Consider the following 55,410-nt stretch of genomic DNA (forward strand, 5'->3'; position numbering starts at 1 on the left):
GTTCAGCATCGCTGACCAAGTTAACAGCTTGCCGCTTTGTTTACAACTCCAACCCTAAAAACAAAAATGCCGTTCAGTTCTTAACTGAACGGCATTAGCCCCGATGGGGCGCTTTTTCTTTGCCGCGCGCACCGACGACGCTCAGGTGTCGCCTCGCGCCGGATACCGGACGTCGAGTATGTCGATCGGCTGCGGGCCGGCCGGCGTCATCAGCGTGACGGTATCCCCGATCCTCGCCTTGATCAGGGCGCGCGCGACCGGCGAAATCCAGCTGACGCAGCCGCGATCGAGGTCGACCTCGTCGATCCCGACGATCGTCACCGTGTGCGCCTCGCCGTCCGGCGTCTCGTAATCGACCGTCGCGCCGAAGAACACCTGGTCGACGCTCTCCTGCCGGCTCGCGTCGACGACTTCGGCGAGGTCGAGCCGCTTCGTCAGGAAGCGGATGCGGCGATCGATCTCGCGAAGCCGCCGCTTGCCGTAGATGTAGTCGCCGTTTTCCGACCGGTCGCCGTTCGACGCGGCCCACGACACGAGCCGCACGACCTCCGGACGCTCGACGTCGATCAGGTTCAGCAGCTCGTCCCTCAGCCGCTTGTGGCCGGCCGGCGTGATGTAGTTCTTCGCGCCCGCCGGAATCGCGGGCTGAGTCGGGTCGAGATCGTCGTCGTCACCGTCCGACTCTTTGACAAACGCCTTGTTCATGATGCAGATTCAACGTGGATGACTGATCCCCCAAGGGTACACGAAGGGCGGTCGGCCAAGCTCATGCACCTAATTCGCGAATAAGGCTTCCCTTTTTATACGACTCTGCTATACTTCCGCTTCTGCGTGCGGCTGTAGCTCAGTTGGATAGAGTACTTGGCTACGAACCAAGGGGTCGTGGGTTCGAATCCTGCCAGCCGCGCCACCTTTTCGAGGGCCTTCCGAACCGAAGGCCCTTTCAGTTCGAAGCAGTAGAAGTGTGTTGTTGCGTGCGGCTGTAGCTCAGTTGGATAGAGTACTTGGCTACGAACCAAGGGGTCGTGGGTTCGAATCCTGCCAGCCGCGCCACTTTTTTGGGAGCCTTCCCATCGCAGAAGGTTCCGACAGTTGAAGCAGTACCGTTTTGCGTGCGGCTGTAGCTCAGTTGGATAGAGTACTTGGCTACGAACCAAGGGGTCGTGGGTTCGAATCCTGCCAGCCGCGCCACCTTAAAAGGGCTTTCCTCCGGGAAAGCCCTTTTTCTTTTTGCGCCCGCCTCTCCTCGCTCACTATCGCCCGGACGCCTTCGGCAAAGCGCCGGCAACGTCGCGCGCACCCGCGGCCGCCTCAATGAAAACGGCGGCCATTGGCCGCCGTCCGTCGATCACCGAATTCACCCCGCGAAGGGCGCGCGGCAGCGTCAGTAATCCTGCCGCTCGCGCTCGATACGCATGCCGCCGTCATGGCGCGCATGCGCACCGTCGTCGGTCGAGCGCTCGCGCATGATCCGCATCACGTCCGGATTGGTTCTCACGCGCCGCATCACGTTCGCGAGATGCACGCGGTCGCTGACCTGGATCACGAAGCGCAATACCGTCGATTCGTGCGTCAGATCCTCGTCCATCGCGATATGGACGATGTTCGCGTCGGCCGACGTGATGTCCGCCGCGACGCGCGCGAAGATGCCCTTCGTGTTCTTCACGAGCGCCTTCACCGCGACATCGAACAGGCGGCCCGGCTGCGGCGCCCATTCGACGTCGATCCAGCGGCCCGGATCGCGGCGATGGATGCGCTGCGCGACACGGCAATCCGTCGTATGAATCGCCATGCCCAGACCGATGCCGATGTAACCCATGATCGCGTCGCCCGGGATCGGCCGGCAGCACGCGGACAACTGCACGGACATCCCTTCGGTGCCGGTAATCACGACCGGCGGCGCATGATGCGCGGGATGCCGCTCGGACTTCGGCAGATCGTCGTCCGCATCGCGGCCGCTCATCAGCACCTCGATGCGCTTGGCCATCACCGCGGCGACGCGACGGCCGAGGCCGATGTCCGCGAAGATTTCCTGACGGCTCTTGTTGCCCGTCCACTGCACGAGCTTCTCCCACACTTCCGGCTCGACGTCGGCCAGCGCGAGGCCATAGCCCTTCAGGCTCTGGTCGACGAGCCGCTCGCCCAGCTGCACGGACTCGTTCAGGCGCATCGTCTTCAGGTAGTGGCGGATCGCCGAGCGCGCCTTGCCGGTACGCACGAAGCCGAGCCATGCCGGGTTCGGCTTCGAATACGGCGCGGTGATCACCTCGACGATGTCGCCGCTCTTCAGCTCGGTGCGCAGCGGCAGCAGCTCGTTGTTGATCTTCACAGCCACACACTGGTTGCCGAGATCGCTGTGGATCGAATACGCGAAATCGAGCGCCGTCGCGCCGCGCGGCAGCGCCATGATCTTCGACTTCGGCGTGAACACGTAGACCGCGTCGGGGAACAGGTCGATCTTCACGTGCTCGAGGAATTCGCTCGAATCGCCGGCTTCGCTCTGGATGTCGAGCAGCGACTTCAGCCACTGGTGCGCCCGCTTCTGCACGTCGCTGAGATCCGCGCTGCCGTTCTTGTACAGCCAGTGCGCGGCGACCCCCGCCTCGGCGATCTCGTGCATCTTGCGCGTACGCACCTGGAACTCGATCGGCGCGCCGAACGGGCCGACGAGCGTCGTATGCAGCGACTGATAGCCGTTGATCTTCGGAATCGCGATGTAGTCCTTGAACTTGCCGGGCACGGGCTTGTACAGCGCGTGCAGCGCACCGATGCACGTGTAGCAGTCGAGCGGGCTGTCGACGACGACGCGGAAGCCGTACACGTCGAGCACCTGCGAGAACGACAACTGCTTGTCGCGCATCTTGCGATAGACGCTGTAGATGGTCTTCTCGCGGCCGGTGATCTCGGCGTCGATCTTCGCGTCGGCCATCGCGCGCTGCGCGGCCTCGAGGATCTTGCTGATCACTTCGCGGCGATTGCCGCGCGCGGCCTTCACGGCCTTCTCGAGCGTCGCGTAGCGATGCGGGTTGAAATTCGCGAAGCTCATGTCCTGCAGCTCGCGATACGTGTTGTTCAACCCGAGCCGGTGCGCGATCGGCGCGTAGATGTCGAGCGTTTCGCGCGCGACGCGGCGGCGCTTTTCCATCGGCACCGCGCCGAGCGTGCGCATGTTGTGCAGGCGATCGGCGAGCTTGACGAGGATGACGCGCACGTCGCGCGCCATCGCGAGCAGCATCTTGCGGAAATTTTCCGCCTGCGCTTCCTCGCGGCTGCGGAATTCCATCTTGTCGAGCTTCGACAGGCCGTCGACCAGCTCGGCGACCTTCGGGCCGAACCGCTCGGCCAGCTCGTTCTTGGTCACACCCTGGTCTTCCATCACGTCGTGCAGCAACGCGGCCATCACGGCCTGCGCGTCGAGCTTCCAGCCGGCGCAGATTTCCGCGACGGCGACGGGATGGGTGATGTAGGGTTCGCCGCTCTGGCGATATTGACCGAGGTGGGCTTCGTCGCTGAAGTGGAACGCCGCCTTGACCTCTTTGATTTCGTCCGGGCCGAGATACTCGGCAAGCGCGGCCGTCAGTTTCGCGATCGAAACGACGCCGTGCTTGCGCGGCTGCTCCGGTGTGGCGGTCGGCCCGAACAGATGCCGGAAGGACTGTTCGAGGACCGCGTCGATGTACTGGCGCGCAGGCGTCTGGGCCGTGGCTTCGGTGGTCGAATCCGCGGAGGCGGACGATGGGGTGGTGCTCATATTCGCCTCCAGGTCGAGTCGTTGCGCGCGTGGACTACATGGCTGGAACGGGCCGGATGCGCGTTACACCGGCACCTTCTTCAGCATCTCGACGCCGACCTGGCCGGCAGCGATCTCGCGCAGCGCGACGACGGTCGGCTTGTCGCGGCTTTCGATTTTCGGCGTATGGCCTTGCGCGAGCTGCCGCGCGCGATAGGTGGCGGCGAGCGCCAATTCGAAGCGGTTCGGGATTTGCTTCAGGCAGTCTTCGACGGTAATGCGAGCCATGTTGGTAATTCCTTCTGAATATAGTCCTTATTCTACCTTATGTCCCTCGTGCCCCGCGTCATTCCGCGTGGGGCAGATGAACGCCGAGGTCGATGAACAGCTCCGTGTGTCGCGCGTACTGCGAAGCAAAACGCAGGCGCGTCGCAGCAACGATGCATTCGAGTTCCGCGAGTGCGCGCTCGAAATTCTCGTTGATCACCACGTATTCCGCTTCCGACGCGTGCGCGATCTCGCTGCCGGCGGCCAGCAGACGTCGCGTGATCACGTTCGGCTCGTCCTGGCCGCGCTTTTTCAGGCGCTCTTCCAGCGCATCGAGCGACGGCGGCAGGATGAAGATGCCGACCGCGTTGCGGAACTGCTTCTTCACCTGCAGCGCACCCTGCCAGTCGATTTCGAGCAGCACGTCGTGGCCGTTCTTCATCTGCTCCTCGATCCAGACGCGCGACGTGCCGTAGTAGTTGCCGTGCACTTCCGCGCTCTCGAGGAATTCGTGCGCCGCGTGACGCGCGCGGAAATCCTCGACGGTCGTGAAGTGGTAGTGCTGGCCGTCCTGCTCGCCCGGGCGCGGCTTGCGCGTCGTGTACGAAATCGACAGGCAGATGTCGCGGTCCTTCGACAGCAGCGCATTCACGAGCGTCGACTTGCCGGCGCCCGACGGCGCGACGACCATGAACAGGTTGCCGGGATAGACGCCGCCGTGCAGCGAATGCGACGCGTGGCCGTCGCGGGTGGATTCGGTCATGTTGCTGTTACTCCAGGTTTTGCACTTGCTCGCGCATCTGCTCGATCAGCAGCTTGAGCGCCATCGACGCGTCGGCGAGTTCCTTCGCCGCCGCCTTCGAGCCGAGCGTGTTCGCTTCGCGATTCAGTTCCTGCATCATGAAGTCGAGACGCTTGCCGACGCGGCCGCCCTTCTCGATCACGTGACGCGTTTCGTTCAGGTGCGCGGTGAGCCGCGACAGCTCTTCCGCGATGTCGATCCGGATCCCGTACATCGTCACTTCCTGACGGATGCGCTCCGCGGCTTCCTCGCGCGTGACGACCGTCGAGCCGCCTTCGGGCGCCGCGAGGCCGAGCGCTTCCTGCAGCCGCTCGACGATCTTCTGCTGGTGCTTCGCGATCAGCTCCGGCACGAGCGGCGTGATGCGCGCGACGATCGCCTCCATCTCGGTGACGTTCGACAGCAGCATCGTCGCCAGTTGCGCGCCCTCGCGCGAACGCACGACGACGAGCTCGCCGATCGCTTCCTTGCCGCACGCGAGCACCGCGTCGCGGATCGCGTCCGCCGACACGCCGCTCTCGGCGAGCACGCCGGGCCAGCGCAGGATCTCGCCCGCGCGCAGGCGGCCGACGCCCGGGAACGAATCGAGCACCGCGCGTTCGAGCTCGGCAAGCTGGCCGAGCGCCGACTGGTTCAGCGCGCCCGCCCCGATGCTCTGCTCGCCGCGCTGCAGGTTGATGCGCACGTCGACCTTGCCGCGCGACAGCTTGTTCATCAGCATTTCGCGCAGCGCGGGTTCGCACGCGCGCACGTCGTCCGGCATCCGGAAATTGAGATCGAGGAAACGCGAGTTCACGGTGCGCAGTTCGACCGACACGCTGGTGCCGCCGTTGCCGGCGGCCGTCGCGAGTTCGCGCGTCGCGCTCGCGTAGCCCGTCATGCTGTAGATCATGGTTCGTCTCGCCGTCTGGTGCCCTCGCGGGCAGGGGATAGTTCGAGGCGCCCGGCGCATCGTAAAGCGCGGGGCGGGAAGCGCGCATTATCCCATTTTTGCGGACCACCCTGCCGGGCACGCCCGCCGTTCGGCGCTAAAATCGGGGTTTCCTCTCCTTCCGCGATTTCCCCATGACGTCCTCCGTTTCCCGCCCGAGCGGCCGCCGCGCCGACGAACTGCGCAAGGTCGCCCTCACGCGCCACTACACGAAACACGCCGAAGGCTCCGTGCTGGTCGAATTCGGCGACACCAAGGTGCTCTGCACCGCGAGCGTCGCCGAGCGCGTGCCCGAGTTCCTGCGCGAGCGCGGGCAAGGCTGGCTGACCGCCGAATACGGGATGCTGCCGCGCGCGACCCATACGCGCAGCGACCGCGAAGCCGCGCGCGGCAAGCAGACGGGCCGCACGCAGGAAATTCAGCGCCTGATCGGCCGCGCGCTGCGCGCGGTGTTCGATCTCGAGGCGCTCGGCCCGCGCACGATCCACCTCGACTGCGACGTGATCCAGGCCGATGGCGGCACGCGCACGGCCAGCATCACCGGCGCGTTCGTCGCCGCGCACGACGCCGTGTCGATGCTGATCGCGGCCGGCAAGCTCGCGCGCTCGCCGATCACCGACCACGTCGCCGCGATCTCGGTCGGCGTGTACGAAGGCGCGCCCGTGCTCGACCTCGACTACGCGGAAGATTCGCGCTGCGACACCGACATGAACGTCGTGATGACGGGCGCGGGCGGCTTCGTCGAAGTCCAGGGCACCGCCGAAGGCGTGCCGTTCTCGCGCGCCGAGATGAACGCGCTGCTCGACCTCGCGCAGGGCGGGATCGCCGAGCTGGTGCAGTTGCAGAAAGCCGTGCTGGGCGTGAGCCATGTCTGACGACCGCACCCTCGCGCCGCTGTCGCGCATCGTGCTCGCATCGAACAACCCCGGCAAGCTGCGCGAATTCACCGCGCTGTTCTCGACGGTGGGCATCGAGATCGTCCCGCAGGGCGAGCTCGCGGTGCCCGAGGCGGAAGAGCCGTTCGGCACGTTCATCGAGAACGCGCTGACCAAGGCGCGCCACGCGTCGCGGCTCACCGGGCTGCCGGCGATCGCCGACGATTCGGGCCTATGCGTGCGCGTGCTGCGCGGTGCGCCGGGCGTCTATTCGGCGCGCTACGCGCAGCGCGCGGGCCGCGACAAGGGCGACGCGGCGAACAATGCGTATCTCGTCGAACAGTTGCGCGGCGTCGACGACCGGCGCGCCTACTACTGCTGCGTGCTCGCGCTCGTGCGCCATGCGCAGGATCCGGAACCGCTGTTCGCGGAAGGGCGCTGGGCCGGCGAGATCGTCGATACGCCGCGCGGCGAACACGGATTCGGCTACGACCCGTATTTCTACCTGCCGTCGCTCGGCGCGACGGCCGCCGAACTGGAGCCGGCCGTGAAGAATACGCACAGCCATCGCGCGCTGGCGCTGAAGGCGTTGCTCGCGCGGCTCGCGGAGGAGCCCGCATGATCGCTTTCGTCCCGCATTTGCAGCCGGAGGCCGCATGAGCCAGGCCGCGGAAACCGGCGCACGCGTCGTCGCGACGTTCACGTCGCCCGGGCAGGTGCGGCTCACGTCGCTGCCGCCGCTCGCGCTGTACGTGCATTTTCCGTGGTGCGTGCGCAAGTGCCCGTACTGCGACTTCAATTCGCACGAATGGAAGGGCGAACGGTTCCCCGAAACCGAGTATCTCGATGCGCTGCGTGCCGATCTCGAACAGGCGCTGCCGCTCGTGTGGGGTCGGCAGGTGCATACCGTGTTCATCGGCGGCGGCACGCCGAGCCTGCTGTCGGCCGCCGGTCTCGACCGGATGCTGTCCGACGTGCGCGCGCTCCTGCCGCTCGACGCCGATGCCGAGATCACGCTCGAAGCGAATCCGGGCACGTTCGAGGCCGCGAAGTTCGCGCAGTTTCGCGCGAGCGGCGTGAACCGCCTGTCGGTCGGCATCCAGAGCTTCAACGAAGCGCACCTGAAGGCGCTCGGCCGGATTCACGACACCGCGCAGGCACGCGCGGCCGTCGAGATCGCCGCGAAGAACTTCGACAATTTCAACCTCGACCTGATGTTCGCGCTGCCGAACCAGACGCTCGACGAATGCCGCACCGACATCGAGACCGCGCTGTCGTTCGCGCCGCCGCACCTGTCGCTGTATCACCTGACGCTCGAGCCGAACACGCTGTTCGCGAAGTTCCCGCCCGTCGTCCCCGACGACGACGCGTCGGCCGACATGCAGGAATGGATCCATGCGCGCACGGCCGAAGCCGGCTACGGGCGCTACGAAGTGTCCGCGTATGCGAAGCCGAATCATCAGTGCAAGCACAACCTGAACTACTGGCGCTTCGGCGACTATCTCGGCATCGGCGCGGGCGCCCATACGAAGCTGTCGTTCCCGAACCGGATCCTGCGGCAGGCGCGCTACAAGCATCCGGCGACCTTCATCGAGCAGGCGAAGGCCGGTGCGGCCGTGCAGGAAGAGCGCGAAGTTGGCGCGCGCGACCTGCCGTTCGAATTCATGCTGAACACGCTGCGGCTCGTCGAGGGCTTCCCCGTGCACAGCTTCGCCGAACGCACGGGCCTGCCGATGCGCACGATCGAACCGGCGCTCAAGGAAGCGGAGCGACGCGGACTGATCACGCGCGATTTCACCCGAATCGCGCCGACGCCGCTCGGCCAGCGTTTTCTCAACGATCTGCAGGAATTGTTCCTGCGCGACGACTGAACGCATGAACGAGGCGGCATTTCGGTTACAATGCCGCCTCGTGTGGAAGCGTGGCCGAGCGGTTTAAGGCACTGGTCTTGAAAACCAGCGACGGGAAACTGTCCGTGAGTTCGAATCTCACCGCTTCCGCCAGGAAGTTCGCCGAACCCCGTCCATTCGCAGAATGACGGGGTTTTTGTTTGTCCGCACGCGTGTGCCGCGCGTGTGCCCCATACGCGCCGACGCGTCGCGCCGGATGCCGTTACAATCCCGCGCTCCGATTCGCGAAACGGGAAATCCACGTCATGAAGCCCTTCCTCGTCTCGTCGCTCGTCGCCGTGCTGGCCGCCGTCAGCACGCATGCGGCGGCCGACACCGCCTCCGGCAGCGACGCGCAGGCGTCGTGCGCGATCGCGTCCGTCACCGGCGTCGGCGGTTCGCCGCGCAGCCTCAGCGAATATCTCGCGAGCCCGTCGCCGTACAACTACCTGAAGGACAACGAGCTTCAGTGCAAGGTGGCGGACGACGGACGCACGTCGAACTGCACCGGCGTGACCTACCTGCGCAACGAACAGGTCAGTGTGTACGACGATTCCGATCCGGCGACGCTGACCGTCGTCGCGCGCGTGGAACTCGACCATGGCCAGAAGTATCCGGTGATCGTCGTCGTGCAACGCAAGGACGCGCGCTGCAAGTAACGAAATCGCGGCGCGACCCGGCCGTCAGTCGAGACGGAACGTGCGTTCGCGCCGCACACGAAAGATACGATGATCCCCCTGTCGGTCGCTCGATCATGAAATCGGCGCCGGATCGTCGGCGCCGATCGACGAGGCTCGCGCGCCCGGACGCACGCCTCCCGCCCCGCTCCGCCATCGCCTAGAATTCGTTCAACACGGCGACACGAACGCCGCCGCGTGTTCGATGTATTCGATGCCGCACGCGCCACCCCTGCGTGCGACACACGGAGATCGCCATGACCGACCTGTCGACCGCGACGGAACACGTCGATTACGAAGGCTTCGAGATCCATGTCGTGCCGGCCGCGCTGCCCGGCAGCGACACGCGCTATACCTACACCGGCTACGTGTGCCATCCCGGCGTGAATCCCGCGCTGCCCGGCCATGCGGTGCCGTTCCACGCGGACGGCGAGGAAAGCTTCGCGAGCATCGACGAGGCGATCCACGAAGCCGTGCACATCGGCAAGAGCATCATCGACGGTACGCACCCCGACCTGTCGGTCCTGTCGCTCGTCACGCACGGCTTCTGAGCCGGCCGACGCGCGTCGCGGGCGATTGCCCGGAACGCGGGTCGAGGTCGTCGCATCGGCAGATCGCCGCGCGCGGCCGGGCGATCGCCGCGTGCCGTGGCTTTCCGCGCTCAAGCCACACGCGCGTCCGCCGCGCACGCCGTCACATGTCGCGTCACATGTCGCGTCACATGGCGACGCACGATGCACGTTGTCCGACGCCGCGCCCGGCCGCCGTCATCAGCGATCGCCGCGATCGATCCAGCGCGCTATGCGTTTCTCCCCATATCGTCTCGCGTCGGCGCGCCTATCATTTTTTTATCGTCCCTTCCGGCCATTACCTTATGCGCCCCCTTCTCCGTCCGCGCATCGCCCGGCTGCGTGTTGCCGCGCTGGCCGTCGTCGCGCTGCTTGCCGCGTGCACGATCACGCCGCCTTCGTCGCTACGCTCGGTCCTGACGATCCCGTCGGTCACCCGCGGCGGCAGCCTCGACCAGTATCGCGTCGAGGTCGCCCATCGGGTCGCCGAACGCAATCCGTCCAGCATGCTGCACGGCGCTCCGCAGGCCATGCTGCGTTCGCTCGTCGTCGTGGCGTTCACCGTCGATGGCAGCGGCCGCGTCGTCAACGCATCCGTCTATCGCAGCAACGGCGACAGCGAAGCGGAGGCGCTCGCGCTCGCGTCGTTGCGCCGTTCGGCTCCGCTGCCCGCGCCGCCGTCGCGGCTGCTCGACGGCAACGGCCGGCTCGAGCTGATGGAAGGCTGGCTCTTCAACGACGACGGCCACTTCCAGTTGCAAAGCACCGCCTCCGCGCAGGCGCAGTCGATCGACTGACGCGCCGCCGCGGCCGGATTGCCGGTGAGCGGCGGCGCTCGCTATAATTTTCCGCACTCGCGCGGCCATCACGCCGCGCGCGCGTTCGCGGGCCCCACCCCGGCAAGCGAGCCGACCACGCCGGCACCGGGCGGCGGCGACGTACCCGTCTCCATCGTCGACCGGCGGGTGACGTCCGCGCCACGGCGCGTGTCCACGCCGCCACCGCGTCATCCGCATCACGCATTTGCCCGGCTGCTCCCGGCAGGCAGTCGCCTGCCCGAGCGCACGCGCAGCCGAGCACCCCAACGACAAAACGGAGACACCCATGTCCGCATCCCCCCCGGCCGTTGCACACGCAACCGGTTCGGCCGGCGCCGTCAGCCACCGGCGCATCGTGTTCGCGAGCTTCATCGGCACCGCGATCGAGTTCTACGATTTCTATGTGTACGCGACGGCCGCCGCGCTCGTCATCGGCCCCGTGTTCTTCCCGCACGGCTCCGCGACGGCGCAAGCGCTGTCCGCGTTCGTCACGTTCGGCATCGCGTTCATCGCGCGCCCGATCGGCTCGTTCCTGTTCGGGCACTTCGGCGACCGCATCGGCCGCAAGTCGACGCTCGTCGCATCGCTGCTCGTGATGGGCGTGTCCACCACCGCGATCGGCTTCGTGCCCGGCTACGACACGATCGGCGCGCTCGCGCCGGTGCTGCTGTGCGTGCTGCGCTTCGGCCAGGGGATCGGCCTCGGCGGCGAATGGGGCGGCGCGGCACTGCTCGCGACCGAGCATGCGCCGCAGGGCAAGCGCGGCTGGTTCGGGATGTTCCCGCAACTGGGGCCGTCGGTCGGCTTCCTGATGTCGAACGGCCTGTTCTTCGCGCTCGCGCTGTCGCTGTCGGACGAGCAGTTCCGCAGCTGGGGCTGGCGCATCCCGTTCCTCGTCAGCGCGGTGCTCGTCGCGCTCGGCCTGTACGTGCGGCTCAAGATCGCCGAAACGCCGGCGTTCCAGGCAGCACTCGACCGCAACGAGCGCGTGCGCGTGCCGGTCGCGACACTCGTCACGCAGCACTGGCGGCCGACGCTGCTCGGCGCGCTCGCGATGGTCGTCTGCTACACGCTGTTCTACATCTCGACGGTGTTCTCGCTGTCGTACGGCGTGTCGGCGCTGCACATTCCGCGCCAGAGCTTCCTCGGCCTGCTGTGTTTCGCGGTCGTCTTCATGGGGCTCGCGACACCGCTGTCCGCCTGGGCGTCGGACCGCTTCGGCCGCAAGCCGGTGCTGGTCGTCGGCGCGATCGCCGCCCTGCTGTCGGGGTTCGCGATGGAACCGCTGCTCGGCAGCGGCTCGATGGCGCTCGTCGCGCTGTTCCTGACGATCGAGCTGTTCCTGATGGGGGTGACGTTCGCACCGATGGGCGCGCTGCTGCCGGAGTTGTTCCCGACCAACGTCCGCTATACGGGCGCGGGCGTCGCGTACAACCTCGGCGGGATCCTCGGCGCGTCGATCGCGCCGTATATCGCGCAATTGCTCGCCGCGCGCGGCGGGCTGTCGTGGGTCGGCGGCTACGTGTCGGTCGCGGCGGCGATCAGCCTGATCGGCGTGCTGCTGATGCGCGAAACGCGCGACGCATCGCTCGTCTGACCCTCCGGGGCGACCCGGGTTGTGCGGCGCCGGACGCACTCTATACTCGTTCCTGGGCGCGTCGTCGCGCCCGGGGATCCCGCCCCGACAGGAGCCGCCGCCATGAACGTCCGTCTCGCCAATGCCGACCTCGTCCTGATCCTCGCGCTCGCACTGGGCGGCGCGCTAATGCTCGCGCTGCGGTTCCGGCCGACAACCTGGCGCGGCCTCGTGTTCGAGGCGCTGCTGGCGAATCTGGCGGCCATCGCCGCCGTCGTCACGGTCGAGGCGTTGCTCGCGTAATCGCGGCCGCCACACCGCGTCAGGCGGACAGCCGCGCACGCACCGCGCCGTAAGCCGGGCAGACCGCATCGATCGCATCCAGCGCCTCGCCGACGGTCGGCATCGCGCCCGGCTCGCCGATCGACAGCGCATTCGGCGCACCGCCGATGCCGCAATGGTGGCGCGAAGTCGCAACGAAAATCATCACGGTCGGCCGCTGCAGCGCGTGCGCCATGTGCACGAACCCGGTATCGACGCCCACCACGAGCGCGGCCCGGCCAAGCGCCGCACCCAGCTCACGCACCGTCATCGCCGGTAACACGATCGCGCCCGGCGCACGCGCGGCGATATCCCGCGCGTCGTCGTGCTCGGCCGCGGATCCCCACGGCAGCAGCACGCGCACGCCGCGCGCCATCATCTCCGCGGCCAGCGCGGCCCAGTGTTCGGCCGGCCACTTCTTGTCGGGGTTGGAGGTCGCGTGGAACAGCAGCATGAACGGCCCGGCGTCCGTCACGGCAGCGGGCAGGTTCGCATCCTGCGGCGCGACGATGCCGTACGTGGCAGCCCCTTCGGGCACGTAGCCGAGCGCTTCGCCGGCACTCACGCGCATCCCGTGCCATGCATCGCAGTTCGGCCGCGGACCGAAACGGTGCGAATACGCGAAGCGCGCCCCCGTTTCGCCGAGATCCTGCGTCTGGTAGCCGACACGGCGCGCGGCACGCGCAAGCGACGAAATGATCGCGCTCTTGTAGACGCCGTGCAGATCGATGACCGCGTCGTAGCGGTGCGCACGCAACGCGCCGATCGACGCCGAGATCGCCTTCAGGTCGCCGGCATTGCGCAGTTTCTTGAAGCGTCGCAGCGGCGCGCACAGGACGGTGCTCACGCCCGGATGCCAGCGCACGACCTCCGCGCACGATTCGTCCACGGCCCAGTCGACCGTCACGCCGGGGAAAGCGCGATGCAGGTCGGCGACGACGGGCAGCGTCTGGACGACGTCGCCGAGCGACGTCACTTTCACGATAAGGATGCGTTTCACGATTTGCGGGGACTCTCGACTGGCCACTTCGGCATGCTAACGACGGTTGCTATCCGCAGACATTACGCGAACATTACATTTGCAACAAATTGCATCTCTTCCATGTATTTTCGTCGCTCACCGGGGATTTGTCGCCCCCGCCGGCATCCGGTTCTTTTTATAATTCATTCTTTGCCCTCCGGCCCGATTCAATGCCGCGCCCCGCCCTTCCCGCGCTGTTCCCCGCCCTCACCCGACGCTCGCTGCGAATCTGGCGCCAATACGGTGTTTTCTGGCTCGGCGCGATCGTCGTCGGCCTCGCGGCCGTACTGTACGCCCGATTGATCGATTGGGGCTACGAGACTTTCCGCACGATGCGCGATCACGCCGTATGGCTGCCGCTGGTGCTGACGCCCGCGATCGCCGCGATGTCGGCGTGGATCACGCGCCGCTTCTTCCGCGGCGCCGAGGGCAGCGGCATCCCGCAGGTGATCGCGACGCTGCATGCGCGCCCCGGCGCATTCGGCGCGCGGCTGCTGACGCTGCGCATCCTGTTCGGCAAGGTGCTGATCTCGTTCCTCGGCATCCTCGGCGGCTTCACGATCGGTCGCGAAGGGCCGACCGTGCAGGTCGGCGCCGCGCTGATGTTCAACCTGCGGCGCTTCTACCCGCGCTCGAACGCGCAGATCGAACGCCAGCTGGTGCTGGCCGGCGCGGCGGCCGGGCTGTCGGCCGCCTTCAATACGCCGCTCGCCGGCATCGTGTTCGCGATCGAGGAGCTGACCCGCAGCTTCTCCGCGCGCGCCAGCGGCGTGCTGATCACCGCGATCATCCTCGCGGGCGTCGTCGCGCTCGGACTGAACGGCAACTACACGTATTTCGGCACGATCGACGCCGGCCTCCATTTCCCGAAGCTGCTGGCGGTCGCGGTGCTGGTCACCGCGATCGTGACGGGCATCGCGGGCGGCCTCTTCTGCTGGCTGCTGCTCAACACCGGACGCTGGCTGCCCGCCCGACTGCTGGGCCTGTATCGGGAGCGGCCGATCGCGTTCGCCGCGCTATGCGGCTTCGCGATCGCCGTCGTGGGCCTCGTCTCCGGCGGCACGACGTTCGGCAGCGGCTATGCCGAGGCGCGCGGCCTGCTCGACGGCAGCCAGCAGTTGTCGGTGTTCTATCCGTTCCTGAAGATGGTGTCGATGGTCGCGTCGTACCTGCCGGGCATCCCGGGCGGGATCTTCGCGCCGTCGCTGTCGATCGGCGCCGGCTTCGGCAACCTGCTGCATGCCGTGTTCAGCCACCTGAGCCTGCCGATGCTGATCGCGCTCGCGATGGTCGGCTATCTTGCCGCCGTCACGCAGTCGCCGATCACGTCGTTCGTGATCGTGATGGAAATGATCAACGGTCACGCGCTGGTAATTTCGCTGATGGCGACCGCACTGGTATCGAGCCGGATATCGCGCTTTTTCGCGCCGCCGCTCTACGAAACGCTCGCGCAGCGCTACCTCGCGCCGCCCGTCGCACCGGCCGCGGCAACCGCGGCCGCCGCCGCAAGCAACGTGACGGACGTGACCGAACCCCAGGATGCAAACGCGGCCCCCGCCGATCCGCTCGACACGCTGCGCGACGCAGGCAACGACGAGCCGGCCGCCGCAGCGGCCGACAGTGCCGCGCATGCGTCGGCATCGCATGATGCCGGGCCGCCGGCGACCGACTCGAACGCTCCCTCGCAACACGGCCCGCGCGACGCTCAATAGATCACGACAGGCGCCGGCCGGTAGTAGACCGGCCGCGCCGGCACGACGATGCACCCGGCCAGCGTGATCGCGACGAGCGCGATGGCGATTGCGGTTCTTTTCATCGCGCGTCTCCATCAAGCCCAGTGGCCACGCGTCCAGAACCAGTTCGGGCCGCGCTGGTCCCAATGCCCCGGCACCCATTGCATGCCGACGCGCTCGGTTTCCCAATGGCCGCCGATCCATACGTAGCGGCCATGGTCCCAGTGCCAGTGCCCGCGCTCCCACACGTAGCCCACGCGCGTGGGCGGTACGACCTCGTCGCGCACGGGCGGCGGCGCATTCGGCGCGACGACGACGATTTCCCCGGTGGGCACGGCGACCGGCTCCGCGATGACCATGCGCCCCTGCGGCGCGATCACGGGCGTGCCGACGAGAATCTCGTCCGCATGCGCGGCAAACGGCGCGACGACGGCTGACAGGCCCGCGGCGAACAGGGCGAGCGAAACGATACGACGTGAAACGGTAGAGACAGCCATCACAACCTCCTGGTTGAACAAGACACGCGAGCGTATTCGTTCAATGCGGAAGGGTCGATGTCGGCCGACAGGCGCCGTGTTACGGCGTGCCCGAAAGTGCAACAGGGCGTAAGACGCGCACGGCGGCGGGTGCCGCCGTGCGGAGGGACACGCGCAAGCGTCAGGCTTGCGGAATCTCGATCTTCACTTCGAGGACTTCGAGGTCGTCCTGGCGCTCGAGGCTCACGCGGATGTCATCGTCCGAAATATGGACGTACTTCGAGATGACCGCGACGAGCTCCTTCTGCAGCGCCGGCAGGTAATCGGCCGGCGGCCGGCCGCCGACCCGCTCGTGCGCGATGATGAGCTGCAGGCGCTCCTTCGCGACCGATGCGGACTTCTTCTTCTCGCCGAGGAGAAACGAAAGGATGGACATGGGCGGCCTCCGTTACTTGCTGCCGAAGAGGCGCTGCAGCAGGCCCGGCTTCTGGTAATCGGTGAAGCGCAGCGGCTTGTCCTCGCCGAGAAAACGGGCGACGACGTCCTTGTACGCTTCCGCGACGTCGGTGCCGTCGATATGCACGGCCGGCAGACCCTGGTTCGACGCGTGCAGCACGGCTTCCGACTCGGGCACCACGCCGATCAGCTTGATGCGCAGGATCTCGCTGATGTCCTCGAGCGACAGCATCTCGCCTTCGCTCACGCGCTTCGGGCTGTAGCGCGTGATCAGCAGGTGCTCCTTGATCGGTTCCTTGCCTTCGGTCGCGCGTTTCGTCTTCGACGACAGGATGCCGAGAATGCGATCCGAGTCGCGCACCGACGACACTTCCGGGTTCGTCACGATCAGCGCTTCATCCGCGAAGTACATCGCGTGCAGCGCGCCGGCTTCGATACCGGCCGGCGAATCGCAGACGATGTACTCGAAGTCCATCACGACGAGATCGTTCAGCACCTTCTCGACGCCGTCGCGCGTCAGCGCATCCTTGTCGCGCGTCTGCGACGCCGGCAGGATGAACAGGTTCTCGCACTTCTTGTCCTTGATCAGCGCCTGGTTCAGGTTCGCTTCGCCCTGGATCACGTTCACGAGGTCATACACGACGCGACGCTCGCAGCCCATGATGAGATCGAGGTTGCGCAGGCCGACGTCGAAGTCGATCACGGCCGTCTTGTGGCCGCGCAGCGCGAGGCCCGACGCGAAGCTCGCGCTCGTCGTCGTCTTGCCCACGCCGCCCTTGCCCGAGGTCACCACGATGATTTTTGCCATTTACCCAATACCCTGTGTTCGTCAATGAGAGCCGATCGATCCGGAGCGCACCGCGTGAATCACGTCAGGCGCAGCGGTTCGATCATCAGTTTTTCCTCTTCGAGCCGGATCTGTACCGATTTGCCCAGTACGTCGGCGGGCAGCGGGTTCTCGGTCGTTCGATAGATACCCGCGATCGAAATCAGTTCCGGTTCGAGACACGTGCAGAAAATGCGCGCGTCGTGGTTGCCGTGCACGCCCGCGAGCGCGCGGCCGCGCAACGGCGCGTAGATGTGGATGTTGCCTTCCGCGATGATTTCCGCGCCGTGACTGACCGGCGCGAGCACCACGAGGTCTCCTTTCGCGTAAATCTGCTGCCCCGAACGCAACGGCCGGTCGATCACCAGCGTCTGGCCGCCGGCCTGCACGGGCACCGGCTCGGGTTCCGACGACTGTTCGGGCGCCGCTGCGGCTGCCGCAGCGGCGGCGGTCTCGACGGCTGGCACAGCCGCCGGTTCCGCTTCGTCGGCCGGTTTCGCGGCCGGCGCGCGACGATCGCGCGCCTCGAGCAACGGCAGGCCGGCTTCCCCCGCCCAGCCCTGCGTTGCCAGCGCGACGACGCCCACCGGACGCATCCGCACGTCGTTCAGCATCTGGCGGATGTCCGCGAGCGCGACGCGTTCGCCGTCGGCCAGGCGGCGGACGTCGATCGCGACGACATCGTCGGCGAAAAACTCGGGAGTCGCTTCGAAGCGCTTGACCAGCTCGGCGCGCAACGCATCCAGATCGGTCGTCTTCACGGTGAACAGCAACGTATCGACCGATCCGCTGCGCAGCTCGAAGAATGGCGATTTTTTAAGCGACATGGACACTCTGCAAAAATTTTTTGCGTATTTTACAGGCGTCCACGCGTGCGGCCATTATTTTTGGGACTCGGGGTTGCGGCGACCGGGCGGACGCGCAACCGGCAGGCGGGCAGGCCGGCAGGCGATCGGGCGGTTCATCGGGCCGCGCGGCTCGCGCTTCGAGAAGCGCGTCAGTGCTTCACCTGCGACACGAACAGCGACTTCATCGCACCGGGCATCCGCGCGATCGGCGCATGTTCGCCGGTGTTGCCGAAACCCGCACGCTCGTAGAAGCGGATCGCGTTGCGGTTCGCATCGGCGATCCATGCGTAGACGTCGGTGGCGCCGCGCTCGGCGAGCCACGCGGTGGCCGTCTCCAGCAGCAGCACGCCGCCGCGCAGGTGACGCACCGCATGCGCGACCCACAGTTCGCTGACGAACGCACGCCGATCGGGCGTGTTGTCGAAATACGCGCCGATCATGCCGGCCGGATGGCCCTCGGTGTACAGCAGGAAAGTCGTCGACTCGTCGGAGACGGCGCGCTGCGCGGCAATCGCCGACGCCGCGTCCGTATCGACGGTCAGCAATTCGGCCTCCGGCGCTTCGCCGGGCGCGTAGGGCTCACGCAGCGATGCAGCGCGGAGTTCGCGATACACACCGCCCTGATCGGCAGCGATACGACGAACGGTCAAGGTCGAACTCATGCAGGCACAGCCCCCTTCGGACAGCAAGCTATTAGCTTCAACCGAAAGCGGGGCATGAGTCAAATCGTAATTTTCAAATGGCGGCGCGGATCGAAAGGCGGCAGATGTCATCGGCGACGACTCGCACCGGTCGGTGTGCGGGTGCAGCATCGGTGCCTTGACGCGGGCGGTCGAACGGTCGGCGGGCACTCGTCGTCCGGCGCTTCGCGTCGTTGTCGTTGCGATGCGCGGCCAGCCGGGTTCGGGCCGGGTCCGGGCCGCGTTGCATTGCCCCGCTGCGACCGTAATGCTGCGTAATATCAGCAAACGGAAAACGCGCTCCGCCAATACTTCGCCGGTCGATTTATTGCAATGCAACATTTGTTGCAACCCCGTCACACCGGCATGCCCGCGCCGCACGCCGCGCCATTCATCTGACAAACGTCTCGCCCCCGGCCAGCCCATTCTCCCCGCCTGCCCGTTTCAATCGGCGCGCGCCGACGCTTGGCCGCGCGCATTGCGCACGCCCCGTCGTTTGGAGCGCTGCGCCTAGCGCGGGGGTTTGGCAAGCGCGCGCGCCGGTCGTATAACAGGCAGAACCGGACGACGATCCGGGCTGCCGCGCGCGTCGCGGACCACGAGGATTCGAACAATCTTGATGCGGCCGCCCGCGGGCCGGCCGACTGGAGGGAGACAATGGCAATGACCAACGCATCGGCTTCGGGCTGGTCGGATGGCAAGCGTTACCTGTGGCTGCTCGGCGCGCTGACGATCACGCTGCCGATCCTCGCCGCGCAGCTCGCGCTGTCGACGGGCCTTCACGTGTTCTGGTGGTTCGGTCCGCTGTTCGCGTTCGGCGTGATCCCGATCCTCGACACGCTGATCGGCGACGATCGCGACAATCCGCCCGAGGCCGTCGTGCCGCAGCTCGAACGCGAACGCTATTACCGGTACATCGTCTATCTCGCGACCGTCGTCGAATACGTCGCGTTCTTCATGTGCGTGTGGATCGTCGGCACGCACACGCTCGCGTGGTACGACTACGTCGGCTTCGCGCTGTCGCTCGGCGCCGCGACGGGCATCTCGATCAATACCGCGCACGAACTCGGGCACAAGACCGACCGCTTCGAGCGCTGGCTCGCGAAGATCACGCTCGCGCCGGTCGCGTACGGGCACTTCTACGTCGAGCACAATCGCGGCCATCACGTGCGCGTCGCGACCGCCGAGGATCCGGCCAGCGCGCGCTACGGCGAGTCGTTCTGGGCATTCCTGCCGCGCACGGTGAGCGGCAGCATCCGTTCGGCGTGGCGGCTCGAAAAGGCCCGCCTCGAACGGCTCGGGCATTCGCCGTGGACCTGGCGCAACGAGGTGCTGCACGCATGGGCGATGACCGCCGTCGTGTGGGGTATCGCGATCGCGATGGCCGGCAAGGTCGTGATTCCGTTCCTGGTGATCCAGGCCGTCTACGGCGCGTCGCTGCTCGAAGTGGTCAACTACGTCGAGCACTACGGGCTCGGCCGTCGCAAGCTGCCGAACGGCCGCTACGAACGCTGCACGCCGCAGCACTCGTGGAACAGCAATCACGTCGTCACGAACCTGTTCCTGTACCAGTTGCAGCGACACGCCGACCATCACGCAAATCCGACGCGCTCCTACCAGGCGCTGCGCCACTTCGACGATGCGCCGCAATTGCCGGCCGGCTACGCGACGATGATCCTGTTCGCGTACGTGCCGCCGCTCTGGTACCGCGTGATGAACCCGCGCGTCGTCGCGCACTATCGCGGCGACATGGCGCAATCGAACATCAAGCCGTCGATCCGCGACAAGGTGCTGGCGCAGTATCCGGCGGCGGCGTGATGGGTCGGCGACGGCTGGGTCGATAGAAGCTGTCGCGCACCGATTGAAACGATCGGGGCGCGGCATCCGCGGTCTTTGCACGCACACGGTGCGGCAACCATGCCGTCTTGCCCGATGGAACACGCGCTGCCTGCGGCGTGGCCGTCGCGTACCCGACGAGCGCGGCGAAAGTGCACGAGTGCGACGACCGCAGTCGGCAACGCAATAACCGTGAGGACTTCCGATAGTCGGTTCGTCGCGCGACGATGGTGTTCGTCATGCAACGAGGCTGGATCGAAGATGCGGCACGATCGTGCGCGCAGTGGGCCGCCGTCTCGGCACGAGCCGATGCGCCGGTCGCCGGCCGTCACTGCATCGGCGGCAATCGACACATCGTAGCGGCGACCCAAAACGAAAAACCCCTTGATCCTTCCGGATCAAGGGGCTTCGTATTTTGGCGGAGAGGGTGGGATTCGAACCCACGGTACGGGGAAACCGTACGCCTGATTTCGAGTCAGGTACATTCGACCACTCTGCCACCTCTCCTTCCTTACTGCATTTCGCGGTTGGTCGTTTCCGCGAGAAAAAGATTATAAGACGATCGCTTCGCGGCTGACAAGCCCTTTCTGCAATTTTTTTTGCGAGGGCTTCGGCAGGCCCGCGTTACGACGCCTGCACCGGCGCGTCGATCCGCTCCATGCCGCCCATGTACGGACGCAGCACTTCCGGCACCGTGACCGAGCCGTCCGCGTTCTGGTAATTCTCCAGCACCGCGACGAGCGTACGGCCGACCGCCAGGCCCGAACCGTTCAGCGTATGCACGAGCTCCGGCTTGCCCTGCGCATTGCGGAAGCGCGCCTGCATCCGGCGCGCCTGGAACGCCTCGGTGTTCGAGCAGCTCGAGATCTCGCGATAGGTATTCTGCGCGGGCAGCCACACTTCGAGGTCGAACGTCTTCGCGGCCGAGAAACCCATGTCGCCCGTGCACAGCGTGATCACGCGGTACGGGAGGCCGAGCTTCTGCAGGATCGCTTCCGCGTGGCCGACCATCTCGTCGAGCGCCGCGTACGACGTTTCCGGCGCGACGACCTGCACCATCTCGACCTTGTCGAACTGGTGCTGACGGATCATCCCGCGCGTGTCGCGGCCGTACGAACCGGCTTCCGAACGGAAGCACGGCGAATGCGCGGTGAGCTTGATCGGCAGCGCGGACGCGTCGACGATCGACTCGCGCACGGTGTTCGTCAGCGAGATCTCGGACGTGGAGATCAGGTACTGCGTGACCTTGTTCTCCTCGCCGCCCTTCTCGACGCGGAACATGTCGTCCGCGAACTTCGGCAATTGGCCCGTGCCGTATAGGATCTCCGGGTTCACGATGTACGGCGTGTACGTTTCGGTATAGCCGTGCTGCTGCGTGTGCGTGTCGATCATGAACTGCGCGAGTGCGCGGTGCAGGCGCGCGATCGGGCCGCGCAGCATCGTGAAGCGCGCACCGGCGAGCTTCGCGCCCGTCTCGAAATCGAGGCCGAGCGGCGTGCCGACGTCGACGTGATCCTTCACCTCGAAGTCGAACTGGCGCGGCGTGCCCCAGCGACGCACCTCGACGTTGTCGGCTTCGTCCTTGCCGACCGGCACGCTTTCGTGCGCGACGTTCGGCATGCCGAGCATCAGGTCGGACAGGCGCGCCTGGATCTCGCCGAGCTTGGCTTCCGACGCCTTCATTTCGTCGCCGATCCCGCCGACCTCGGCCATCACGGCCGACGTGTCCTCGCCCTTGCCCTTCATCGCGCCGATCTGCTTCGACAGGCTGTTGCGGCGCGCCTGGAGCTCTTCGGTGTGGGTCTGGATCGCGCGGCGTTCCGCTTCGAGCGCGGAGAACGCGGCGACGTCGAGGATGTAGCCGCGATCGGCGAGGCGCTTGGCGACGCCGTCGAGGTCTTTGCGCAGCAACTGGATGTCGAGCATGGGAGGACTTGGGAAATCGTTGTGTAAGACGGGAATTCTAACGCACCGCGGGGTTGCCACGGCACTGGCCGGACGGACGATGCCGCAAATCGGCGGCCATGGCAGTATCGCGTTGCCGGTCCGCCGCATCGGCGGGCGGCGAATGGCCGCGCGCGTCGCCATGGCGGATCGCACAACGCCCGCGCCGGCGGGCGGCAACCGAATCGGGCGGAGCGCCGGCTCCGCGTCACCGCACTCCAGGGAATCCGATGACCATCGAACTCGACAAGGATGTACGCGACCGCGCGATCGCGTCGCTGCAACGCTATTTCACAGAAAACATGGACGAGCCGATCGGCAACATCCAGGCCGGCGCGCTGCTGCATTTCTTCATCCAGGAAATCGCGCCGGCGATCTACAACCTCGCGATCGCCGACGCGCAGGAACGCCTGCATGCGCGGGTCGCCGAACTCGACATCGAATGCCACGAAGAGCCGTTCGAATACTGGAAGAAACAGCAGCCGGGCCGCAAGCGCTGACGCCTCCGCGGCAACGCGGGCCGAACCGGCCCGCGCCCGCCGTCAGTCCTTCTTGCCGGCCTCGCGATCGAGCTCGCGCAGCCATGCGAGCTTCTCGGCGATCTTCGATTCGAGCCCGCGCGGCACCGGCTGGTACCAGCGCGGCTCGCGCATCCCGTCCGGCAGGTAGGTCTCGCCGGCCGCGTATGCGTGCGGCTCGTCGTGCGCGTAGCGATACGCGTGACCGTAGCCGAGCTCCTTCATCAGCTTGGTCGGCGCGTTGCGCAGATGCACGGGCACTTCGCGCGACTTGTCCTGCTTCACGAACGCCATCGCCTGGTTGAACGCGTTGTAGCCGGCGTTGCTCTTCGCCGCGCACGCGAGATAGATCACGGCCTGCCCGAGCGCGAGTTCGCCTTCCGGCGAGCCGAGCCGCTCGTAGGTTTCGGCCGCGTCGTTCGCCACCTGCAACGCGCGCGGATCGGCCAGGCCGATGTCTTCCCACGCCATCCGCACGATGCGCCGCGCGAGATACTTCGGATCCGCGCCGCCGTCGATCATCCGGCAGAACCAGTACAGCGCGCCGTCCGGGCTCGAGCCGCGCACCGACTTGTGCAGCGCCGAAATCTGGTCGTAGAAGTTGTCGCCGCCCTTGTCGAAGCGCCGCGCGTTCAGCGTCATCGCGCTGCTGACGAAATCGGCATCGATCGTCGCGACCCCGGCCGACGTCGCCGCCGTCTGCGCCTGTTCGAGCAGGTTCAGGAAGCGGCGCGCGTCGCCGTCCGCGTAGCCGATCAGCGTATCGATCGCCTTGTCGTCGAACGCGAGGCCGTCGAGCGCGATGTCCTGCGCGCGCTTGAGCAACTGGCGCATCTCGTCGTCGTTCAGCGATTTCAGCACGTACACCTGCGCACGCGACAACAACGCCGAATTGACTTCGAAACTGGGGTTTTCGGTCGTCGCGCCGATGAAGGTCACGAGCCCCGACTCGACGAACGGCAGCAGCGCATCCTGCTGCCCCTTGTTGAACCGGTGGATTTCGTCGACGAACAGGATCGTGTGGCGGCCGGTGCGGTTCAGCGTGTCCTTCGCCTGCTCCATCGACTCGCGAATGTCCTTCACGCCGCCGAGCACCGCGGACAGCGCGATGAACTCGCAATCGAACGCGAGCGCGGTGAGCCGCGCGAGCGTGGTCTTGCCGACGCCGGGCGGCCCCCACAGGATCATCGAATGCGGCTTGCCCGATTCGAACGCGAGCCGCAGCGGCTTGCCTTCGCCCAGCAAATGCGTCTGGCCGATCACCTCGGCGAGCGTCTTCGGCCGCAGCGCCTCGGCGAGCGGACGGCGCGGCTCGACTTGAAACAGGTCGGACATGAACCCTCGCTCCACATCAAACGGTCGCGGCCGAACCGGCCGCCGGACCCGACATTATGACAGCCGCGCGTGCGCGCCGCCGGGCCCGGTGTGTAGTGCCCGCGCCCGGTGCCGGCGCCCAGTACCCGCGCCCCAAAACAACACGGGCCTGCCGTCGCCGGCAGGCCCGTTGCGACACCGCGGCGCGCAGCGCGGTCAGCCGTTGATCACGTCCGCGCCCTTCGGCACGACGAACTTGAACGTATCGCCCTTCAGCGGCGGGTTCGTCTGGATGTTCGTGAAGGTCAGGAGCGTGACGTTGCCGAACACGTCGTGCAGCTCCATCGCGGCGAGCGTGCCGTTGCGAAAGCCGATGCCGATCCGCTGGAACTGCGTGTCCTGCGCCTTCGGCAGCATCTCGAGCCATTCGATGCCGCCCTTCTCGCCCGCATCGCGCAGCGTGTAGTTCTTGTCGAGGTCGTTGCTGCCGAACAGGATCGCGGCCGGGCTCGCGCCCAGCGCGCCGTTCAGCTTGCGCTCGGTGACCTGGTTCAGGTCGCGGTCATATACGTAGAGCTTGTCGCCGTCGGCCTGCAGCACCTGCTGGTACGGCTTCTGGTACGTCCAGATGAACTTGCCCGGACGCGAGAACACGAACGTGCCGCTCGAATTGTCGGTGGGCTTCGGCGCGGCCTGCGCGGCGCTCGCGCCCTTGGCCGGCGCCTTGACGATCTGCTGCGTGAAATCGCCCTTCGCCGAACGCACCTGCGACACGAAGGCCTTCAGTTGCTCGGTGCCGCCCGCGAACGCGTGCGTCGCGGCGAGCATCAGCGAGGCGCCGGCGAGCGCCGCACCGAGCCAGCGCCGCGTCGAACGAAGGGAAGGGGCGAACGAAAGTTGCTGCATATTGCGGTTTTCTCCCTGGGTGGCCGGCGCCGCGGGCGCCGCGGACTCATTCCGCGTCGCGCGCCGGCACAAGAATTTCGCGGTTGCCGCTCGACGACATCGCCGACACGAGCCCCGACTGCTCCATCTGCTCGAGCAGCCGCGCCGCGCGGTTGTAGCCGATGCGCAAATGGCGCTGCACGAGCGAGATCGACGCGCGGCGGTTCTTGATGACGATCTCGACCGCCTGGTCGTACAGCGGGTCAGACTCGCCGCCGCCTTCGCCGGTTCCCGCGCCGGCCGAGCCCTCGTCGCCGTCGGCCGTGCCGCCTTCGAGCAGGCCCTCGACGTAGTTCGGCTCACCCTGCTCCTTGAGCTTCTCGACGACGCGATGCACTTCGTCGTCGGCGACGAACGCGCCGTGCACGCGCACCGGCAGGCCGGTGCCGGGCGGCAGGTACAGCATGTCGCCCATCCCGAGCAGCGACTCGGCGCCCATCTGGTCGAGAATCGTGCGCGAGTCGATCTTCGACGACACCTGGAACGCGATCCGCGTCGGCACGTTCGCCTTGATCAGGCCCGTGATCACGTCGACCGACGGCCGCTGGGTCGCGAGGATCAGGTGGATGCCGGCCGCGCGCGCCTTCTGCGCGATCCGCGCGATCAATTCCTCGACCTTCTTGCCGACGACCATCATCAGGTCGGCCAGCTCGTCGATCACGACGACGATGTTCGGCAGGCGGCCGAGCGGTTCCGGATCGTCCGGCGTCAGGCTGAACGGGTTCGGGATTTTCTCCTCGCGCTTCGCCGCATCGTCGATCTTGTTGTTGTAGCCCGCGAGGTTGCGCACGCCGAGCTTGCTCATCAGCTTGTAGCGGCGCTCCATCTCCGCGACCGTCCAGTTCAGCGCATGGCCGGCCTGGCGCATGTCGGTGACGACCGGGCACAGCAGGTGCGGAATACCTTCGTAGACGCTCATTTCGAGCATCTTCGGATCGATCAGGATCAGGCGCACCTGCTCGGCGGTCGCCTTGTACAGCAGCGACAGGATCATCGCGTTGATGCCGACCGACTTGCCCGAACCGGTCGTACCGGCCACCAGCAGGTGCGGCATCTTCGCGAGATCCGCGCACACCGGCTTGCCGCCGATGTCCTTGCCGAGGCTCAGCGTCAGCGCCGACGACGCGGCCGCATACACCTCGGAGCCGATGATCTCGGACAGGTGCACCGTCTGGCGGCGCTGGTTCGGCAGCTCGAGCGCCATGTAGTTCTTGCCGGGGATCGTCTCGACCACGCGAATCGACACGAGCGACAGCGAACGCGCGAGATCCTTCGCGAGGTTGACGATCTGGCTGCCCTTCACGCCGGTGGCCGGCTCGATCTCGTAGCGCGTGACGACCGGGCCCGGATACGCGGCGACGACGCTCGCCTCGACGCCGAAGTCCTTCAGCTTCTTCTCGATCAGGCGCGACGTGAATTCGAGCGTATCGGCGGAAATCGCTTCCTGCGCCTTCGGCGCGGGGTCGAGCAGCGACACCGGCGGCAGCGTCGAGTCGCCCGGCAGGTCGGTGAAGAGCGGCACCTGGCGCTCGCGCTCGACGCGCTCGGACTTCGCCGGCGTGACGACCGGCGGCACGATCGTCACCGGCTCGTGATCCTCGATGCGCACGCGCTCCTCTTCGACCTTGCCTTCGCGGCGCACCGCCGCGGCCTCGCCGAGCTTGCGGTCGCGCTCGGCCTCGCGGCGCAGCTTCGCGACGTTGACGGCGGACAGGATCGCGCCGCCGACGCGCTCGGCGACCGACAGCCACGAGAAACGGAAATACAGCGACAGGCCGATCGCGAGCGCGATCAGCAGCAGCAGCGTGCCGCCCGTGAAGCCGAACGCATGCGACATCGCGCCCGCGACGGCTTCGCCGACGACGCCGCCCGGCGCGCGCGGCAACTGCACCTTCAGCGACCACATGCGCAGCGCCTCGATGCCGTCGCACGCGAGCACGACCAGCACGAACGCAAAGATTTCGGTGAGCCAGCCGATCGGCCGCTCCGGCTCGTCGGGAATCGCCTCGTGGCGCGTGATGCGGCGGTAGTTGACGGCGATGCGCCGCCCGAGCGGCACGATCAGCCAGTAGGCCGACAGGCCGAACAGCAGCAGGATGATGTCGGCCGTCCACGCACCGACGCGGCCGGCCCAGTTCGAGATGTGATCGACCTGGGCGGCGTGCGTCCAGCTCGGATCGCGCCGGCTGTAGCTCAGCAGGGCCATCACCAGAAAGGCGCAGAGCGCGACCTGGAGAATCCAGCGGATCTCCGTGAGGAGCTTCGACATCCGGTGCGGCAACGCCTGTGCCTGGGCGGAATAAGGAGCTTTTGCCATGAATCCGTATAAAGAGGACGGGCCGTGCGCCCGCCTGTCGTTCGATCGCGCTTATTGTAAACGCTGCACCGCGCCGCCAAGTGTAAATGACGGTTACATAACGGGGACGGGTGCCAGACCGGCCCGCCGACGGCCGCATGCGGGCCGGACGCCCGCGCCTGCGACAACGCGCCGCCGACCGGCCGACGACCGCCCGGTTCGCTGCCGCGGCGACGTCCGCCGCGCCGCCCACGCTATCGGCGCGATTGAAACTCTCGTTCGGCAGCGCAGCAACGGGGCCTTTATAATGCGCGTCTGATACCCATCTATGACGGCATCCCGGTCAACCCGGATCGTACGGCGAGCCCTACCCCGCCCGCCGCGGCCGCCTTTTACGGATTCGCACATGTCCACGCCCAAACACGCCAAAGTCCTGATTCTCGGTTCCGGCCCCGCCGGCTACACGGCCGCCGTCTATGCGGCGCGCGCCAACCTGTCCCCGGTGCTGATCACCGGCATCGCGCAGGGCGGCCAGCTGATGACCACGACCGACGTCGAAAACTGGCCGGCCGACGCGAAAGGCGTGCAGGGTCCGGAGCTGATGGCGCGCTTCCAGGAGCACGCCGAGCGCTTCAACACCGAAATCGTGTTCGACCACATCCACACCGCGAAGCTGCACGAAAAGCCGATCCGCCTGATCGGCGACTCGGGCGAATACACGTGCGACTCGCTGATCATCGCGACCGGAGCGTCTGCGCAGTATCTCGGCCTGCCGTCCGAGGAAGCGTTCATGGGCAAGGGCGTGTCGGCCTGCGCGACCTGCGACGGCTTCTTCTATCGCAACCAGGAAGTCGCGGTGATCGGCGGCGGCAACACGGCCGTCGAGGAAGCGCTCTACCTGACCGGCATCGCGAAGAAGGTCACGGTGATCCACCGCCGCGACAAGTTCCGCGCGGAGCCGATCCTGATCGACCGCCTGCTGGAGAAGCAGAAGGAAGGCGTCGTCGACATCAAGTGGGATCACGTGCTCGACGAGGTGACGGGCGAGGAGTCGGGCGTCACGGGCCTGCGCATCAAGAACGTGAAGACCGGCGCGACGGAAGACCTGCACGTGCAGGGCGTGTTCGTCGCGATCGGCCACAAGCCGAACACCGACCTGTTCCAGGGCCAGCTGGAGATGAAGGACGGCTACATCCTGACGAAGAGCGGCCTGCAAGGCAACGCGACGTCGACGAGCGTGCCGGGCGTGTTCGCCGCGGGCGACGTGCAGGACAACGTGTACCGCCAGGCGATCACCAGCGCGGGCACGGGCTGCATGGCCGCGCTCGACGCGCAGCGCTACCTCGAAAGCCTGCACGACAAGAAGTAAGCCGGAAGCCTTTTCGCGGTGGGCGCTACAATGGCGTCCGCTGCCGCGAAGCGGGCCCGACCGGAAAGCCGCTGCCGCCGCGCAGCGGCTTTTTTTTGCCCGCGCGCCCGAACGCGCCTGCCCCGTTACCGAATCATGGCGAAGAACCAGCCCCATCCGAGCGATCCCGCGAAGCGGAAGATCGCGGCCCGCCCCGTGACCCCGGCGCCCGAGGCGCCGCCACCCGCGCTCGATGCGGCCGCGTTGCGCGGCCAGGGCCTCGCGGGCCTCGGCGCGTTGCGCAAGTCGTTGCAAGGCGAGGCCGATCGTCGCGAACGCGCACGCGTCGAAGCCGCGCAAGCAGAGCGCAACGCGCAAGCCGACGCGAACCTGTTCCGTCACGAAATCGGCACGATCCGGCCGCTGAACGCACCGCCGCGCGCATCGTCGGGCCGCATGCCGCCCGATCCGGTGCCGAAGCAGACGCAGCGCGACGAGGAAGCCGTGCTGAACGCGACGCTGTCCGACGAATTCGATCCCGAGACGCTGCTCGACACCGACGACTCGCTCTACTACCACCGCCCCGGCATCAGCCGCGACGTCGTGCGCAAGCTGAGGAGCGGCGCGTGGATCGTGCAGGCGCAGATCGATCTGCACGGCATGCGGCGCGACGAAGCGCGCGATGCACTCGCCGAATTCATCCGCGAAGCCGGCAAGAAAGGGCTGCGCTGCCTGCGCGTGATCCACGGCAAGGGGCTCGGCTCGATCGGCAAGGAACCCGTGCTGAAGGGCAAGGTGCGCGCGTGGCTCGTGCAGAAGGAAGAGGTGATCGCGTTCTGCGAGGCGCGCGGCCACGACGGCGGCGCGGGCGCGGTGCTCGTGCTGCTGCAGCCGCATGCGACGCCGGCCGACCGGGGGCCGCGTGCCGCATCCTAGGCTGACGCTCGCGATCGCGGTACTGGAGGCGATCGCCACGCTGGCATTCGCGATTTCGGGGTTCATCGAGGCGCGCAAGAACCGTCTCGACTCGGTCGGCACGTTCGTCGTCGCGCTCGCGACCGCATTCGGCGGCGGCACGCTGCGCGACATCCTGCTCGAGCGCCGGCCGTTCTACTGGGTCGTGCACGACGACTACGTGATCGCGATCTTCGTGCTCGCGCTGTTCGCGCCGTTCGTGCTGCGCATGCTGTCGCGACTGTCGGCCGAACGGCTGCTGCTGATCGCCGATGCGATCGGGCTCGGCATCTTCAGCATCTCGGGCACGTCGATCGCGCTCGACGCCGAGATGCCGCGCTTCATCGCGGTGATGATGGGCGTGATCACCGGCGTGGTCGGCGGGATCGTCCGCGACGTGCTGTGCAACGACATCCCGCTGATCCTGCGCGATTCGCGGCCGTACGCGACCTGCGCGTTCGTCGGCTGCTGGTTCTACCTGCTGCTCGTATGGCTGCAGTTCGATTCGGTGTACAGCGTGCTGCTCGCGACCGGCTTCATCCTCGTCGCACGGCTCGCGACGTTCAAGTTCGACGTGCGGTTGCCGCATTGAGCGACGCGCCGGGAGCGCACCGACCGCATCGTCGAAAATACAAAGGGGCCGTTCGAAATGAACGGTCCCTTTCTCTTTCGTTCAACGCAAACGCCGCGTCACGCGATCCGCTCTTCCGACGCCGGATCGAACAGCACCGCCTTCGACACGTCGAACAGCAGCGACTGCGTCTGCCCCGGCTGCGGGTTCGCGGCCGGATGCACGCGGCTCACGATCCGCTTGCCGTTCACCTGCGCGAACACGTGCGTGTCCGGGCCGGTCGGCTCGGTCACGTCGACGCGCACGTCGATCGGCTGCAGCTTCGACGCCTCGCCGTTGTGCGCGCTGCGCGCATCGGTGATGCGCTCCGGACGCAGGCCGAGAATCACGTCGCGGCCGACGTAGGACTTCAGCTTCGCCGCGTCGAACGGCAGGTTCAGCGCGCTGCGCGCGAGACCCGTATCGATCTCGAGCGCGATCCCGCTGCCCTGCTCGACGAGCTTGCCGTTGATGAAGTTCATCGGCGGCGCGCCGATGAAGCCCGCGACGAACAGGTTCGACGGCGAATCGTAGATCTCCTGCGGCGCGCCGAACTGCTGGACGACGCCGTCCTTCATCACCGCGATCCGGTCGCCGAGCGTCATCGCCTCGATCTGGTCGTGCGTCACGTACACGATCGTCGTGCCGAGGCGCTGGTGCAGCAGCTTGATTTCCGCGCGCATCTCGATGCGCAGCTTCGCGTCGAGGTTCGACAGCGGTTCGTCGAACAGGAACAGCGACGGATCGCGCGCGAGCGCACGGCCCATCGCGACGCGCTGGCGCTGGCCGCCCGACAGCTGGCCCGGCTTGCGGTCGAGCAGGTGCTGGATCTGCAGCATCGCCGACACGCGCTCGACGATCTGCTGCTGTTCGCTCTTCGGCACCTTGCGGATGTTCAGGCCGAACGAGATGTTCTCGCGCACCGTCATCGACGGATACAGCGCGTACGACTGGAACACCATCGCGATGTCGCGATCCTTCGGCGACAGGTCGTTCACGACCTTGCCGTCGATGCAGATCTCGCCGCTCGTGACGGTCTCGAGCCCGGCGATCATGTTGAGCAGCGTCGATTTCCCGCAGCCCGAGCCGCCGACCAGGATCAGGAACTGTCCGTCCTCGATCTCGATGTCGACACCCTTCAGGACCGGCACCCCGTTCGGGTAGGTCTTGTACACGTCACGGATGGAAAGGCTTGCCATGCTGTGAATCCTCTGTCTCGTCTCGCGCGGCGCACTCGGGCGCCGCGTCGGGTTCGTTTCGATGCGCCGCGCGTGGTGCGCGGCCGGTTCGTCGTATCGGATGAAGCCGCGCTTACCCCTTCACCGCGCCTGCCGTCAGCCCGCGCACGAAGTAGCGGCCGGCGACCACGTAGACGAGCAGCGTCGGCAGCGCGGCGATGATCGCGCCGGCCATGTCGACGTTGTATTCCTTCACGCCCGTCGACGTGTTGACGAGGTTGTTCAGCGCGACCGTGATCGGCATCGAATCGACGCCGGAGAACACGATCCCGAACAGGAAGTCGTTCCAGATCTGCGTGAACTGCCAGATCAGGCACACCATGAAGATCGGCAGCGACACCGGCAGCAGGATCTTCGTGAAGATCGTGAAGAAACCCGCGCCGTCGATGCGTGCGGCCTTCACGAGCTCGGCCGGCACGCTCACGTAGAAGTTGCGGAAGAACATCGTCGTGAACGCGATCCCGTACACGACGTGCACGAACACGAGGCCCGGAATCGTGTTGGCGAGGCCGAGCATCCCCTGCAGGCGCGCCATCGGCAGCAGGATCACCTGGAACGGGATGAAGCAGCCGACCAGCATCATCGTGAACAGCGCGTCCGCGCCGCGAAAGCGCCAGTGCGTAAGCACGTAGCCGTTGAACGCGCCGATCAGCGACGAGATCAGCACGGCCGGAATCACCATCTGCAGCGAATTCAGGAAGAACGGCTTCATCCCGTCGCAGCGCACGCCGGTGCACGCACCGCTCCATGCCTTCACCCACGGCTCGACGGTCCACGTGGTGGGCGGCGTCAGCAGGTTGCCGGTACGAAGCTGGTCGAGGTCCTTGAACGACGTCGACAGCATCACGTAGATCGGGAACAGGAAATACAGCGCGAACAGGATCAGTGCCGCGTAGATCACTGCCCGGCTGATCGTCATCTTAGGCTGCATTGCGGGTGCTCCTCGATTCCATATACATCAGCGGCACCAGCACCGCGACCACGGTCGCGAGCATCATCACCGAGGACGCCGCGCCGAGCCCGAGCTGGCCGCGGTTGAACGAAAACGTGTACATGAACATCGCCGGCAGCGACGACGACGTGCCCGGGCCGCCCGCCGTCAGCGCGACGACGAGGTCGAAGGTCTTGATCGTGATGTGGCAGAGGATCAGCAGCACCGAGAAGAACACCGGGCGCATGCTCGGGATCACGATCTTGCGGTAGATGGTCGGCAGCGTCGCGCCGTCGACCTGCGCGGCCTTGAAGATCTCGCCGTCGACGCCGCGCAGCCCCGCGAGGAACAGCGCCATCACGAAGCCGGTCGACTGCCACACGGCCGCGATCACCACGCAGAAGATCGCCTTGTCCGGATCGTCGAGCCAGCCGAACGAGAAGCTCGTCCAGCCCCAGTCGTGCATCACCTTCTCGAGGCCGAGGCCCGGGTTCAGGATCCACTGCCACGCGGTGCCGGTGACGATGAACGACAGCGCCATCGGGTACAGGAAGATCGCGCGCAGCGCGCCTTCGTTGCGGATCCGCTGGTCGAGCAGGATCGCGAGGAACAGGCCGAGCCCGACGCAGATCGCGATGAACGGGATCCCGAACCAGCCGAGGTTCGCGGCGGAGGTCCACCACACGTCGTTCTGGAACAGGTCCGTGTAACGGTCGAAGCCGTCGAATTCGTAGTTGGGCAACAGCCGCGAGCGGGTCAGCGACAGATAGCCGGTAATCAGGATGAAGCCGTAGATGAACACCACGGCGATCGCGACGCTCGGCGCGAGCACGAGCTTCGGGATCCAGCGATCGGCGAAGGCCGACATCGGCGACGTACGCCGTGCGGCGGCAGCGCCGGATCCGTTTCCGCTAAGAGGGGCAGCCACTTGATTCGACTCCTGGAACGAGGGCGACGCAGGCCGGGCCGGCGCCGGGTACGGCACGGGCCCGCGGGCGAGCCCGTTTGCTGCACATGCAAAAACGCCCGGCCGATGAAGCGTGTCCGGCCGGGCGCCTGGCGCGCGTTACTTGACCTTCGCGGCCTTCGCGAGCGCGGCGACCGCGCTCTTCGAATCCTGCTGCGAGTTCATGAACTTCGTCACGACGTCCGTGATCGCGCCGGCGGTCGCGTCGCCTTGCGCCATGCCGTGCGCGAGCGACGGCACGAAGCCGCCCGACTTGATCGCGGTCTGCTCGTCGGCATACGACTTCTTCGCGCAGTCGTCGAACTTGTCCATCTTCACGCCGAGACGCACCGGCACCGAGCCCTTCAGCAGGCTGAACTGCTCCTGGAAGTCCGGCGTCATGATCGTCTTCGCGAGCGCGAGCTGGCCCGGCGTCGCGTTCTTCTCGCCCTTCTGCTGGAAGAACACGAACGAATCGACGTTGAACGTGTACGAATTCGCGGTGCCCGGCACCGGCGCGCAGACGTAGTCCTTGCCCGCCTTCTTGCCGGCGTTCTCGAACTCGCCCTTCGCCCAGTCGCCCATGAACTGCATGCCGGCCTTGCCGTTGATGACCATCGCGGTCGCGAGGTTCCAGTCGCGGCCGTTGCGGCCGCTATCGAAGTAGCCCTGGATCTTGCGCACCGTGTCGAACACCGACAGCATCTGCGGCGAGCTCAGCGTCGCCGGGTCGAGGTCGACGAGCGCCTTCTTGTAGAACGCCGGGCCCTGCGACAGCACGACGTCTTCCCACAGCGTCAGGTCCTGCCACGGCTGGCCGCCCATCGCGACCGGCTGGATGCCCGCGGCCTTCAGCTTGTCGGCCACCGCGAAGAATTCGGGCCAGGTGGTCGGCACCTTCGCGCCGACCTTGTCGAGCGCGGCCTTGTTGATGTACAGCCAGTTGACGCGGTGCACCGAGAACGGCGCGGCGACGGTATGGCCCTTGTACTTGATGATCTTGTCGATTTCCGGCGGCAGGTTCTGCTTCCAGTCGCCGGCGGCCGAATCGATGTTGACGAGCACGCCCTGGTCGGCCCAGTCCTGGATCAGCGGGCCTTTGATCTGCGCGGCCGACGGGGAATCGCCGCTGATCACCTTGGTCTTCAGCGCGGTCATCGCCGCGGCGCCGGCGCCGCCCGCGACCGCGAAATCCTTCCACACGTAGCCCTGCTTCTGCAGGTCGTCCTTCAGCACGCCGACGGCCTTCGACTCGCCGCCCGAGGTCCACCAGTGCAGCACGGTTACGTTCTCGGCTGCCTGCGCCGCCACGGCGCCAGCCATCAGGCCTGCGGCGCAGAGCGCGCCCATGATCGAGCGAACTTTCATTACTTATCTCCTCCAGACTGAATCAACTCGTGAGGTTCCCCGACGGGGAACCGGCTTCTTGATAAACGACGGGGAAATCGAGCCGCGGGACGCATGCAGCGTACGGGGCCGATGACCGGCCGGGCTCTTACAGAAAGCGTGAATCGAGATTCAACGGCGTGTCTCCTCTTTGTGTTTCTGGCCCACCGCGATGCCGCGGCGCGAGCCCGGGGGCGACGGCGCGCGAACGATACGCTCCGTCAATGTCCGATACCATTCGGCACAAGGCGTTCCCGAAGGCGAAGCTCGCGCAGTTCATCGACCGCACATCTTTTTTTCTTCACCCAGGTGCTACCCCTTGCGGCGGATTGTAGTTAAACTACAATTCAGTGTCAAAAATATTTTTATCGCACTACGGATCGCTTCCGAGCACCCCAACTGGCGGAGACACATGCATACCGATTCCAGCTTTACCTTCGTACTTTTCGGCGGCACCGGCGACCTGTCGATGCGCAAGATCCTGCCCGCACTGTTTGAAGCGCACCGCGGCAACATGCTGGCGGAAGGCGGCCGGATCATCGCCGTCGCGCGACACGAATCGGATCGGGCCCACTATCTCGAGTGGGTCGACACGCACGTGAAACCGCATGCGGCGAAGGCTGCCGGCAGCGCATTCGACGAAAACGCGTGGAAGTCCTTCCTCGAGCGCATCGAATACGTGAACCTCGATCTCGGCCGCGCGGAAGACTACGTCGTGCTGCGCGACGCGATCGCGCATCTGCCCGGCATCCGCGTGTTCTATCTCGCGACCGGTCCGTCGCTGTTCGTGCCGATCTGCAAGGCGCTCGCGTCGGTCGGCCTGAACGAAGGCTCGCGCATCGTGCTCGAGAAGCCGCTCGGCTACGACCTGAAATCGTCGAACGCGATCAACGACGCGGTGGGCGAAATCTTCGCGGAAGGCCAGATCTACCGGATCGACCACTACCTCGGCAAGGAGCCGGTACAGAACCTGCTCGCGCTGCGCTTCGGCAATGCGCTGTTCGAGCCGCTGTGGCGCCGCGAATGGGTCGAGAGCATCCAGATCACGATCGCCGAGGAGCTCGGCGTCGAGGCGCGCGGCGATTTCTACGACAATACGGGCGCGCTGCGCGACATGGTGCAGAACCACCTGCTGCAGTTGCTGTCGATCGTCGCGATGGAGCCGCCGCATTCGATGGATTCCGACTCGGTGCGCGACGAGAAGCTGCGCGTGCTGCGCGCGCTGAAGCCGGTGGATCCGCGCGACATCGGCAAGGTCGCGGTGCGCGGCCAGTATCATGCGGGCGTGATCAAGGGCGTGCAGGTGCCGGCCTACGCGACCGAGCCGGGCGTGAAGCCCGACAGTCAGACCGAAACGTTCGTCGCGCTGAAGGTCGAGATCGAGAACTGGCGCTGGGCCGGCGTGCCGTTCTTTCTGCGCACCGGCAAGCGCCTGGCCGACCGCGTCGCGGAGATCGTCGTCAACTTCCGCCCGGTGCCGCATTCGGCGCTCGGGCCGACCGCGCTGCGTCCCGGCGCGAACCGTCTCGTGATCCGGCTGCAGCCGAACGAGACGATCCGCCTGTACTGTCTCGCGAAGCAGCCGGGCGAAGGGATGAACCTCGCGAGCGTGCACCTCGACCTCGCGTTCGACCAGTTCTTCAAGGAAGGGCAGATGGAGGCGTACCAGCGCCTGCTGCTCGACGTGATCAACGGCCGGCTCGCGCTGTTCGTGCGTCGCGACGAACAGGAAGCCGCCTGGCAATGGGTCGAGCCGATCCTGAACGAATGGGCGCGCACGCTCAAGCCGCCGAAGCCGTATGCGGCGGGCACGTGGGGGCCGGCCGCGTCGAGCGCGATGCTCGCGCAGCACGACACCTGCTGGCTCGAAGAAGAAAACTGATGCAAACCGTTGCCGCGTACGCGACCGTACGCGGCAACGTGTGTCACGATTCGTACGATTTGAACAGACAAAGCAGTCCGGAGGAGATGTGATCGAGATCCACGCTTTCGACACCCAGGAAGCGCAAAGCGAAGCGCTCGCGCGCGCCGTCGGCGATGCGCTGCGCGCGGCGCTCGCCGGCCCCGCGCGCCCGACGCTCGCGGTGTCCGGCGGCACCAGCCCGCGCCCGTTCCTGCATACGCTGTCGCACGCGGCGCTCGACTGGGCCGGCGTCGACGTCACGCTGGTCGACGACCGCTGGGTGCCGGACGACGACGCGGCCAGCAACGCGCAACTCGTGCGCGACACGCTGCTGCAGCACGCGGCGGCCCCTGCCCGCTTCCTGCCGCTCGTCGACACGCGCACCACGCTCGACGCGCAGGTCGCCGCGCTCAATGCGAACCCCGACTACCGCGTGCCGACCGTCGCCGTGCTCGGCATGGGCGAGGACGGCCACACCGCGTCGATCTTCGCCGACGCGCCCGAATGGGAGCACGCAATCACGACGCCCGAGCGTTTCGTCGCCGTGCACCCGGGCGCGGCGCCCCATGCACGCGTGAGCTTCTCGCTCGATGCGCTCAAGCGCGTCGAGCGGCTGTTCCTGCTGATCGCGGGCCCCGCCAAGCGCGACGTGCTCGACGCCGCGGCCGCGTCGCTGCAGAAGAACGCGATTTCCCAACTGGCCAACGACAAGGGGACCCAGCTCGATGTCTACTGGTGCGCAAAGTAAGGCGGTCGTCGCGGGTCAGCATGCCGACGGCCCGCGCCTGCTCGCGGACGTCGGCGGCACCAACGCGCGCTTCGCGCTGGAAACCGGCCCGGGCGAGATCACGCAGATCCGCGTCTATCCCGGCGCCGACTATCCGACGATCACCGACGCGATCCGCAAATACCTGAAGGACGTGAAGATCAGCCGCGTGAACCACGCGGCGATCGCGATCGCGAACCCGGTCGACGGCGACCAGGTCACGATGACCAATCACGACTGGAGCTTCTCGATCGAGGCGACGCGCCGCGCGCTCGGCTTCGACACGCTGCTGGTCGTCAACGACTTCACCGCGCTCGCGATGGCGCTGCCGGGCCTGACCGATGCGCAGCGCGTGCAGGTCGGCGGCGGCACGCGCCGCCAGAACAGCGTGATCGGCCTGCTCGGGCCCGGCACCGGGCTCGGCGTGTCGGGGCTGATCCCGGCCGACGATCGCTGGATCGCGCTCGGCAGCGAGGGCGGCCACGCGTCGTTCGCGCCGCAGGACGAGCGCGAGGATCTGGTGCTGCAGTACGCGCGCAAGAAGTTTCCGCACGTGTCGTTCGAGCGCGTGTGCGCGGGCCCCGGCATGGAGATCATCTATCGCGCGCTCGCCGCGCGCGACAAGAAGCGCGTCGCCGCGAGCGTCGACACGGTCGAGATCGTCGAGCGTGCGCATGCGGGCGAGGCGCTCGCACTCGAGACGGTCGAATGCTTCTGCGGGATTCTCGGCGCGTTTGCGGGCAGCGTCGCGCTCACGCTGGGCGCGCTCGGCGGCGTGTACATCGGTGGCGGCGTCGCGCTGAAGCTCGGCGAGCTGTTCACGCGCTCGTCGTTCCGCGCGCGCTTCGAGGCGAAGGGCCGCTTCACGCACTATCTCGAGAACATCCCGACCTACCTGATCACCGCCGAATACCCGGCGTTCCTCGGCGTCTCGGCGATTCTCGCGGAGCAGTTGTCGAACCGCTCCGGCGGCGCGTCGTCGGCCGTGTTCGAGCGGATCCGCCAGATGCGCGACGCGCTGACGCCGGCCGAGCGCCGCGTGGCCGATCTCGCGCTGAACCATCCGCGCTCGATCATCAACGACCCGATCGTCGACATCGCGCGCAAGGCCGACGTGAGCCAGCCGACCGTGATCCGCTTCTGCCGCTCGCTCGGCTGCCAGGGGCTGTCGGACTTCAAGCTGAAGCTCGCGACCGGCCTCACCGGCACGATCCCGATGAGCCACAGCCAGGTACACCTCGGCGACACGGCCACCGACTTCGGCGCGAAGGTGCTCGACAACACGGTGTCCGCGATCCTGCAACTGCGCGAGCACCTGAATTTCGAGCACGTCGAGAACGCGATCGAGATCCTGAACGGCGCGCGGCGCATCGAGTTCTACGGGCTCGGCAACTCGAACATCGTCGCGCAGGACGCACACTACAAGTTCTTCCGCTTCGGGATTCCGACGATCGCGTACGGCGACCTGTACATGCAGGCCGCGTCGGCCGCGCTGCTCGGCAAGGGCGACGTGATCGTCGCGGTGTCGAAGTCGGGACGCGCGCCCGAGCTGCTGCGCGTGCTCGACGTCGCGATGCAGGCCGGCGCGAAGGTGATCGCGATCACGTCGAGCAACACGCCGCTCGCGAAGCGCGCGACCGTCGCGCTCGAGACCGACCACATCGAGATGCGCGAGTCGCAGTTGTCGATGATCTCGCGGATCCTGCATCTGCTGATGATCGACATCCTCGCGGTCGGCGTCGCGATCCGTCGCGCGTCGACCAACGGCGAATTGCCGGAGGCCGTCGCGCAGGCGCGCGCGCGGGCGAGCGACGACGAAACGGCCGACGTGCTCGACTGGTTGAGCCACGGCGCGTCGCCGGCGGCGAAGGACGTCGCTAGGGATTGACGCGTCGGCGCGGCGGTAGCCGCTTCACGCATCCCGACGAAAAACGCCACCGGCGCATCGCGCTCGGTGGCGTTTTTCATTGTGCAGCCCGGCTGGCGGTGCGGTTCAGGCGCCGGCCTTCACCGGCCGTCCGTGCCAGCGCAGCACCAGATAGCGCCCGACGAAGCACAGCACGCCGGTGACGCCGATCGTCACGCCCATCGCGAACGGCGTGCCGTCCGCGAGCGCGCCGATCGCGACGCTCGCCAGCGCGCCGAGCGCGAGCTGCATCGCGCCGAACACGGCCGCCGACGCGCCCGCGTTGTGCGGATAGCGGTGCATCAGGTCGGTCGTGCAGTTCGCGGACAGGATCCCGACCACGCCGACGACGAAGAACAGGCACACGACGATCGACCACAGCCCGCCCCACCCCGTCAGCGCGACGAGCGCGACCGCGAGCGATGCGATGCAGCTCACGAGCGACGCGGCCGCGATGATGCGCAGCGAACCGATGCGGCCGACGAGCCGCGTGTTCGCGAAATTGCCGATCATGATGCCGACGACGTTCAGGCCGAACAGCAGCCCGTAGTGCTGCGGCGACACGTGGAAATATTCGATGTACACGAACGGCGTCGCGGTGATGTACGAGAACATCGACGCGAACGCCATCCCGCCGCACAGCATGTGGCCCCATGCGACGGGGTCGGACAGGATGCGCCCGTACGACGCGAACGACGCGAGCACGGCCGCGCTCTTGCGCCGCTCCTTCGGCCAGGTTTCGGGCACGCGCAGGTACGCGGTCGTCGCGCAGATCGCGCCGAACACGGCCAGCACGACGAACACGCCGCGCCAGCCGGAAAAACGCAGGATCTGGCCGCCGATCAGCGGCGCGAGCAGCGGCCCGACCGCGGTGACGATCGCGACCATCGACAGCACCTTCGCCGCGTCGCTCGGCTCGTGCGCGTCGCGCGCGATCGCCCGCGCGAGCACCGACGCCGCGCCGGCGCCGAGCGCCTGCAGGAAGCGCACGACGATCAGCATGTCGATCGAGCCCGACACGAAGCAGCCGATGCTCGCGAGCGTGAACAGTGCGATCCCGCCGAGCAGCACGGGACGGCGGCCCCACGTGTCGGACAGCGGGCCGTACAGCAGCATGCCGATCGAGAAGCCGGCCATGAAGCTCGTCAGCGTGCGCTGCGCGGCGCCCGCGCTGACGGAGAAGCTGCCGGCGATCGACGGCAGGCTCGGCAGGTACATGTCGGTGGCGATCGGCCCGCAGGCCGCGAGCGCGCCGAGCAACAGGATCAGCCGGGCATCGGGCCGGCGCCGGACGACGTGGGACATGGGTATCCGGAATGGAGGCCCGCGCGCATCGCGGCGCGCGTGGCGGTGAAGACGGGAAGCCGCGCCGCAAGCGGCGCGTTCAGGCCCATGATTGTACGCGCAACTTTTTTGCCTGCCTCGGGCCACGTTCGGCGGCGGGCAGCGAAACGCCCATGCTCGTCGTACGCCGAACGAGCGCGCGGGCGGATTCGATTAAGCTTGCGGCTGCTCGCCCCTCTTGTCTGACCTATTCGACCTACGACCGACCCGATGACCGCTTTCCTGCTGATCTGGAGCCCCAGGAAATGGCCCTGGCCCGAGCTGCCCGACGTCGCCGCGCGCGTGAAGGCCGGCGAGGCCGTGCATGACGTGTGGGGCTGCGGCTTCGCGCGCGGCATCCTGCCGGGCGACCGGGTGTTCCTGCACCGCGTCGCGCAAGCGCCCAAGGGCGTGTTCGGTTCCGGCTACGTGACGCGCGCGCCGTACGAGGTGCCCGATCCGTCGACCAGGCGCGGCTACCGGCTGTGCATCGACTTCGTCTACGACTGGCTGGTCGACGCGCACCAGGACGTCGTGATTCCGCGCGACGCGCTGCGCGTGCATCCGTACTCGGTGCAGACATGGGACGCGCAGAGTTCCGGCACGTCGATCAAGCCGATGGTCGAAGGCCCGCTCGAAAAGCGCTGGGCCGAGCTGACCGGCAAGCGCAAGCCGCCGCGATAAAAGGGGGCGATCGAGCGCACGCGTGCCGTTCGCGGGTACCGCCCGACCTGTTTCCCTACGCGCCGAAAGGCCGCGGACCCGGTCACGGGCCTGCCGCGCGCGTCTCCGGTACAATCGGACGATCGTTCCGCCCAGGCGCCGCGGCCCGTGCCAGGCCCCCGCGCCCTTCTCTCGCAGGTTTCGCTCATGTCCAACAATCAGCTCCTCTTCGAACGCGCCCAGAAGACCATTCCGGGCGGCGTCAACTCGCCGGTGCGCGCCTTCCGTTCGGTCGGCGGCACGCCGCGCTTCGTCGCGCGCGCACAAGGCCCGTATTTCTGGGATGCCGACGGCAAGCAGTACATCGACTACATCGGCTCGTGGGGCCCGATGATCGTCGGCCACGTCCATCCGGACGTGCTGACGGCCGTGCAGAACGTGCTCGCCGACGGCTTCTCGTTCGGCGCGCCGACCGAAGCCGAGATCGAGATCGCCGAGGAAATCTGCAAGCTGGTGCCGTCGATCGAGCAGGTGCGGATGGTGTCGAGCGGCACCGAGGCCACGATGAGCGCGCTGCGCCTCGCGCGCGGCTTCACGGGCCGCAGCCGCATCGTCAAGTTCGAGGGCTGCTACCACGGCCACGCGGACAGCCTGCTGGTCAAGGCCGGCTCGGGCCTGCTGACGTTCGGCAACCCGACGTCGGCCGGCGTGCCCGCCGACATCGCGAAGCATACGACCGTCCTCGAATACAACAACGTCGCCGCGCTCGAGGAAGCGTTCGGCGCGTTCGGCGACGAGATCGCCGCGGTGATCGTCGAGCCGGTCGCCGGCAACATGAACCTCGTGCGCGGCACGCCCGAGTTCCTGAACGCGCTGCGCGCGCTGTGCACGAAGCACGGCGCCGTGCTGATCTTCGACGAGGTGATGTGCGGGTTCCGCGTCGCGCTCGGCGGCGCGCAGGCGTACTACGGGATCGCGGCCGACCTCACCTGCCTCGGCAAGGTGATCGGCGGCGGGATGCCGGCCGCCGCGTTCGGCGGCCGCCGCGACATCATGGCCCACCTCGCGCCGCTCGGCGGCGTCTACCAGGCCGGCACGCTGTCGGGCAACCCGATCGCGGTCGCCGCGGGCCTGAAGACGCTGCAGCTGATCCAGGCGCCGGGCTTCTACGACGCACTGACCGCGCAGACGAAGCGGCTCGCCGACGGGCTCGCGGCCGAAGCGCGCGCGGCCGGCGTGCCGTTCGCGGCCGACTCGATCGGCGCGATGTTCGGCCTGTACTTCGCCGAGCGCGTGCCGACGAGCTTCGCGGAAGTCACGAAGAGCGACATCGCGCGCTTCAACCGCTTCTTCCACCTGATGCTCGACGAGGGCGTGTACTTCGCGCCGTCCGCGTACGAAGCCGGCTTCGTGTCGAGCACGCACGACGACGCGGTGATCGACGCGACGCTCGCGGCCGCGCGCCGCGCGTTCGCGGCACTCGCTGCCTGACCCGGGGCCGCGCGCATGTTCTCGGATACCGATTTCGCCCACATGCAGCGCGCGCTCGCGCTCGCCGCGCACGGCATGTACACGACCGCGCCGAATCCGCGTGTCGGCTGCGTGATCGTCAAGGACGGCGACGTGATCGGCGAAGGCTTCACGCAGCCGGCCGGCCAGGACCACGCGGAGGTGCAGGCGCTGAAGGACGCGCGCTCGCGCGGCTACGACGTCGCGGGCTCGACCGTCTACGTGACGCTCGAACCGTGCAGCCATTTCGGCCGCACGCCGCCGTGCGCGAACGCGCTGATCGACGCGCGCGTCGCGAAGGTCGTCGCCGCGATGGAAGACCCGAACCCGCAGGTGTCGGGGCGCGGCCTCGGGATGCTGCGCGACGCGGGCATCGACGTGCGCTGCGGTCTGCTCGCGCATGAAGCCGGCGAGCTGAACATCGGCTTCGTGTCGCGGATGACGCGCGGCCGCCCGTGGGTGCGGATGAAGACCGCCGCGTCGCTCGACGGCCGCACCGCGCTGCCGTCCGGCGAAAGCCAGTGGATCACCGGCGAGGCCGCGCGCCTCGACGGCCACGCATGGCGCGCACGCGCCTGCGCGATCCTCACCGGCATCGGCACCGTGCGCGAGGACAATCCGCTGCTGACCGTGCGCGGCATCGACACGCCGCGCCAGCCGCAACGCATCCTGGTGGACAGCCGCCTCGACCTGCCGCTCGACGCGCGCTTGCTCGAAGGCGCACCGCTGCTGATCTTCTGCGGCCGGCTCGATGCCGCCGGCGAAGTTCGCGCAAACGTGCTGAAGTCGCGCGGCGCGGAAGTCGTGCCGCTCGCGAATGCGCACGGCAAGGTCGACCTGCCGGCGATGCTGGCGGCGCTCGGCGCGCGCGGCGTCAACGAGCTGCACGTCGAGGCCGGCCACAAGCTGAACGGTTCGCTGCTGCGCGAGCGGTGCGTCGACGAACTGCTGGTATATCTGGCGCCGAGCCTGCTGGGCGCCGACGCGGCCGGCATGTTCGATTTCGCCGCGCCGGCCAGCCTCGATGCGCGCACGCGGCTGTCGTTCCACGGTATCGAGCGGATCGGCGACGACCTGCGGATCCTCGCGCGTGTCGCGCCGCCCGACGCCGCTCACTGAACGGAATCGTCACGATGTTTACCGGAATTGTCGCGGCCGTCGGCCGCATCGAATCGATCGCCCCGCTCGGCACGTCGGCCGATGCCGGTGTGCGCCTGACCGTGCAGGCCGGCGGGCTCGACCTGGCCGACGTCGCGCTCGGCGACAGCATCGCGATCCAGGGCGCATGCATGACGGTGATCGAGAAGACCGACACCACGTTCGACGTCGATGTGTCGCGCGAAAGCCTGAACCGGACGGTCGGCCTCGCGCAGCCCGGCGAAGTGAACCTCGAGAAGGCGCTGCGCGCGCACGATCGCCTCGGCGGGCATATCGTGTCGGGCCACGTGGACGGGCTCGGTACCGTGTCGCGCTTCGCGCCGGTCGGCGAGTCGCACGAACTGCGGATCGTCGCGCCGCGCGAACTCGGCCGCTATCTGGCGTACAAGGGCTCGATCACGGTGAACGGCGTGAGCCTGACCGTCAATACGATCGACGATCGCGCGGACGGCTGCGAATTCTCGATCAACCTGATTCCGCATACGGTCGAAGTCACGACGCTGCGCCACGTGAAGGCCGGCGACAAGGTCAACCTCGAGGTCGACATGATCGCGCGGTATGTGGAGCGAATGCTGTCGGCGTCGCAGGGCGTGCATCAGGACTGACCGGGCAGCGCCGTCCTGCATGGGCAATGACGGCTGACGGTTCGGCCCGGCGTCGTTCGCGCGTCGCCGCTGCGCCACTCGCCGGCCGCCGCGCCGAACGTGTCCGGCGTCCGAACCGGGTCCGCCGGACGGTGCTCCCGCCCTGCTTCGCGCCGTGCCGCGCCGTCGCCGGCCAACCGGAACGACGGCAGCGGGATCGCGTTCGCTCGATACCCGTCGGGCCAGCCGAGACCTGGCCGAACGGTCAGCGACGCGCACGGGCCATGCGGTCGCGCTAAGATGCGTCGACAGCGGTTTCCATGCCGCCACGTACGACGCGCCGCATCGCGGCCGCGCCTCTTCCCACAGGAGTCGTCCCCATGTCCATCTCGATGTACCAGGCTTCGCTGCCGGTCCTGATCCGCGGCCTCACCAATCTGCAGCATATCCTCGGCAAGGCGCAGGCCCACGCGGCCGAAAAGCAGATCGATCCGTCGGTATTCGTCGGCGCACGCCTCTACCCGGACATGCTGCCGCTCGTCCGCCAGGTCTACATCGCGACCGACACGGCCAAGGGCTGCGCCGCGCGGCTTGCCGGCGTCGAGATCCCGAGCTACCCGGATGTCGAGCAAACCTTCGACGAACTGCATGCGCGTATCCAGAAGACGATCGACTACCTGAAAAGCTTCGACGCCGCGCAGATCGACGGCAGCGAGACGCGCCAGATCGTGCTGAAGATGCGCGTCGGCCCGATCGAGTTCACCGGCCAGTCGTACCTGCTGAACTTCGTGTTGCCCAACTTCTTCTTCCACGTGACGACCGCGTACGACATCCTGCGCCACAGCGGCGTCGAGCTCGGCAAGCTCGACTACCTCGGCGGGCGCAACGACCACGCGTGACGCGCGGCCGGGCCACGCCCGGCGCGCCGCCGTCCGCCCGCGCGCACGGGCCGGCCGCGGCGCTTTCCGGAGCGCTCGCCGGCCCCGCGCGGCCCGCGCCGGCCGAAACGCCGGCCGGCTGGCGTAAAATACGCACTTTCCTCTTTCTCGCCCCCTTATGACGCTCGCCTCCACGCTCGACATCATCGCCGAGCTGAAAGCCGGCCGGATGGTGATCCTGGTCGACGAAGAAGACCGCGAAAACGAGGGCGACCTCGTGATCGCCGCCGAATTCGTCACGCCGGAAGCGATCAACTTCATGGCCAGGTACGGCCGCGGCCTGATTTGTCTGACGTTGACGCAGGAACGCTGCAAGCAGCTGCACCTGCCGCTGATGACCTACCGCAACGGCACGCAGTACGGCACCGCGTTCACGGTCAGCATCGAAGCGGCCGAAGGCGTGACGACCGGCATCTCGGCCGCCGACCGGGCACACACGATCGCCACGGCGGTCGCGCACGACGTGCGCCCCGAGCACATCGTGCAGCCGGGCCACGTGTTCCCGATCATGGCGCAACCGGGCGGCGTGCTCGTGCGCGCCGGCCACACCGAGGCCGGCTGCGACTTCACCGCGCTCGCGGGCCTCACGCCGGCCGCCGTGATCTGCGAGATCATCAAGGACGACGGCACGATGGCGCGCCTGCCCGACCTGATCGAATTCGCGAAGGAACACAACCTGAAGATCGGCACGATCGCCGACCTGATCCAGTACCGCAGCCGCACCGAATCGATCATCGAGCGGATCGCCGAGCGCACGATGCAGACCGCGCACGGCACGTTCCGCGCGGTGCTGTACCGCGACCAGCCGAGCGGCTCGCCGCACATCGCGCTGGTGCGCGGCGAGCCGTCGCCCGACGTCGATACGCCGGTGCGCGTGCACGAGCCGCTGTCGGTGCTCGACCTGCTCGAAACGGGTGTGTCGACGCATTCCTGGACGCTCGACGCCGCGATGCGCGACATCGCGGAACGCGACCTCGGCGTGATCGTGCTGCTCAACTGCGGCGATACGAAGGAACACCTGATCGACGTCTTCAAGGCGTTCGACGAGGAAGAAAAGGCGGCCGCGCTCAAGCGCCGGCCGGTCGATTTCAAGACGTTCGGCATCGGCGCGCAGATCCTGCGCGACGTCGGCGTCGGCAAGATGCAGGTGCTGTCGAATCCGCGCAAGCTGGGCAGCATGTCCGGCTACGGCCTCGAAGTCACGGGCTTCATTCCGATGCCCGGCGGCGAAGCCAAGTCCTGCCCGGCGTCCCACGCGTAACCCGCCACGGCGCTTTCGCCCTATAACCGTTCATCCACACCACGGACCAGATCATGGAAATCGGACAATACCAACCGAATCTCGAAGGCGACGGCCTGCGTATCGGCATCGTGCAATCGCGCTTCAACGAACCCGTGTGCAACGGCCTCGCCGACGCGTGCGTCGAAGAACTGGAACGCCTCGGCGTCACCGGTGAAGACGTGCTGCTCGTGTCGGTGCCCGGCGCGCTGGAAATCCCGCTCGCCCTGCAGAAGCTCGCCGAAAGCGGCCAGTTCGACGCGCTGATCGCGCTCGGCGCGGTGATCCGCGGCGAGACCTACCACTTCGAACTCGTGTCGAACGAGAGCGGCGCGGGCATCACCCGCATCGGCCTCGACTTCAACCTGCCGATCGCGAACGCGGTCCTGACGACTGAAAACGACGAGCAGGCCGTCGCGCGCATGACCGAAAAGGGTCGTGACGCGGCGCGCGTCGCCGTCGAGATGGCCAACCTGACGATGGCGCTCGACCAGCTCGGCGACGACGAGGACGAAGAGGAAGACGAAGACGACGAAGAGGAGCGCGCATGAAGAAGAGCGCCCGCCGACAATCGCGCGAGCTGGCGACGCAGGGCCTGTACCAGTGGCTGCTGTCGAACGCGCCCTCCGGCGAGATCGACGCGCAACTGCGCGGCGCGCTCGGTTACGACAAGGCTGACAAGGAACTGCTCGAAGCGATCCTGCACGGCGTGATCCGCGAGCACGCAACGCTCGTCGAAGCGCTGGCGCCGTCGCTGGATCGTCCGATCGATCAGCTGTCGCCGGTCGAGCGCGCGGTCCTGCTGATCGCGACGTTCGAGCTCACGCACCACGTCGAAACGCCATACCGCGTGATCATCAACGAAGCCGTCGAACTCGCGAAGACGTTCGGCGGCTCCGACGGCTACAAGTACGTGAACGGCGTGCTCGACAAGCTGGCCGCGAAGCTGCGCCCCGCCGAAACGCAGGCGCGCCGCAACGGCTGACACCGTTGGTTGGTCCACGGGCGCGCAAGCGCCCGTTTTTCATTCCTTTCTCCCTCCGCCCTGCCCGCCGATGAATAGCACCGCCGATTCGCTCGTCACGCTCGCCGCACGCGTCGACGCGATCCAGCCCTTTCACGTGATGGAACTGATGAAGGAGGCACAGCGGCTCGAGTCCTTGGGGCGCGATGTTATCCACATGGGGATCGGCGAGCCGGATTTCACCGCGCCGGAGCCGGTGGTCGAGGCCGCCGCGGCCGCGCTGCGCCGCGGCGTCACGCAGTACACGAGCGCGCTCGGCATTGCGCCGCTGCGCGAGGCGATCGCCGCGCACTATACGCGCGCATACGGCCTCACGATCGGCCCGGAGCGGATCGTCGTGACGGCCGGCGCATCGGCCGCGCTGCTGCTCGCATGCCTCGCGCTGGTCGGCCGCGACGACGAAGTGCTGATGCCCGACCCGTCATACCCGTGCAACCGGCACTTCGTCGCGGCGGCCGAAGGCCGTCCGGTGCTCGTGCCGAGCGGCCCGGATGCGCGCTTCCAGCTCACCGAACACGACGTCCGCACGCACTGGAACGCGCGCACACGTGGCGTGCTGCTCGCGTCGCCGTCGAACCCGACCGGCACGTCGCTCGAACCGGACGAACTGAAACGAATCGTCGAAGCCGTGCGCGCACGCGGCGGCTTCACGATCGTCGACGAGATCTACCAGGGGCTCAGCTACGATGCCGCGCCCGTGTCGGCGCTGTCGTTCGGCGACGACGTGATCACCGTGAACAGCTTCTCGAAGTATTTCAGCATGACGGGCTGGCGGCTCGGCTGGCTCGTCGTGCCGCCCGCGCTCGTCGGCACGTTCGAGAAGCTCTCGCAGAACCTGTTCATCTGCCCGTCCGCCCTCGCGCAGCATGCGGCGCTCGCCTGCTTCGAACCCGCGACGCTCGACATCTACGAAACACGCCGGCTCGAATTCAAGCGCCGCCGCGATTTCATCGCCCCGGCGCTTGAGCGGCTCGGCTTCACGGTGCCGGTGATGCCGGACGGCGCGTTCTACGTGTATGCGCATTGCGGCGGCGTCGCGCATCCGGCCGCCGGCGACAGCGCCGCGCTCACGCAGGCGATGCTGCACGACGCGGGCGTGGTGCTGGTGCCGGGCATGGACTTCGGTGTCCATGCGCCGCGCGACTATATCCGCCTGTCCTATGCGACCGCCTACTCGCGGCTCGAAGAGGCCGTCGACCGGCTCGCGACGCTGTTCGGCCAGCACTGACGCCGGGGCCGGCGCATCGGCCACGTCACGCAGCGCCAAAAGCAAAAGGCACCCGAATCGGGTGCCTTTTTCATGTCGTGCCGTCCGGAGCCGCACGGAGCGCGTGACGCGTTATGCGCCGAGCTCCGAATGATCGCCGTGCGACTGCTTCGCGGTATCGACGCTCGCGTCGTCCTGCGGGGCGGCTTCCTTCGGCGCCGCCTTGACCGACGTCGTGCCGTCGAGCGTCGCATGCACGCGCTTCGCGCCGCCTGCCGCGGCCGTCACGGCTGCGGCGGTGACGATCGGCTTCGCCGGTTGCGCGGGCGCCTGCGGCGCATTGATCGGCACGCTGCGGCCACGCGCGACGTCACGCAGGCGGGCGCGCTCGGCCATCACCTTGGAGCCGTAGCCATTGTCGTCAGGGTTCGTCGAGCCGTTGTACAGGCGCAGGCCGTTCGCGAGCGAACCGCCGCGCGCGATGCAGTCCTTCAGCACCAGTGCACCGACCTGCAGGTTCGCGAGCGGCTGCAGCGCGGTGTCCGTGCCGCCGAAATACTCGAACTTGTCGGAATGGACCTTCGACATGACCTGCATCAGGCCTTTTGCGCCGACACCGCTTTCGGCGTACGGGTTGAAGCCCGATTCGATCGCCATCACGGACAGCAGCAGCAGCGGATCGAGGCCGACGTCACGGCCGGTCTGGAACGCCGCCTTCACGAGCTGCCCGAGCGGTTCCTGGGCAACGCGGTAACGGCGCGACAGATAGGTGGCGACGAGCGCCTGTTCGCGGTTCGACGCGAGCGCGCGATCGTCGCGGGCATCGGCCGCCACGCGCTGGATCGGAATCAGCTTGGCCAGTGCGACCGGCGACGGGCCGTTGCGGGCCGGATCGGACGCGTCGCCCTGGGCGCCCTGAGCGGCGCTTTCCGGTGCGACATCGAGGCCGACCGCAAGCGCATCCGTTTCGGGCGCGTCGTCCTGCTGCGGCTGCGCGCCGGCAGGCGCGAAGTTCGGCAGCGGATGGCCGGACAGCAGACGAGCCGGGCCGGCCTGCACGGCCGCGGAAACGACCGGCATCAGCTTCGCGGCGAGCGTGCCGCGGACGGTTGGCAGCAGCCACAGGGCAAGCGCAACCGCGACAGCGAAACAGCCGACAACGCTGAATAGATGGTGACTGACACGCGTCCCGCGACGCAGCAAGTTGCGCACGATTTGCGCATGCTGCTCAGTGGGACGCCACGATAACCAAGCGTTCATTCAGATCATCTCCCATGAACATGACTCGTGCGGCTCGCTCAGCTCGATGGCGAGACGGAAAACGCGCCGCGGAATCACGACGCCGCACGCCTTGGTCGGGACGCGCAAGCATCGGGGAAACGGTATAAGTACCGTTCGAGGCCACGGTGTAAGAGGGCCGGCACCTTCGCACACTGGGCGAGGCGGGCATACGCGGTGGCACCCACGCAAAAAACCAGCGTCTGGTGGCGCTGGCTGGGACTACGACAAAAGCCGTCGAAGACGCCGTGCAGGATTCGGCGGACGGTGACGCGCTGCGTCAAAGATCGGTGATTGGCGGCTCGAAGCCTTTTACCCTGCAACCAATGTGAGCGGATTCTAGCAGGGTTTTATAGATCGTCAACACTATAAAAACTCAAAATAATAACAAAAAGTAATTTAAAACCGGCCTTCAGAACGCAAGCCCCGTGCCGTAGGGGGTTTGCGCGCGGTCGACTTTTTTCGGCGCCGGGCGGCCGCGCGGCTGCCCGGGTAAAATCGTCGGTCGATTCGGGGTCGCAGCCGGCCGCCGCGCCCTCTCATCGCCGCCCGTCCTTGCGGGTGGCCCGGACCTTCTTCATGAAATACAAAGACTTACGCGATTTCATTCAGCGCCTCGAGGCGCTCGGCGAACTGCGGCGCGTCACGCAGCCCGTGTCGCCCGTGCTCGAAATGACCGAGTTGTGCGACCGCGTGCTGCGCGCCGGCGGCCCGGCGCTGCTGTTCAACGCGCCGCCCGGCAATGCGTTCCCGGTGCTCGGCAACCTGTTCGGCACGCCGCGCCGCGTCGCGCTCGGGATGGGCGTCGATGCGGGCGACGATGCCGCGCTCGGTTCGCTGCGCGATCTCGGGCGGCTGCTGTCCGCGCTGAAGGAACCCGATCCGCCGAAGAGCCTGAAGGACGCCGGCAAGCTGCTGTCGCTCGCGAAGGCCGTGTGGGACATGGCGCCGAAGTCGGTGTCGTCGCCGCCATGCCAGGAGATCGTCTGGGAAGGCGCCGACGTCGACCTGAACAAGCTGCCGATCCAGACCTGCTGGCCCGGCGATGCCGGGCCGCTCGTCACGTGGGGGCTGACGGTCACGCGCGGGCCGAACAAGTCGCGCCAGAACCTCGGCATCTACCGCCAGCAGCTGATCGGCCGCAACAAGCTGATCATGCGCTGGCTCGCGCACCGCGGCGGCGCGCTCGATTTCCGCGAGTTCGCGCTGCGCAACCCCGGCAAGCCGTATCCGGTCGCGGTCGTGCTCGGCGCCGATCCGGCCACGACGCTCGGCGCGGTGACGCCGGTGCCCGATTCGCTGTCCGAATATCAGTTCGCCGGCCTGCTGCGCGGCAGCCGCACGGAGCTCGCGAAGTGCCTGACGCCCGGCGTCGACACGCTGCAGGTGCCCGCGCGCGCGGAGATCGTGCTCGAAGGCTTCATTCATCCGCAGGAAGGCGCCCCTGCCCCCGCTCCGGCCGGCGCGCCGCCGCGGCCGGCAGGCAACGCGGCGGCCGCGTACGAGCACGCGCTCGAAGGGCCGTACGGCGACCACACCGGCTATTACAACGAGCAGGAGTGGTTTCCGGTGTTCACCGTCGAGCGCATCACGATGCGCCGCGACGCGATCTACCATTCGACCTACACGGGCAAGCCGCCCGACGAGCCCGCGGTGCTCGGCGTCGCGCTCAACGAGGTGTTCGTGCCGCTGCTGCAGAAGCAGTTCGCGGAAATCACCGACTTCTACCTGCCGCCCGAAGGCTGCAGCTACCGGATGGCCATCGTCCAGATGAAGAAGAGCTACGCGGGCCATGCGAAGCGCGTGATGTTCGGCGTGTGGAGCTTCCTGCGGCAGTTCATGTATACGAAGTTCATCGTGGTCGTCGACGAGGACGTGAACATCCGCGACTGGAAGGAAGTGATCTGGGCGATCACGACGCGCGTCGACCCCGTGCGCGACACGGTGATGGTCGACAGCACGCCGATCGACTATCTCGACTTCGCATCGCCGGTGGCCGGCCTCGGCTCGAAGATGGGGCTCGACGCGACCAACAAGTGGCCGGGCGAAACCAGCCGCGAATGGGGCCGCCCGATCGAGATGGACGCGGCCGTGAAGGCGCGCGTCGACCGGCTGTGGCAGGAGATCGGCCTCTGACGCCCCTGCGGCCGGCGTCCGCCGGCCCGCGCACGCAATCACGTACCTGAAGAAGATGAGCTTTCCGCCCGCCTCCATGCTGTCCGACGGATTCTTTCTGTCGCTTTCGCTGTGCCTCGACATCGGCCTCGTGAACGTCGCGATGCTGTCGCTGACGCTGTCGCACGGCTTTCGGCCGGGCTTCTGGCTCGGCGTCGGGTCGTGCGTCGGCGATCTCGTCTACGCGGCCCTCGCGCTCGCGGGGATGGCCGTGCTGCTGCAGTTCGAACCCGTGCGCTGGATCGTGTGGATCGGCGGCGGCGCGGTGCTGCTGTTCCTCACGTGGAAGATGGCACGCGAAGCGTTGACGCCGGCCACGGCAGCCGACGACGACGCGAACGATGCACCGCCGCCGCGGGCAAGCGCGCGGCGCAGTTTCTTGCGCGGGATGCTGCTCGCGATGTCGTCGCCGAGCGCGATCCTGTGGTTCGCGGCGGTCGGCGGCGCGCTGATCGCGAAAGCCGGTGCGACCACGCCGGCCACCGCGTCGGTGTTCCTGTCGGGCTTTTTCCTCGGCGGCCTCGCGTGGACGCTCTTCATGTGCACGCTCGCGAGCCAGGGCCGCAAGCGCGCGGGCGCCGGGCTGATGCGGGCCTGCCATGTCGCCTCGGCGCTGCTGTTCGCGTACTTCTCGTACAGCGTGATCGTCGGCGGCTACCGCGACCTGATCGTGCACGCGGCGTGATCGCGGCCACCGCGCACGGAACGGCAACCCCAATGAAAAACGGCGCAGCGCCCCTTGCGGGACGTTGCGCCGTTTTGCCGCGCGCGCTCAGGCCGCGCGAGGCGAATCAGCGACGCCAGTAGCCGTGATGGCCCCAGCCATAACCGTGGCGCCAGTACGGGCGACCGTAATAGCCGCCGACGACCACGGCGGGCGGCGGCGCATAGTAGGCCGGTGCCGGCGCGTAATAGACGGGCGGAGGCGGCGGCGCGTAGTACACGGGCGGCGGCGGTGCATAGACGGGATACGCGGGTGCGACCGGAATACCGATGCCGACCCCGATCGACACGTGAGCCTGCGCGGCGCTTGCGGCACCCAGGCCCAGCGCGGCGGCGGCGATGAACGGAATGAGCTTTTTCACTTCGATTCTCCTGCTGGAGCGGTAATTTTGTGCGCTCCTGTCGGCAACGGCGGGCATGCACGTCGCATGGGAGCAATGTAGCGAAAACCCGCCCCGCGCGTATCGTGCATTTGTTGCAAATTGCAATAGCACAGGGCCGAAGCCGCCGCAGGGCGCGGCGCCCGGTGTGGGCGGCGCCCCTTGCCGGTCGCGCGATTCCGTCCGAGTAGCCGGGTCGCGACACGACGACCGGTCAGTCTTACCGGATGCGGGGCGCGTGGCGGACACGCCGACGTAATGAACGATTACAAATTCGAGACAGCATGCCGACATTTCAAGGGAGGCACGCGCACGGAGTTCGGGGGTCGGATTCCGCGATCCTGATCCAACCGCAATACCGGACGCCGGCCCGCACATGGATCGCACCGCCGCGTACCGGTCGCTCATCCGCACGGCCGCCCCGCGACCTGACTTGCGCGACGCGGCCATCATTCCTGCGATACTGGCGGTTGCTTCGTTTTCGCTTACATCCGCTGCCATGCCGCTTCCCGACACACCCCGCCTCGGCTTCATCGGCGCCGGCCGCCTCGCGCGCTGTGTCGCGCAGCGCTTCGCGCAGGCCGGCTTCCCGGTCGTCGCGATCGCGAGCCGCACGCCCGCGTCGGCCGCCGACCTCGCCGCGCGCATCGACGGCTGCCGCGCGGTCGACACCGCGCAACAGGTGGTCGACACCGCCGACCTGATCTTCCTGACGACACCCGACGATCATCTCGCGTCGAGCGCCGCGGCGCTGCGCTTCGACGCATCGCGCGCGGCCGGCCAGGCGATCGTCCATTGCAGCGGCGCGTCGGCGGTCGCGCTGCTCGATCCGGCGAAGCGGCAAGGCGCGGCCACCGGCGGCTTCCATCCGCTCTATCTGTTCGGCGGCACGGACGCCGACCTCGCGCGCATCGACGGCTGCTCGGTCACGATCGAAGCGGACGGTGCGCTGCACGCGACGCTGCTGCGACTTGCCGCCGCACTCGGCTGCCATCCGCTGTCGATTCCGGCCGGTGGCCGGATGCTGTATCACGCGGCCGCCCACTACGCGGCGAGCTTCGCGCTGTGCGGGCTGTCGGAGGCCGTCGAGCTGTGGCGCGGCCTCGGTTTCGACGAGGACGCCGCGCTGCGCGCGCTGTTGCCGATGCTCGCCGGCACGATCGAGACCGCACGCGACAAGGGGCTCGCGAACGCGCTGTCCGGCCCGGTGTCGCGCGGCGACACGGGCATCGTCGAGCGTCAGCTCGCGCTGCTCGAGGCGCGCGGCGGCGATCACGCGGTGCTGTATGCGCTGCTCACGCGCCGCGCGGTCGCGCTCGCGGCGAAGCGCGCGACGCCGCCGGCGTCGCTGCCGGCGCTGGCCGAAGCCGTCGAAACGTCGCTCGCGCGCGTGGCCGCGCGCCCCTCCCCGCCGCGAGACGAGGCGTGATAAGGTGTCGGCCGATGCGCCGCCGACCGGCGTTGGCGGCCGCACGCTACTGACCGTATAAAAAGGATGCCAACGATGTTCGGCGAGATCGCCCGTTTTCTGCTCAATACCGTCTTCACGCTATTCGGCGCCGCGCTGATCCTGCGCGTCTGGATGCAGGCCGTCCGCGTGCCGCCGTACAACCCCGTCACGCAAGCCGTGCTGCAGGCGACCAACTGGCTCGTGCTGCCGCTGCGCCGCGTGATCGCGGGCGTACGCGGCATCGACTGGGCCAGTGTCGTCGCCGCGCTGCTCACCGCGCTCGTCTACGTCGTGCTGATGGTCGTGATGGCCGGCTTCGATCCGGCCGCCGTGATCGCGACGCTCGTCGTGGTCGCGCTGCTCACCGTCGTGAAGTGGGCGCT

52 protein-coding genes and 5 tRNA genes (1 of these 57 only partly in view) are annotated in these 55,410 nt (G+C 67.4%); 34 read left to right on the plus strand and 23 right to left on the minus strand.

The annotated features are described in order from the left end of the window. Positions 1-141: 141 nt before the first annotated feature. Positions 142-705, minus strand: coding sequence for a transcription elongation factor GreB (gene greB / locus HWX62_RS26250; RefSeq protein WP_175930145.1), 564 nt, complete (start codon positions 703-705; stop codon positions 142-144). 128 nt (positions 706-833) lie between these two features. Between greB and HWX62_RS26255 the strand changes: the two genes are divergently transcribed. From HWX62_RS26255 to HWX62_RS26265, 3 genes are all read left to right on the plus strand, one after another. Beyond that, a tRNA-Arg gene (locus tag HWX62_RS26255) sits at positions 834-910 on the plus strand. Between the two features lie 66 nt (positions 911-976). Continuing rightward, positions 977-1,053 (plus strand) — tRNA-Arg (locus HWX62_RS26260). 61 nt (positions 1,054-1,114) lie between these two features. Beyond that, a tRNA-Arg gene (locus tag HWX62_RS26265) sits at positions 1,115-1,191 on the plus strand. A 193-nt stretch (positions 1,192-1,384) separates the two neighbouring features. On the opposite strand, the gene HWX62_RS26270 is transcribed toward HWX62_RS26265, so the two are convergent. The 4 genes from HWX62_RS26270 to HWX62_RS26285 all read right to left on the minus strand — a co-directional run bounded on the left by HWX62_RS26270 (position 1,385) and on the right by HWX62_RS26285 (position 5,691). Continuing rightward, the gene (locus tag HWX62_RS26270) at positions 1,385-3,751 is read right to left on the minus strand and encodes a bifunctional (p)ppGpp synthetase/guanosine-3',5'-bis(diphosphate) 3'-pyrophosphohydrolase (protein WP_175985262.1); all 2,367 of its coding nucleotides are present in this window, start codon (positions 3,749-3,751) and stop codon (positions 1,385-1,387) included. 63 nt (positions 3,752-3,814) lie between these two features. After that, a complete protein-coding gene (gene rpoZ, locus HWX62_RS26275; protein ID WP_006025620.1) occupies positions 3,815-4,018 on the minus strand; it encodes a DNA-directed RNA polymerase subunit omega in 204 nt (67 codons plus the stop codon). Positions 4,019-4,076: 58 nt separating this feature from the next. Further along, positions 4,077-4,760, minus strand: a complete 684-nt coding sequence (gmk, locus tag HWX62_RS26280; protein WP_175930143.1) for a guanylate kinase — start codon at positions 4,758-4,760, stop codon at positions 4,077-4,079. 7 nt (positions 4,761-4,767) lie between these two features. Next, positions 4,768-5,691: a YicC/YloC family endoribonuclease gene (locus tag HWX62_RS26285; protein ID WP_175930142.1), complete on the minus strand. Its 924-nt coding sequence runs from the start codon at positions 5,689-5,691 to the stop codon at positions 4,768-4,770. Between the two features lie 173 nt (positions 5,692-5,864). Here HWX62_RS26285 and rph point away from each other — a divergent pair, with 173 nt between their 5' ends. The 9 genes from rph (at position 5,865) to HWX62_RS26330 (ending at position 12,437) form a co-directional block, all read left to right on the plus strand. Next, positions 5,865-6,605 carry a ribonuclease PH gene (gene rph, locus HWX62_RS26290; protein WP_175930141.1) on the plus strand — a complete coding sequence of 247 codons (741 nt, stop codon included), beginning with the start codon at positions 5,865-5,867 and terminating at the stop codon, positions 6,603-6,605. After that, positions 6,598-7,227: an RdgB/HAM1 family non-canonical purine NTP pyrophosphatase gene (gene rdgB, locus HWX62_RS26295; RefSeq protein ID WP_175930140.1), complete on the plus strand. Its 630-nt coding sequence runs from the start codon at positions 6,598-6,600 to the stop codon at positions 7,225-7,227. Before rph ends, rdgB begins: the two co-directional genes overlap by 8 nt. A 34-nt stretch (positions 7,228-7,261) precedes the next feature. After that, the gene (gene hemW, locus HWX62_RS26300; RefSeq protein ID WP_175930139.1) at positions 7,262-8,476 is read left to right on the plus strand and encodes a radical SAM family heme chaperone HemW; all 1,215 of its coding nucleotides are present in this window, start codon (positions 7,262-7,264) and stop codon (positions 8,474-8,476) included. A 44-nt stretch (positions 8,477-8,520) separates the two neighbouring features. Beyond that, a tRNA-Ser gene (locus HWX62_RS26305) sits at positions 8,521-8,608 on the plus strand. Positions 8,609-8,760: 152 nt separating this feature from the next. Then, positions 8,761-9,153 (plus strand): hypothetical protein, encoded by a 393-nt coding sequence (locus HWX62_RS26310; RefSeq protein ID WP_175930138.1) that lies wholly within the window; start codon positions 8,761-8,763, stop codon positions 9,151-9,153. Positions 9,154-9,428: 275 nt separating this feature from the next. After that, positions 9,429-9,722, plus strand: a complete 294-nt coding sequence (locus HWX62_RS26315) for a hypothetical protein (RefSeq protein WP_175930137.1) — start codon at positions 9,429-9,431, stop codon at positions 9,720-9,722. Between the two features lie 323 nt (positions 9,723-10,045). Further along, the gene (locus tag HWX62_RS26320) at positions 10,046-10,537 is read left to right on the plus strand and encodes an energy transducer TonB (RefSeq protein WP_175930178.1); all 492 of its coding nucleotides are present in this window, start codon (positions 10,046-10,048) and stop codon (positions 10,535-10,537) included. Between the two features lie 307 nt (positions 10,538-10,844). Further along, positions 10,845-12,155, plus strand: coding sequence for an MFS transporter (locus HWX62_RS26325; protein WP_175930136.1), 1,311 nt, complete (start codon positions 10,845-10,847; stop codon positions 12,153-12,155). 102 nt (positions 12,156-12,257) lie between these two features. Then, positions 12,258-12,437 carry a hypothetical protein gene (locus HWX62_RS26330; RefSeq protein ID WP_175930135.1) on the plus strand — a complete coding sequence of 60 codons (180 nt, stop codon included), beginning with the start codon at positions 12,258-12,260 and terminating at the stop codon, positions 12,435-12,437. Between the two features lie 19 nt (positions 12,438-12,456). Here the strand turns inward: HWX62_RS26330 and waaC are convergent, their stop codons facing one another. Further along, on the minus strand, positions 12,457-13,455 hold the full coding sequence (gene waaC, locus HWX62_RS26335) for a lipopolysaccharide heptosyltransferase I (protein ID WP_175930134.1): 999 nt from the start codon (positions 13,453-13,455) through the stop codon (positions 12,457-12,459). Between the two features lie 191 nt (positions 13,456-13,646). Between waaC and HWX62_RS26340 the strand changes: the two genes are divergently transcribed. Continuing rightward, on the plus strand, positions 13,647-15,188 hold the full coding sequence (locus HWX62_RS26340) for a chloride channel protein (RefSeq protein WP_175930133.1): 1,542 nt from the start codon (positions 13,647-13,649) through the stop codon (positions 15,186-15,188). Between the two features lie 116 nt (positions 15,189-15,304). On the opposite strand, the gene HWX62_RS26345 is transcribed toward HWX62_RS26340, so the two are convergent. From HWX62_RS26345 to HWX62_RS26365, 5 genes are all read right to left on the minus strand, one after another. After that, positions 15,305-15,706 (minus strand): YXWGXW repeat-containing protein, encoded by a 402-nt coding sequence (locus tag HWX62_RS26345; RefSeq protein ID WP_175930132.1) that lies wholly within the window; start codon positions 15,704-15,706, stop codon positions 15,305-15,307. 160 nt (positions 15,707-15,866) lie between these two features. Then, a complete protein-coding gene (gene minE / locus HWX62_RS26350; RefSeq protein ID WP_006476634.1) occupies positions 15,867-16,121 on the minus strand; it encodes a cell division topological specificity factor MinE in 255 nt (84 codons plus the stop codon). A 12-nt stretch (positions 16,122-16,133) separates the two neighbouring features. Next, positions 16,134-16,949: a septum site-determining protein MinD gene (gene minD / locus HWX62_RS26355; RefSeq protein ID WP_175930131.1), complete on the minus strand. Its 816-nt coding sequence runs from the start codon at positions 16,947-16,949 to the stop codon at positions 16,134-16,136. 59 nt (positions 16,950-17,008) lie between these two features. Further along, positions 17,009-17,794, minus strand: a complete 786-nt coding sequence (minC, locus tag HWX62_RS26360) for a septum site-determining protein MinC (protein ID WP_175930130.1) — start codon at positions 17,792-17,794, stop codon at positions 17,009-17,011. 170 nt (positions 17,795-17,964) lie between these two features. Next, positions 17,965-18,588, minus strand: coding sequence for a GNAT family N-acetyltransferase (locus HWX62_RS26365; protein WP_244136105.1), 624 nt, complete (start codon positions 18,586-18,588; stop codon positions 17,965-17,967). 564 nt (positions 18,589-19,152) lie between these two features. On the opposite strand from HWX62_RS26365, the gene HWX62_RS26375 reads away from it, so the two are divergent. After that, a complete protein-coding gene (locus tag HWX62_RS26375; protein WP_175930128.1) occupies positions 19,153-20,313 on the plus strand; it encodes an alkane 1-monooxygenase in 1,161 nt (386 codons plus the stop codon). A 434-nt stretch (positions 20,314-20,747) separates the two neighbouring features. On the opposite strand, the gene HWX62_RS26380 is transcribed toward HWX62_RS26375, so the two are convergent. Together HWX62_RS26380 and serS are read right to left on the minus strand one after the other, a co-directional pair. Next, positions 20,748-20,838: transfer RNA gene (locus tag HWX62_RS26380), tRNA-Ser, on the minus strand. A gap of 117 nt (positions 20,839-20,955) precedes the next feature. Next, positions 20,956-22,257, minus strand: a complete 1,302-nt coding sequence (gene serS, locus HWX62_RS26385; protein ID WP_175930127.1) for a serine--tRNA ligase — start codon at positions 22,255-22,257, stop codon at positions 20,956-20,958. A gap of 248 nt (positions 22,258-22,505) precedes the next feature. On the opposite strand from serS, the gene HWX62_RS26390 reads away from it, so the two are divergent. Next, on the plus strand, positions 22,506-22,775 hold the full coding sequence (locus HWX62_RS26390; protein ID WP_175930126.1) for a DUF2164 domain-containing protein: 270 nt from the start codon (positions 22,506-22,508) through the stop codon (positions 22,773-22,775). A 42-nt stretch (positions 22,776-22,817) separates the two neighbouring features. On the opposite strand, the gene HWX62_RS26395 is transcribed toward HWX62_RS26390, so the two are convergent. The 3 genes from HWX62_RS26395 to HWX62_RS26405 form a co-directional block, all read right to left on the minus strand. After that, a complete protein-coding gene (locus tag HWX62_RS26395; protein ID WP_175930125.1) occupies positions 22,818-24,128 on the minus strand; it encodes a replication-associated recombination protein A in 1,311 nt (436 codons plus the stop codon). A gap of 195 nt (positions 24,129-24,323) precedes the next feature. After that, positions 24,324-25,013: an outer membrane lipoprotein chaperone LolA gene (gene lolA / locus HWX62_RS26400; protein ID WP_175930124.1), complete on the minus strand. Its 690-nt coding sequence runs from the start codon at positions 25,011-25,013 to the stop codon at positions 24,324-24,326. A gap of 46 nt (positions 25,014-25,059) precedes the next feature. Then, entirely contained in the window at positions 25,060-27,369 is a 2,310-nt protein-coding gene (locus HWX62_RS26405) for a DNA translocase FtsK (RefSeq protein WP_175930123.1), read from the minus strand. A 385-nt stretch (positions 27,370-27,754) separates the two neighbouring features. Here HWX62_RS26405 and trxB point away from each other — a divergent pair, with 385 nt between their 5' ends. The 3 genes from trxB to HWX62_RS26420 all read left to right on the plus strand — a co-directional run bounded on the left by trxB (position 27,755) and on the right by HWX62_RS26420 (position 30,242). Further along, positions 27,755-28,717, plus strand: a complete 963-nt coding sequence (trxB, locus tag HWX62_RS26410) for a thioredoxin-disulfide reductase (RefSeq protein ID WP_059574122.1) — start codon at positions 27,755-27,757, stop codon at positions 28,715-28,717. Positions 28,718-28,852: 135 nt separating this feature from the next. Further along, positions 28,853-29,632, plus strand: coding sequence for a Smr/MutS family protein (locus tag HWX62_RS26415; protein ID WP_175930122.1), 780 nt, complete (start codon positions 28,853-28,855; stop codon positions 29,630-29,632). Next, positions 29,592-30,242, plus strand: coding sequence for a trimeric intracellular cation channel family protein (locus tag HWX62_RS26420; RefSeq protein WP_175930121.1), 651 nt, complete (start codon positions 29,592-29,594; stop codon positions 30,240-30,242). The genes HWX62_RS26415 and HWX62_RS26420 overlap by 41 nt, the downstream gene beginning before the upstream one ends. A gap of 98 nt (positions 30,243-30,340) precedes the next feature. Here the strand turns inward: HWX62_RS26420 and ugpC are convergent, their stop codons facing one another. From ugpC to HWX62_RS26440, 4 genes are all read right to left on the minus strand, one after another. Continuing rightward, positions 30,341-31,459 carry a sn-glycerol-3-phosphate ABC transporter ATP-binding protein UgpC gene (gene ugpC, locus HWX62_RS26425; protein ID WP_175930120.1) on the minus strand — a complete coding sequence of 373 codons (1,119 nt, stop codon included), beginning with the start codon at positions 31,457-31,459 and terminating at the stop codon, positions 30,341-30,343. 112 nt (positions 31,460-31,571) lie between these two features. Then, positions 31,572-32,429: a carbohydrate ABC transporter permease gene (locus HWX62_RS26430; RefSeq protein WP_175930119.1), complete on the minus strand. Its 858-nt coding sequence runs from the start codon at positions 32,427-32,429 to the stop codon at positions 31,572-31,574. Continuing rightward, positions 32,419-33,357, minus strand: coding sequence for a sugar ABC transporter permease (locus HWX62_RS26435; protein WP_175930118.1), 939 nt, complete (start codon positions 33,355-33,357; stop codon positions 32,419-32,421). The genes HWX62_RS26430 and HWX62_RS26435 overlap by 11 nt, the downstream gene beginning before the upstream one ends. Positions 33,358-33,495: 138 nt before the next feature. Then, complete coding sequence (locus tag HWX62_RS26440) at positions 33,496-34,743, minus strand: ABC transporter substrate-binding protein (RefSeq protein ID WP_175930117.1); 1,248 nt, start codon at positions 34,741-34,743, stop codon at positions 33,496-33,498. Between the two features lie 430 nt (positions 34,744-35,173). On the opposite strand from HWX62_RS26440, the gene zwf reads away from it, so the two are divergent. From zwf to HWX62_RS26455, 3 genes are all read left to right on the plus strand, one after another. After that, positions 35,174-36,643, plus strand: a complete 1,470-nt coding sequence (gene zwf / locus HWX62_RS26445; RefSeq protein WP_175930116.1) for a glucose-6-phosphate dehydrogenase — start codon at positions 35,174-35,176, stop codon at positions 36,641-36,643. An 88-nt stretch (positions 36,644-36,731) separates the two neighbouring features. Further along, a complete protein-coding gene (gene pgl, locus HWX62_RS26450) occupies positions 36,732-37,412 on the plus strand; it encodes a 6-phosphogluconolactonase (RefSeq protein ID WP_175930115.1) in 681 nt (226 codons plus the stop codon). Next, positions 37,390-39,318, plus strand: a complete 1,929-nt coding sequence (locus tag HWX62_RS26455; RefSeq protein WP_175930114.1) for a bifunctional transcriptional regulator/glucokinase — start codon at positions 37,390-37,392, stop codon at positions 39,316-39,318. Before pgl ends, HWX62_RS26455 begins: the two co-directional genes overlap by 23 nt. A 105-nt stretch (positions 39,319-39,423) precedes the next feature. Here the strand turns inward: HWX62_RS26455 and HWX62_RS26460 are convergent, their stop codons facing one another. Continuing rightward, positions 39,424-40,641, minus strand: coding sequence for a Bcr/CflA family multidrug efflux MFS transporter (locus tag HWX62_RS26460; protein WP_175930113.1), 1,218 nt, complete (start codon positions 40,639-40,641; stop codon positions 39,424-39,426). Between the two features lie 249 nt (positions 40,642-40,890). Here HWX62_RS26460 and HWX62_RS26465 point away from each other — a divergent pair, with 249 nt between their 5' ends. The 9 genes from HWX62_RS26465 (at position 40,891) to HWX62_RS26505 (ending at position 49,042) form a co-directional block, all read left to right on the plus strand. Next, the gene (locus HWX62_RS26465) at positions 40,891-41,343 is read left to right on the plus strand and encodes a hypothetical protein (RefSeq protein WP_175930112.1); all 453 of its coding nucleotides are present in this window, start codon (positions 40,891-40,893) and stop codon (positions 41,341-41,343) included. Between the two features lie 186 nt (positions 41,344-41,529). Further along, positions 41,530-42,813, plus strand: a complete 1,284-nt coding sequence (gene hemL / locus HWX62_RS26470; RefSeq protein WP_175930111.1) for a glutamate-1-semialdehyde 2,1-aminomutase — start codon at positions 41,530-41,532, stop codon at positions 42,811-42,813. A gap of 15 nt (positions 42,814-42,828) precedes the next feature. Next, positions 42,829-43,950 carry a bifunctional diaminohydroxyphosphoribosylaminopyrimidine deaminase/5-amino-6-(5-phosphoribosylamino)uracil reductase RibD gene (ribD, locus tag HWX62_RS26475; RefSeq protein ID WP_175930110.1) on the plus strand — a complete coding sequence of 374 codons (1,122 nt, stop codon included), beginning with the start codon at positions 42,829-42,831 and terminating at the stop codon, positions 43,948-43,950. Between the two features lie 14 nt (positions 43,951-43,964). Further along, the gene (locus HWX62_RS26480) at positions 43,965-44,594 is read left to right on the plus strand and encodes a riboflavin synthase (RefSeq protein ID WP_175930109.1); all 630 of its coding nucleotides are present in this window, start codon (positions 43,965-43,967) and stop codon (positions 44,592-44,594) included. Positions 44,595-44,953: 359 nt separating this feature from the next. Continuing rightward, on the plus strand, positions 44,954-45,472 hold the full coding sequence (locus tag HWX62_RS26485) for a DUF1993 domain-containing protein (protein WP_175930108.1): 519 nt from the start codon (positions 44,954-44,956) through the stop codon (positions 45,470-45,472). A 157-nt stretch (positions 45,473-45,629) separates the two neighbouring features. Beyond that, complete coding sequence (gene ribBA, locus HWX62_RS26490) at positions 45,630-46,772, plus strand: bifunctional 3,4-dihydroxy-2-butanone-4-phosphate synthase/GTP cyclohydrolase II (protein WP_175930107.1); 1,143 nt, start codon at positions 45,630-45,632, stop codon at positions 46,770-46,772. Between the two features lie 53 nt (positions 46,773-46,825). Continuing rightward, entirely contained in the window at positions 46,826-47,341 is a 516-nt protein-coding gene (gene ribH / locus HWX62_RS26495; RefSeq protein ID WP_006476661.1) for a 6,7-dimethyl-8-ribityllumazine synthase, read from the plus strand. Beyond that, positions 47,338-47,775 (plus strand): transcription antitermination factor NusB, encoded by a 438-nt coding sequence (gene nusB, locus HWX62_RS26500; RefSeq protein ID WP_006476662.1) that lies wholly within the window; start codon positions 47,338-47,340, stop codon positions 47,773-47,775. Before ribH ends, nusB begins: the two co-directional genes overlap by 4 nt. A gap of 70 nt (positions 47,776-47,845) precedes the next feature. Beyond that, positions 47,846-49,042 (plus strand): pyridoxal phosphate-dependent aminotransferase, encoded by a 1,197-nt coding sequence (locus tag HWX62_RS26505; RefSeq protein ID WP_175930106.1) that lies wholly within the window; start codon positions 47,846-47,848, stop codon positions 49,040-49,042. Between the two features lie 111 nt (positions 49,043-49,153). Here the strand turns inward: HWX62_RS26505 and HWX62_RS26510 are convergent, their stop codons facing one another. After that, a complete protein-coding gene (locus HWX62_RS26510; protein ID WP_175930105.1) occupies positions 49,154-50,281 on the minus strand; it encodes a lytic transglycosylase domain-containing protein in 1,128 nt (375 codons plus the stop codon). Positions 50,282-50,878: 597 nt separating this feature from the next. On the opposite strand from HWX62_RS26510, the gene HWX62_RS26515 reads away from it, so the two are divergent. Both HWX62_RS26515 and HWX62_RS26520 read left to right on the plus strand, forming a co-directional pair. After that, positions 50,879-52,435 carry a UbiD family decarboxylase gene (locus tag HWX62_RS26515; protein ID WP_175930104.1) on the plus strand — a complete coding sequence of 519 codons (1,557 nt, stop codon included), beginning with the start codon at positions 50,879-50,881 and terminating at the stop codon, positions 52,433-52,435. Positions 52,436-52,490: 55 nt separating this feature from the next. Further along, positions 52,491-53,159 carry a LysE family transporter gene (locus HWX62_RS26520; protein WP_175930103.1) on the plus strand — a complete coding sequence of 223 codons (669 nt, stop codon included), beginning with the start codon at positions 52,491-52,493 and terminating at the stop codon, positions 53,157-53,159. Positions 53,160-53,265: 106 nt separating this feature from the next. On the opposite strand, the gene HWX62_RS26525 is transcribed toward HWX62_RS26520, so the two are convergent. Continuing rightward, positions 53,266-53,559 carry a hypothetical protein gene (locus HWX62_RS26525; protein WP_175930102.1) on the minus strand — a complete coding sequence of 98 codons (294 nt, stop codon included), beginning with the start codon at positions 53,557-53,559 and terminating at the stop codon, positions 53,266-53,268. 517 nt (positions 53,560-54,076) lie between these two features. Between HWX62_RS26525 and HWX62_RS26530 the strand changes: the two genes are divergently transcribed. Both HWX62_RS26530 and HWX62_RS26535 read left to right on the plus strand, forming a co-directional pair. After that, positions 54,077-55,006 (plus strand): DUF2520 domain-containing protein, encoded by a 930-nt coding sequence (locus tag HWX62_RS26530; protein ID WP_175930101.1) that lies wholly within the window; start codon positions 54,077-54,079, stop codon positions 55,004-55,006. 75 nt (positions 55,007-55,081) lie between these two features. Next, a protein-coding gene (locus HWX62_RS26535; protein ID WP_006488584.1) for a YggT family protein crosses the window boundary here: on the plus strand, positions 55,082-55,410 show its 5' portion. Its footprint extends 235 nt past the window's final position; 329 of the gene's 564 nt are visible here — the first part of the coding sequence; its start codon is at positions 55,082-55,084; its stop codon lies off the right edge, out of view.

The sequence above is a fragment of the Burkholderia sp. BCC0506 genome (assembly GCF_902833145.1).
Lineage (GTDB): Bacteria > Pseudomonadota > Gammaproteobacteria > Burkholderiales > Burkholderiaceae > Burkholderia.

Excerpts from the sequence above, each read along its gene's own strand:
- greB (WP_175930145.1), bottom strand. The coding sequence starts at position 705 with ATGAACAAGGCGTTTGTCAAAGAGTCGGACGGTGACGACGACGATCTC.
- nusB (WP_006476662.1), top strand. The coding sequence starts at position 47,338 with ATGAAGAAGAGCGCCCGCCGACAATCGCGCGAGCTGGCGACGCAGGGC.
- gmk (WP_175930143.1), bottom strand. The coding sequence starts at position 4,760 with ATGACCGAATCCACCCGCGACGGCCACGCGTCGCATTCGCTGCACGGC.
- hemL (WP_175930111.1), top strand. The coding sequence starts at position 41,530 with ATGTCCAACAATCAGCTCCTCTTCGAACGCGCCCAGAAGACCATTCCG.
- HWX62_RS26415 (WP_175930122.1), top strand. The coding sequence starts at position 28,853 with ATGGCGAAGAACCAGCCCCATCCGAGCGATCCCGCGAAGCGGAAGATC.
- HWX62_RS26510 (WP_175930105.1), bottom strand. The coding sequence starts at position 50,281 with ATGAACGCTTGGTTATCGTGGCGTCCCACTGAGCAGCATGCGCAAATC.
- serS (WP_175930127.1), bottom strand. The coding sequence starts at position 22,257 with ATGCTCGACATCCAGTTGCTGCGCAAAGACCTCGACGGCGTCGCCAAG.
- HWX62_RS26340 (WP_175930133.1), top strand. The coding sequence starts at position 13,647 with ATGCCGCGCCCCGCCCTTCCCGCGCTGTTCCCCGCCCTCACCCGACGC.
- ribBA (WP_175930107.1), top strand. The coding sequence starts at position 45,630 with ATGACGCTCGCCTCCACGCTCGACATCATCGCCGAGCTGAAAGCCGGC.
- HWX62_RS26270 (WP_175985262.1), bottom strand. The coding sequence starts at position 3,751 with ATGAGCACCACCCCATCGTCCGCCTCCGCGGATTCGACCACCGAAGCC.
- HWX62_RS26520 (WP_175930103.1), top strand. The coding sequence starts at position 52,491 with ATGAGCTTTCCGCCCGCCTCCATGCTGTCCGACGGATTCTTTCTGTCG.
- HWX62_RS26345 (WP_175930132.1), bottom strand. The coding sequence starts at position 15,706 with ATGGCTGTCTCTACCGTTTCACGTCGTATCGTTTCGCTCGCCCTGTTC.
- HWX62_RS26390 (WP_175930126.1), top strand. The coding sequence starts at position 22,506 with ATGACCATCGAACTCGACAAGGATGTACGCGACCGCGCGATCGCGTCG.
- HWX62_RS26440 (WP_175930117.1), bottom strand. The coding sequence starts at position 34,743 with ATGAAAGTTCGCTCGATCATGGGCGCGCTCTGCGCCGCAGGCCTGATG.
- HWX62_RS26310 (WP_175930138.1), top strand. The coding sequence starts at position 8,761 with ATGAAGCCCTTCCTCGTCTCGTCGCTCGTCGCCGTGCTGGCCGCCGTC.
- lolA (WP_175930124.1), bottom strand. The coding sequence starts at position 25,013 with ATGCAGCAACTTTCGTTCGCCCCTTCCCTTCGTTCGACGCGGCGCTGG.
- HWX62_RS26530 (WP_175930101.1), top strand. The coding sequence starts at position 54,077 with ATGCCGCTTCCCGACACACCCCGCCTCGGCTTCATCGGCGCCGGCCGC.
- HWX62_RS26465 (WP_175930112.1), top strand. The coding sequence starts at position 40,891 with ATGACCGCTTTCCTGCTGATCTGGAGCCCCAGGAAATGGCCCTGGCCC.
- minD (WP_175930131.1), bottom strand. The coding sequence starts at position 16,949 with ATGGCAAAAATCATCGTGGTGACCTCGGGCAAGGGCGGCGTGGGCAAG.
- HWX62_RS26515 (WP_175930104.1), top strand. The coding sequence starts at position 50,879 with ATGAAATACAAAGACTTACGCGATTTCATTCAGCGCCTCGAGGCGCTC.
- HWX62_RS26365 (WP_244136105.1), bottom strand. The coding sequence starts at position 18,588 with ATGACATCTGCCGCCTTTCGATCCGCGCCGCCATTTGAAAATTACGAT.
- ugpC (WP_175930120.1), bottom strand. The coding sequence starts at position 31,459 with ATGGCAAGCCTTTCCATCCGTGACGTGTACAAGACCTACCCGAACGGG.
- HWX62_RS26320 (WP_175930178.1), top strand. The coding sequence starts at position 10,046 with ATGCGCCCCCTTCTCCGTCCGCGCATCGCCCGGCTGCGTGTTGCCGCG.
- HWX62_RS26430 (WP_175930119.1), bottom strand. The coding sequence starts at position 32,429 with ATGCAGCCTAAGATGACGATCAGCCGGGCAGTGATCTACGCGGCACTG.
- HWX62_RS26480 (WP_175930109.1), top strand. The coding sequence starts at position 43,965 with ATGTTTACCGGAATTGTCGCGGCCGTCGGCCGCATCGAATCGATCGCC.
- ribD (WP_175930110.1), top strand. The coding sequence starts at position 42,829 with ATGTTCTCGGATACCGATTTCGCCCACATGCAGCGCGCGCTCGCGCTC.
- minC (WP_175930130.1), bottom strand. The coding sequence starts at position 17,794 with ATGTCGCTTAAAAAATCGCCATTCTTCGAGCTGCGCAGCGGATCGGTC.
- trxB (WP_059574122.1), top strand. The coding sequence starts at position 27,755 with ATGTCCACGCCCAAACACGCCAAAGTCCTGATTCTCGGTTCCGGCCCC.
- HWX62_RS26315 (WP_175930137.1), top strand. The coding sequence starts at position 9,429 with ATGACCGACCTGTCGACCGCGACGGAACACGTCGATTACGAAGGCTTC.
- HWX62_RS26460 (WP_175930113.1), bottom strand. The coding sequence starts at position 40,641 with ATGTCCCACGTCGTCCGGCGCCGGCCCGATGCCCGGCTGATCCTGTTG.
- HWX62_RS26405 (WP_175930123.1), bottom strand. The coding sequence starts at position 27,369 with ATGGCAAAAGCTCCTTATTCCGCCCAGGCACAGGCGTTGCCGCACCGG.
- HWX62_RS26330 (WP_175930135.1), top strand. The coding sequence starts at position 12,258 with ATGAACGTCCGTCTCGCCAATGCCGACCTCGTCCTGATCCTCGCGCTC.
- HWX62_RS26455 (WP_175930114.1), top strand. The coding sequence starts at position 37,390 with ATGTCTACTGGTGCGCAAAGTAAGGCGGTCGTCGCGGGTCAGCATGCC.
- HWX62_RS26395 (WP_175930125.1), bottom strand. The coding sequence starts at position 24,128 with ATGTCCGACCTGTTTCAAGTCGAGCCGCGCCGTCCGCTCGCCGAGGCG.
- HWX62_RS26375 (WP_175930128.1), top strand. The coding sequence starts at position 19,153 with ATGGCAATGACCAACGCATCGGCTTCGGGCTGGTCGGATGGCAAGCGT.
- rdgB (WP_175930140.1), top strand. The coding sequence starts at position 6,598 with ATGTCTGACGACCGCACCCTCGCGCCGCTGTCGCGCATCGTGCTCGCA.
- HWX62_RS26505 (WP_175930106.1), top strand. The coding sequence starts at position 47,846 with ATGAATAGCACCGCCGATTCGCTCGTCACGCTCGCCGCACGCGTCGAC.
- ribH (WP_006476661.1), top strand. The coding sequence starts at position 46,826 with ATGGAAATCGGACAATACCAACCGAATCTCGAAGGCGACGGCCTGCGT.
- zwf (WP_175930116.1), top strand. The coding sequence starts at position 35,174 with ATGCATACCGATTCCAGCTTTACCTTCGTACTTTTCGGCGGCACCGGC.
- HWX62_RS26420 (WP_175930121.1), top strand. The coding sequence starts at position 29,592 with ATGCGACGCCGGCCGACCGGGGGCCGCGTGCCGCATCCTAGGCTGACG.
- HWX62_RS26285 (WP_175930142.1), bottom strand. The coding sequence starts at position 5,691 with ATGATCTACAGCATGACGGGCTACGCGAGCGCGACGCGCGAACTCGCG.
- HWX62_RS26485 (WP_175930108.1), top strand. The coding sequence starts at position 44,954 with ATGTCCATCTCGATGTACCAGGCTTCGCTGCCGGTCCTGATCCGCGGC.
- hemW (WP_175930139.1), top strand. The coding sequence starts at position 7,262 with ATGAGCCAGGCCGCGGAAACCGGCGCACGCGTCGTCGCGACGTTCACG.
- HWX62_RS26325 (WP_175930136.1), top strand. The coding sequence starts at position 10,845 with ATGTCCGCATCCCCCCCGGCCGTTGCACACGCAACCGGTTCGGCCGGC.
- rpoZ (WP_006025620.1), bottom strand. The coding sequence starts at position 4,018 with ATGGCTCGCATTACCGTCGAAGACTGCCTGAAGCAAATCCCGAACCGC.
- minE (WP_006476634.1), bottom strand. The coding sequence starts at position 16,121 with ATGTCCATCCTTTCGTTTCTCCTCGGCGAGAAGAAGAAGTCCGCATCG.
- rph (WP_175930141.1), top strand. The coding sequence starts at position 5,865 with ATGACGTCCTCCGTTTCCCGCCCGAGCGGCCGCCGCGCCGACGAACTG.